At 42.1% G+C, this 51,116-nt stretch carries 31 protein-coding genes (1 of these 31 cut by a window edge); 12 read left to right on the top strand and 19 right to left on the bottom strand.

The genetic code is table 11. The features are described from left to right. Nucleotides 1-186 precede the first annotated feature (186 nt). The 7 genes from AB0756_RS35865 to AB0756_RS35835 all read right to left on the bottom strand — a co-directional run bounded on the left by AB0756_RS35865 (nucleotide 187) and on the right by AB0756_RS35835 (nucleotide 16,927). Nucleotides 187-4,980, bottom strand: a complete 4,794-nt coding sequence (locus AB0756_RS35865) for a PfaB family protein (protein WP_038073627.1) — start codon at nucleotides 4,978-4,980, stop codon at nucleotides 187-189. Nucleotides 4,981-5,379: 399 nt separating this feature from the next. Next, nucleotides 5,380-7,128: an SDR family NAD(P)-dependent oxidoreductase gene (locus tag AB0756_RS35860; RefSeq protein ID WP_038073629.1), complete on the bottom strand. Its 1,749-nt coding sequence runs from the start codon at nucleotides 7,126-7,128 to the stop codon at nucleotides 5,380-5,382. A gap of 197 nt (nucleotides 7,129-7,325) precedes the next feature. Continuing rightward, nucleotides 7,326-7,841 carry a peptidase associated/transthyretin-like domain-containing protein gene (locus tag AB0756_RS35855; protein WP_038073635.1) on the bottom strand — a complete coding sequence of 172 codons (516 nt, stop codon included), beginning with the start codon at nucleotides 7,839-7,841 and terminating at the stop codon, nucleotides 7,326-7,328. An 84-nt stretch (nucleotides 7,842-7,925) separates the two neighbouring features. Further along, complete coding sequence (locus tag AB0756_RS35850; RefSeq protein ID WP_167844663.1) at nucleotides 7,926-13,313, bottom strand: type I polyketide synthase; 5,388 nt, start codon at nucleotides 13,311-13,313, stop codon at nucleotides 7,926-7,928. Nucleotides 13,314-13,566: 253 nt separating this feature from the next. Further along, entirely contained in the window at nucleotides 13,567-13,839 is a 273-nt protein-coding gene (locus tag AB0756_RS35845; protein ID WP_038073656.1) for a hypothetical protein, read from the bottom strand. Nucleotides 13,840-14,677: 838 nt separating this feature from the next. Next, nucleotides 14,678-16,063, bottom strand: coding sequence for a ParB/RepB/Spo0J family partition protein (locus AB0756_RS35840; protein ID WP_038073659.1), 1,386 nt, complete (start codon nucleotides 16,061-16,063; stop codon nucleotides 14,678-14,680). 597 nt (nucleotides 16,064-16,660) lie between these two features. Continuing rightward, a complete protein-coding gene (locus AB0756_RS35835) occupies nucleotides 16,661-16,927 on the bottom strand; it encodes a hypothetical protein (protein ID WP_167844664.1) in 267 nt (88 codons plus the stop codon). Between the two features lie 160 nt (nucleotides 16,928-17,087). Here AB0756_RS35835 and AB0756_RS35830 point away from each other — a divergent pair, with 160 nt between their 5' ends. The 5 genes from AB0756_RS35830 (at nucleotide 17,088) to AB0756_RS35810 (ending at nucleotide 22,739) form a co-directional block, all read left to right on the top strand. Beyond that, entirely contained in the window at nucleotides 17,088-18,299 is a 1,212-nt protein-coding gene (locus tag AB0756_RS35830) for an ABC exporter membrane fusion protein (RefSeq protein ID WP_038073662.1), read from the top strand. Nucleotides 18,300-18,358: 59 nt separating this feature from the next. Next, nucleotides 18,359-19,537 (top strand): ABC transporter permease DevC, encoded by a 1,179-nt coding sequence (devC, locus tag AB0756_RS35825; protein ID WP_038073665.1) that lies wholly within the window; start codon nucleotides 18,359-18,361, stop codon nucleotides 19,535-19,537. Between the two features lie 192 nt (nucleotides 19,538-19,729). Further along, nucleotides 19,730-20,743, top strand: coding sequence for an NAD-dependent epimerase/dehydratase family protein (locus AB0756_RS35820; protein WP_038078404.1), 1,014 nt, complete (start codon nucleotides 19,730-19,732; stop codon nucleotides 20,741-20,743). 57 nt (nucleotides 20,744-20,800) lie between these two features. Then, on the top strand, nucleotides 20,801-21,271 hold the full coding sequence (locus AB0756_RS35815) for a DUF2141 domain-containing protein (protein WP_038078401.1): 471 nt from the start codon (nucleotides 20,801-20,803) through the stop codon (nucleotides 21,269-21,271). 208 nt (nucleotides 21,272-21,479) lie between these two features. After that, nucleotides 21,480-22,739: a glycosyltransferase gene (locus AB0756_RS35810; protein WP_038078399.1), complete on the top strand. Its 1,260-nt coding sequence runs from the start codon at nucleotides 21,480-21,482 to the stop codon at nucleotides 22,737-22,739. 237 nt (nucleotides 22,740-22,976) lie between these two features. Here the strand turns inward: AB0756_RS35810 and AB0756_RS35805 are convergent, their stop codons facing one another. Together AB0756_RS35805 and AB0756_RS35800 are read right to left on the bottom strand one after the other, a co-directional pair. Further along, on the bottom strand, nucleotides 22,977-24,518 hold the full coding sequence (locus AB0756_RS35805) for a GMC oxidoreductase (RefSeq protein ID WP_038078397.1): 1,542 nt from the start codon (nucleotides 24,516-24,518) through the stop codon (nucleotides 22,977-22,979). A gap of 317 nt (nucleotides 24,519-24,835) precedes the next feature. After that, nucleotides 24,836-25,663 carry an SDR family NAD(P)-dependent oxidoreductase gene (locus AB0756_RS35800; RefSeq protein ID WP_038091414.1) on the bottom strand — a complete coding sequence of 276 codons (828 nt, stop codon included), beginning with the start codon at nucleotides 25,661-25,663 and terminating at the stop codon, nucleotides 24,836-24,838. An 804-nt stretch (nucleotides 25,664-26,467) separates the two neighbouring features. Between AB0756_RS35800 and AB0756_RS35795 the strand changes: the two genes are divergently transcribed. Further along, nucleotides 26,468-27,733, top strand: a complete 1,266-nt coding sequence (locus AB0756_RS35795) for a glycosyltransferase (RefSeq protein ID WP_038091568.1) — start codon at nucleotides 26,468-26,470, stop codon at nucleotides 27,731-27,733. Nucleotides 27,734-27,777: 44 nt separating this feature from the next. Here AB0756_RS35795 and AB0756_RS35790 read toward each other — a convergent pair whose 3' ends face one another. Beyond that, nucleotides 27,778-29,010: a tetratricopeptide repeat protein gene (locus tag AB0756_RS35790; protein ID WP_038091411.1), complete on the bottom strand. Its 1,233-nt coding sequence runs from the start codon at nucleotides 29,008-29,010 to the stop codon at nucleotides 27,778-27,780. Nucleotides 29,011-29,234: 224 nt separating this feature from the next. Here AB0756_RS35790 and AB0756_RS35785 point away from each other — a divergent pair, with 224 nt between their 5' ends. Further along, the gene (locus tag AB0756_RS35785) at nucleotides 29,235-29,825 is read left to right on the top strand and encodes a chromophore lyase CpcT/CpeT (protein WP_038091408.1); all 591 of its coding nucleotides are present in this window, start codon (nucleotides 29,235-29,237) and stop codon (nucleotides 29,823-29,825) included. Nucleotides 29,826-30,171: 346 nt separating this feature from the next. On the opposite strand, the gene cpdA is transcribed toward AB0756_RS35785, so the two are convergent. From cpdA to AB0756_RS35770, 3 genes are all read right to left on the bottom strand, one after another. Further along, nucleotides 30,172-30,969 carry a 3',5'-cyclic-AMP phosphodiesterase gene (gene cpdA, locus AB0756_RS35780; protein WP_038091405.1) on the bottom strand — a complete coding sequence of 266 codons (798 nt, stop codon included), beginning with the start codon at nucleotides 30,967-30,969 and terminating at the stop codon, nucleotides 30,172-30,174. Nucleotides 30,970-31,366: 397 nt separating this feature from the next. After that, complete coding sequence (locus tag AB0756_RS35775) at nucleotides 31,367-31,768, bottom strand: ExbD/TolR family protein (RefSeq protein ID WP_038091403.1); 402 nt, start codon at nucleotides 31,766-31,768, stop codon at nucleotides 31,367-31,369. After that, complete coding sequence (locus tag AB0756_RS35770) at nucleotides 31,752-32,405, bottom strand: MotA/TolQ/ExbB proton channel family protein (protein WP_038091400.1); 654 nt, start codon at nucleotides 32,403-32,405, stop codon at nucleotides 31,752-31,754. The genes AB0756_RS35775 and AB0756_RS35770 overlap by 17 nt, the downstream gene beginning before the upstream one ends. A 428-nt stretch (nucleotides 32,406-32,833) precedes the next feature. Here AB0756_RS35770 and AB0756_RS35765 point away from each other — a divergent pair, with 428 nt between their 5' ends. After that, nucleotides 32,834-34,180 carry an energy transducer TonB gene (locus AB0756_RS35765; RefSeq protein ID WP_237265868.1) on the top strand — a complete coding sequence of 449 codons (1,347 nt, stop codon included), beginning with the start codon at nucleotides 32,834-32,836 and terminating at the stop codon, nucleotides 34,178-34,180. A gap of 341 nt (nucleotides 34,181-34,521) precedes the next feature. Here AB0756_RS35765 and AB0756_RS35760 read toward each other — a convergent pair whose 3' ends face one another. After that, the gene (locus AB0756_RS35760; protein ID WP_038091396.1) at nucleotides 34,522-35,430 is read right to left on the bottom strand and encodes a CoB--CoM heterodisulfide reductase iron-sulfur subunit B family protein; all 909 of its coding nucleotides are present in this window, start codon (nucleotides 35,428-35,430) and stop codon (nucleotides 34,522-34,524) included. A gap of 253 nt (nucleotides 35,431-35,683) precedes the next feature. On the opposite strand from AB0756_RS35760, the gene acpP reads away from it, so the two are divergent. From acpP to AB0756_RS35740, 4 genes are all read left to right on the top strand, one after another. Further along, nucleotides 35,684-35,935: an acyl carrier protein gene (acpP, locus tag AB0756_RS35755; RefSeq protein WP_038091387.1), complete on the top strand. Its 252-nt coding sequence runs from the start codon at nucleotides 35,684-35,686 to the stop codon at nucleotides 35,933-35,935. 171 nt (nucleotides 35,936-36,106) lie between these two features. After that, nucleotides 36,107-37,357: a beta-ketoacyl-ACP synthase II gene (fabF, locus tag AB0756_RS35750; RefSeq protein WP_038091384.1), complete on the top strand. Its 1,251-nt coding sequence runs from the start codon at nucleotides 36,107-36,109 to the stop codon at nucleotides 37,355-37,357. 362 nt (nucleotides 37,358-37,719) lie between these two features. Further along, the gene (gene tkt, locus AB0756_RS35745) at nucleotides 37,720-39,735 is read left to right on the top strand and encodes a transketolase (protein WP_038091381.1); all 2,016 of its coding nucleotides are present in this window, start codon (nucleotides 37,720-37,722) and stop codon (nucleotides 39,733-39,735) included. A gap of 301 nt (nucleotides 39,736-40,036) precedes the next feature. After that, on the top strand, nucleotides 40,037-45,544 hold the full coding sequence (locus AB0756_RS35740; protein WP_050045700.1) for a PAS domain S-box protein: 5,508 nt from the start codon (nucleotides 40,037-40,039) through the stop codon (nucleotides 45,542-45,544). A 546-nt stretch (nucleotides 45,545-46,090) separates the two neighbouring features. Here the strand turns inward: AB0756_RS35740 and AB0756_RS35735 are convergent. The 5 genes from AB0756_RS35735 to AB0756_RS35715 form a co-directional block, all read right to left on the bottom strand. Beyond that, nucleotides 46,091-46,735, bottom strand: coding sequence for a response regulator transcription factor (locus tag AB0756_RS35735; protein ID WP_038091378.1), 645 nt, complete (start codon nucleotides 46,733-46,735; stop codon nucleotides 46,091-46,093). A gap of 103 nt (nucleotides 46,736-46,838) precedes the next feature. Continuing rightward, nucleotides 46,839-47,894: a sensor histidine kinase gene (locus AB0756_RS35730; protein ID WP_408104043.1), complete on the bottom strand. Its 1,056-nt coding sequence runs from the start codon at nucleotides 47,892-47,894 to the stop codon at nucleotides 46,839-46,841. A gap of 17 nt (nucleotides 47,895-47,911) precedes the next feature. Further along, nucleotides 47,912-48,274: a response regulator gene (locus tag AB0756_RS35725; RefSeq protein ID WP_408104042.1), complete on the bottom strand. Its 363-nt coding sequence runs from the start codon at nucleotides 48,272-48,274 to the stop codon at nucleotides 47,912-47,914. A 47-nt stretch (nucleotides 48,275-48,321) separates the two neighbouring features. Next, on the bottom strand, nucleotides 48,322-49,818 hold the full coding sequence (locus AB0756_RS35720; protein WP_050045701.1) for an ATP-binding response regulator: 1,497 nt from the start codon (nucleotides 49,816-49,818) through the stop codon (nucleotides 48,322-48,324). 645 nt (nucleotides 49,819-50,463) lie between these two features. Beyond that, nucleotides 50,464-51,116, bottom strand: the 3' portion of a protein-coding gene (locus AB0756_RS35715; RefSeq protein ID WP_202048607.1) for a hypothetical protein. The gene runs 7 nt beyond the window's last position; only the last 653 of its 660 coding nucleotides appear in the window; its start codon lies beyond the right edge, outside the window — the gene reads right to left on this strand; the stop codon is at nucleotides 50,464-50,466.

Here is a 51,116-nt window from a genome sequence, read left to right as displayed (position 1 = left end):
TAATGGCTAATGGCTAATGGCTAATGGCTAATGGCTAATGGCTAATGGTTGATGGCTAATGGTTGATGGTTGATAGCTAATGGATAATGGCTGATGGTTGATGGTTGATAGCTAATGGCTGATGGTTGATAGTTGATGGCTAATTGCACAATTAGCAATTAGCTATTAGCAATTAGCTATTAGCAATTAGCCATTCAATAAATTTTCTACACAAGCTAATTGCAGTTGAATGATTTCACTCATTTGTTTGCTAAATTGATGTCTGGCTTCTAAGAAGGTGGAATGAGTTTGATGAGCAATCAAATTGTTAGCACTTAACTTTTCATATTGGCTCTTATTTGGGTATAGGTGAGTAGTGATATAACTAAATGGTTGGTTGTTAGTTGAAGTTGACAAAGTTCTGGGGGAAACAATTTCTTGAGTTATTTTTTGCTCACCAGATTGTACTTGTTCTTTAAGTTCAAAACTGTTATTAGGGGCATTTTTCATGTTTGATTTCTCTGCTTGGGGTATTGATGGTGTAACAATGTTGTGAATGTTGCTTGTGGGAGTTTGGTTGGGAATGGTGGCTTTGGCTGAATTTCTGCTTTCTGATTCTGTAGATTGCGGTTTGTTCTGATGTTGCTTGGTATCAATGCGAGGGGGTACTTTGCGGGCTGCGTTTTGGAAAAGTTTTCGGTTTTCGTCTGTTAAAATGCTGGCAGTAATTTGGTTTCCTTGCGGAACTTTTTCCTGTGAAACTTCTTCAATTGAGGTAGCTCGTCCTAAAGCGAGTGTTTTGACTGTTGGTTTGCGTTTGCTGGATGTTTCTGATATTTCACCATACAAAGGTGATAAGTCTACGGAAACTTGATGGCTGAGCAGTTTTCCTAGTGCTCTTATAATGGAAGCATGGTCGTCAATGCCTCTTCTATTGAGGGGTATGGTAATGTGTTCTTTGTTTTCTAAGGTTTTATCGATCCATCGCGAACAAACGTTACCAGACCCTGCTTCAATAAATATTCTGGCTCCATCTTCGTAGACTCGGTTAACGAGTCGGGGAAAATCTAGCGGTTGACACAAACCTTTTGCTAAACTGCGTGCGATCGCATGACTCTCAAGTTGTACCGGTTCGTATTCTGCTGAGGAGTAAAAGGCGATTCCCGGTATATTGCGTGAGGGTAAGGTGTTGACTCTAACAACTTCTTGGTATTCAGAGCGCATCGGTTCGCAATGAATTGCGTGGTTAAAGGGGGCGCGAAAAGCGTTGCAACCCAAAGCTTTAATGACTCTCTGACACCCTTCGGAATCACCTGCAATCAGAACTTCTTCCGGCGTGTTAATTTGAGTTAAGTAAACGCGATTTTCAGACTTGAGGCATTCTTGAACTTGAGATGGACTTGCCATCAAAAGGTAAGTACTCCAAAAATCATCGTCGGACAATGGTGTTTTTGGCAAGCCCCAATGTTCGCGCACGGCATTTTTCGATCCGGCGATTCTGTCTGCAAATAAGGGAGAGGAGTGGAAGGCATTAATTCCTTCACTAAAGTTACTCCACACTCCCATCGCACTCATCATGCTTGTCTCGCCCAAGCTGTAGCCAAAAACGTATTTTGGTTTGACTTGAAAATCATCTCGTACAATCGTTGTAATCAATCTGGCAAATGCCATATCTGTTTCAAAGATTGCCAAAGCGTTACTCAGTAACTGCTTTTCGAGACTTTCCAATTGCTTGGTTGATAATTTATTTAAACTTCTAGGAAAGACGAGTTGAGAAACTTCTGCAAACAAGCTAAAAAGACTTTTGATAACTTCATCATCGTACACTCTTGGGAACAAGCGGAAGAGCGTGCGACCAATGCCAACATAAGAATTGACAGCAGCCGGATAGACGTAAGCAATTCCTCCTTTTTTACCCAGTGGTTTTGCTGTGAAGTAACTACCCGCTGGTGTTTGCCAATCTTCCCCGCTCTCAAATGCTTTATTCACTCCTTTGAAAGCAGATTCTATTTCTCTGGCTAACTCATTTTTATTCCTTCCCAGAATGGCGAGGGTATAGTTAGCTTCAGAACGTTTTTGAAATTCTACATAACTTTGGCGTGCTACAGCTGCTAAAGAACTAGAATTATCTATGGTTGTCTGGAGAACCTTCACCTGCTCGAGTAAGTCAGCGCGATCGCGAGCCCCTATTGGGAACAGATAATAAGGCATTTGCTGCAAATACCTGCTGGTATGCTGTTGCTGTTCCGGTTCGTCTGATAGGATGACATGAGCACAAGTACCATCCATTCCCAAGTTGTTAATTGCAGCGACTCTCTTTTTCGCTTCCTTGCCCAGAAACCAAGGTCTTGATTCAACACTCACGTAAAAAGGGCTACCTTGCCAAACTTCTTGGTTTTTGACACCAGACCATTTAGGAGTTGCAGGAATGTACTTATGATAAAGACAAAGCGCAGTTTTAATCAAGCTAGCCATTCCCGAAGCAACATAAGTATGACCGATGTTGGCTTTGACGCTACCAATCGCACAGCTTAAATTATTTTCACCCGCAGGATACGCTTGGATTAACCCTTTAATTTCTGCTTCATCTTCTTGGGAAATTCCACTCCCATTAACTTCCAAATATTCAACCTCTGTAGGTTTAACACCAGCCATTTGGAAAGCGTCTTGGCAAGCTTGACTAACTGTCCCTGCATCGGGTGTAATAGCATCAACAACTGCATATATGCGGTTGTTGTCTTTTTTAGCTGTATCGTGACGCTTCAGTACAACAGCCCCCGCACCTTCGCCAACTATCCAGCCATTTGCTTTTTGGTCGTAACTTAAAGTATTTGTACCTGTATTCACTGGTGCGAGTTGACTTCGCAACAGGACATTTTCCAACCCTCCAGCCAGATCGACAGCCCCGACTAACACAGCATCAACTTCTCCGGCTGAGAGCAGCATTTGCGCTATCTCTAAAACTTTAAAAGTAGAGTTTTCTCCTGCAGTAATCGTGAAAGTAGGACCTGTAAAATCCCAGAGGGAGGAAATACGACTTGCCATGATGTTCGAGATATAGCTGAGATATTCGCCAATCTCTACAGGATGGTGAACGGCATCTTTGGTAATATCTTCAAGTTGGGCAAGTTTGTCTTCAGGTAAAGAAATTCCACTCGCAGCCAAGCCCTCTTTGATTTGCCAAGACAAATTCCATCTTTGCTGTAACTGGTGTACAGAAAATTCTGTCTCCGCCGCAATCAAAACAGCGACATTTCCACCCTCTTTCAATCCTGCGTCTTTTAGAGCGCGATCGGCGACTTTTAGAAGTAACAGTTGCTGCGGGTTGAGCTTTGCTAGCTCGTTAGGTGGAATTTTATATGATAGGGTATCTATTTCTAAATCTTGGATGTAAGCCCCCACTGGTGCTTTACCTTCCGGTAAGCCGTACTGTTGGAGTAAGTCGGGTCGATCTTCTATACCATGCCATCTCTTTGAAGGAAGAGGAATGAAATTTTGAGTTCCATCATAAATGCTGCGGTCAAAAGCATCTAATCCATCGCAAGAACCGAAAAACGCATCCATACCCACGATCGCGACTTTGGCTGGTGGTGTTGGAGGAACTGGGGAGGAAGGTGACAAGATAGACAAGGGAGACGAGGAGGAATTACCGCCCTGTTCCAAAATCATATGTGCGTTAGTTCCACCAAAACCAAAGGCACTAATAGCTGACCGTTTCACTGATGTTTTGTTGGGCCAATCAGTTACCTTGGTAACAATGCGTTGGGGTGCAATAACGTTGTTTTCTGTTCCTATGGGGTCGCTGATATTGATAGTGGGCGGAATCACACCCTTAGACATACTTAAAAGAGCTTTAATCAAGCTGACCGAACCAGCCGCAACTAATAAATGTCCTACATTTCCTTTGACAGAACCGACTAGAGGAGTTGCTTGATATTTGCCAAAGAAAGTTTCTACTGAATTAAATTCGGTAGTATCTCCCAACAGCGTACCAGTAGCATGGCACTCCATGTAGTCAATATCTTTAGGGCTGATTTGTGCTTCTTGATAAGCCCGTTCAAAAGCGAGAATTTGTCCTTTGGAATTGGGGCTGAGCAAATGCTTGCCTCTACCATCATTAGAAAGCCCCGTACCACTGATGGTAGCGTAAATGCGATCGCCATCTCTCACTGCATCGCTGTATCGTTTCAGGACTACCATCCCAACGCCATCTGCAGTAATCAGACCTCGTGATGACTTATCTAGAGGACGGCTGAGGTCATTATCCTCAGGATATCCTTGGATACCGGAGAACAACATCCGAATAAACAGAGGGTCAGAACAACTAATACCTCCCGCTAACATCAAATCAGCTTTACGCGTCCATAAATAATGAGATGCTAGTTTAGCAGCATATAAAGGTGAAGAACAAGCAGCGTCAATACATAAATGAAGATTTGATAAAGCCAGAGCTTGAGAGACAATTGCAGCTGGCAAACCAGATATCATGGCATTATGAGCAGGAACTTTTGTAGAAGCAGAAGACGTAAAATCAAATCCCTCACACTGTAAAAGTTCTTTAATAGCTGGTGATAGTACCTGTTGATAAATGGGAGCGAAGACTTTATTAGAGAATTGGGTAGGCAATGAGAGTGAGCCCAATATCACTCCACATTTTGCCAAAACTGCTTCATTTCCCAGATAACCGCTATGCTGCAAAGCTTGTTTTGCAGTATCAAGAGACCACTTAAAGGTATTATCTAAACTTTGCAGAAATTCTGCGGGTAGCTTGTATCCAGTTGAGTCAAACTCAAAGTTACGAATGAATGCTCCTTGCAGAGAATAAAACTTATCGGTTTGACCTTTAGCTGGATCGTAAAAAACTTGCGGATCGACTCCAAGTTCTCCCTCGGTTACAAATGATGTTGAATCTTTTTGTTGAATAAGATTTTGCCAAAATTCTTCAGGATTTTTGGCTCCAGGAAAAAGACATGAAAATCCAACGATCGCTATTTTTTCCACGGTTTATTTCCTTGTAATAGTAAATTGGTATTGGAGATTGGAGATGAGTACTGTAGGGTGGGTATTCCTAGCCCTGTCAAGATGACTCACAAAATTTTGATTCAGGTGACAATTTCTCATCTTCTCTCTCTGTGTTCTCTGCGTACTCTGCGGTTCAAAAGTCATTTATTTAACCGCAGAGGCGCAGAGTACGCAGAGGTAAGAGGTGAGAAAGTGATTAATTTCCTAAAGTTTTCACCCACCTTGACAGGGCTAGGTGGGTATGCGCCACCCATGTGTATTTCACAAATCAAACCGAATTGCTTTGCTATAAAACCAACACCTTTGCAACTCTTTTCTACGCGTCTTCTGCGTCCCTGCGGTTCAGAGACATAAATAATCTTCACGCGGAAAAGATACCTAACTTCCAGCCCTTAAAGATTGAGTCGGAATGATAGTTCCTTTGCCACCTAAAAGACGCGAGCAGATATTACCTTGCTCGTCGTGTACGATAAAATTAGCAACTACACTAGTTGCTGTCTTAGATGTCACTTCACAAGATACATAAAAAGGTGTGTTGCATGGAATTCGAGTGTATTGCTCATACTTTTGCTGACTAGCAGGTAAGCAAATTTCTTGATGAAAATGTTGCATCCAAATCCATAACGGATGAGTGCTTAAATCAATAGAATAAGGATTTACCCAACCTACTGGAAATTGTCCTTGTTGTTGTAGTGGAATTTCGCGCCAAATACACTCAGTTGTAATTTTTTCAGGACTAATATTTAAAACTCTTCTCAGTTCTTGGAAAGATTCTCCGTGAAAAAGTGGGAAGAAGGAAGCTGTTTTTGCTTGATAGAAATCTTTACCCGTCATGGTAATGATGTTATCTTCTGTGAGATTTAAAGATTCATATGTAGGACGGATAGGCAATTCTCGCACAAGCTGAACGCGATCTATACTGAAATGAAAGATGGGCTTTCCGTTGGGAGATTGACTCCAAATTTTAGCTTGCAAGATGATTTCTTGAGATTCTGTTTTAGAAATTTCTTGCAAATCTAAAATGTACTCATTAGCTAAAGTTTCATGAAAGTTGATTCCTTTGTAAACTTTAAAATCAGTATTACTAAAGAATCTATAACCTGGATAAAGCTGTTCGCAAGAGTCTACCATCCAAGACACCGCACACGTAGCTGGTAAAACTGCTTTGCTAGCAATCACGTGATCCAGCAAAAATGCATTGTTTTCAAGAGAGAGTTTGCGGCGAATTCGATGGGTTTGCAGATCGGCTTTTAATGGAATGGGAGGTGGAATTAAGGGACTACCAATAACGACTTGTGCGGTATCGTGATTTGCAGGATGGAGTTCATTGACGAGCATTTGTGTTCCTTCTTCAACAGATAAGATATCAATACCTCGACGAGCAAACTCTTTTTTCAACTCTGGTGTTACCATACCGCTATCCCAACCACCCCAATTGATAGCAACTACATGGCATTCAGGATACCGCTGCTTGACAATATGGGCTGATTTATTAAGAATTTCATTGGCGATCGCGTAATCAGTTTGACCTACATTCCCGTAAAATCCGGTGACAGAAGAAAATAAAACCAAGTATTCAAGTTGATTGGCTTTGACACAGGATAAAAGATTTTCTAATCCTTTGACTTTGGCTGTATAAACCTTTTCAAAATCCTGTTCTGTTTTCTTTTCAATCAATTTATCTGCTAAATTTCCAGCACCATGAATAATCCCGTTAATTGAACCAATTTTTTCACTAACACTTATCAGTTGTTCTTTGAGTGCATGGTTGTCTGTAACATCAGCACTGATATATTCTGCATATCCTCCAGCTTGTTTAATGGTTTCCAAAGTTTGTTTGATTTCTCGGCTAGAGGCAATTTGATTGTAGAGTTTTTGGACGCTCATGGGTGTAGGTTTCTCTCCTCGTGAGAGAAGGTATTCCATGATCCGCTTTTTTAAAACGGGTTCTTCAAAACAATCGCGAGCATAATCGGGTTCAGTTTCTAATAGTTCCGAGCGACCTAAAAGAATAAATTTGCAGGAATAGTGTTGTGCTAATTTGATGACACATTTAGCTGTAATGCCTTTTGCACCTCCACTCACCAGAAAAACTGAGGATGGTTGAATTGTGCTTGTTGCTGTCATAAATTCTCCAGATTTTTTGTATTTTATACAAGTTGTAAAGAAGAATGCAGAAAGTAGAATTGGTCTAAGACGGTGATTGATGTTTTAAGCTCTGAGTTGTGATATATGCGCTCAAAAGCAACTACAAACCAATAATCATTATTTACGCTGACTGACTGACTAGAGACAAAAGGTTGGGGATGAAAGTAACTTCATGACTAAGCAAAGTAACTTTCAAAAACTGAATTTGTAGCAATATGTAAAGGTGCTTGAAGGTTAATAGTATTTTCTGGAACTTCTTGAGGCTGGTTTTCTTGAGAAGATGGTAATGTCATTGCTGCTACTAAAAGAGCAAAGACAACCATGATAGCTGCGACAAGTGGAAGTGCAATGTTGTTTTCCGGGCTAAGTGAGTTTTCTGAACTTGCTGGGGTTTGTGGTTTGACATCGCTTTCTTGATAGTGTGGATAAACAAGCCGAATATCGCCAAGGTCCGTGTTTTGAGGAGAGAGTCTGAGAAAGGCGCTGTAGTTTTTGTAATTTTTGGCTTCGACTTTGATTTCCCCTTCAAGTACGCTGTAATTGCCAAAATCAAGAGGAAATTTATAAATTCCTTCTAAATCAGTGTAAACAGTCAGTTCTTTACCAGGTAGACCAATGGAGATTTTTGCTCCACTGATAGGAGCGTGTTTCTCTCTATCCACTATGCGACCAATGTAATTAGCTTTTGCCATGGAGTTGAGTTAATAGGGAGAGGGGGAGATGAGGGAGAGGGGGGAGAGGGGGGAGACATTTCTTCCTTGTCTCCCGTGTCCCCCTTACTCGGGTGTACTAATCAAAGTGACTCGACCTTCGCAACCGTAACCCACTTCGGTAATGTAAAGATTTGGGTCGTGCAATTCAGCCATAATGAAATTGGCTGAGTTTTCGTCATCAATTTGAGGGCTCAGATCGATCGCCCGACAAAATACCTTTTGCCATTCCCAGTTAAGAGTTTTGGTTAATCCAAATAAGCCAGCACCGATCGGTCCAAAATTAACATTTTGTCCCAAACCAAAAGCTCCATTTAACCGAGCAACTGTTATAAAACTACTCCGTCCGCATTCTGCTGCTTCATTCAGGAACTTTTTGAGGTGTTTTGCCATCAAGAAAGTATACTTAACGATTGCTTTTTCTTCTTCGACGTAAGGCATCTTTCCGTTGTAAGCAACCTGAATCAGAGGATGGAGATGAATAAAAGTGCCAATCGGTCCGTGGTGAGTGGAGATATTTGCCAACTGTTGTTGCAGGTGTTCCTCGCTCAAATCTGCTAGTTGGATGCAGTGGGCTTCGGGTGGTAAAGGCATTGGTTGTGGGACAACTGAGGGAGGAAAACTCAGAACAACTACTTTCCAACCATGCTCTAAAAGAGAGTCAGCTAATTTGGAAGTGGTGAGGGTACCATCATGTGTTAGCAAACAAACATGCCCTTGTGGGATTGTAAAATCCAAAAAATCTGGTTGAGGTAGTGTTCTGAGTTTGACTTGACGCCGGAGGGGATTGCTGTTTAGGCTAGGGGGTTGATTGTAAGACGGATTCAGAGACTTTTTTTTTTCGTTACCCCCCAAGGTTTGCAAGTAACTCACAATTTGACCGATGGTGCGTAGTTCTCCAAGTTCTTCTACATTGGGTTTGGGCAAATTGGGATACATTTCTTGCATCGCCCCTAAAATTTCTACTCGTTTGATGGAGTCAATACCCAAGTCCGCCTCCATATCCATATCCAAATCGAGCATCTCAACTGGGTAACCTGTTTTCTCACTCGTAATGGATAGCAAGGTTTGACCCAATTCTGAACTCTCCGCAACAGATAAGTTTTCTTCTGTGGGGCTTGCGGTTATCTCATGTGTTGCAACATTCGTTACAATTTCCGTTGCAATTTCTGTTGGTACTAAAGCAGTCGATGTCTCTACGCTCAGTAAAGTTGTTTCGGAAGTTGATGGAGAAGCATTAGATCGCAAATACTCTACAATCTGACCAATGGTACGTTTTTCTGCGAGTTCTTCTAAGTTAGGCTTGGGTAAATCGGGGTAGAGTTCTTGCAGTCCTCCCAAGATTTCTACTCGTTTGATGGAGTCAATCCCCAAATCTGCTTCCATATCCATGTCTAAATCAAGCATTTCGACTGGATAGCCCGTTTTTTCACTTGTGATTGCTAACAACTGCTTATCCAAGTCAGCTAGATTGGTGTTCGCTACTTGAATAACATTAGAAACGGATGGAGTAATGGATACGGATGGTTGGGGTGTGGGAATAACAGATAACTTATCCTCTTCAGTACCTACTTCAGGATCTGCTACCACTGCGACTTTGTCTGCTTTCTCTACAGTCAAAGTTTCTACAACTGAATGCAATTTGGCATCCATTTTAACAGCAGGTTGTGATTCAACCTCAAATACTTGCGCGGTAGTTGTAGGTAAGCTGAGATTTTCTTGTTTGGGTGTTGCTGGCTCTACAAAAATCTGGCTGGGGGTTTCTTTATTAACAACAGATGTTGTTACTTCAGAAGGAACGACAGGTTGAGTAATCGCTAATTTACCACCAATCAACTGTGAATACTCTTGTTGCAGGAGTTGGAAGAAGTTTTGAGTCACTTCTACTTGTGCTTTAAGATATTGCTCGTGAATGCGTAGAGTATCGCCTTGTTGATCGTGAAATTGCATCATGCTGCGCTCTAAACCTTCTATTAAAGAGGGCTTGAGCTTTGCAGTTTCTGTTGATGAAGGGTTGCTAGCTAACAAAGTATTTTGTTGCTGCATGAGTTGGAAAAATGTTTTGACATATTCCGCTTGATGGTTGAGATATTGTCCGTGAACTTGCAAGTTCTCTTTCTGATTTTGCTGGAATTGTGTCAGGACGTACTCTAAGCTTGTTAAGACTTGTTGGTAGTTCACGAGTTGATTGGAGTTTGTTTGCATTTTCGCCTCTGGGACTGGTTGAGGTGAAGGAAGAGATGGGGAGATAGAGGGAGTGGGGGATGGGGTGAGGGGGGGAGTGGGAGATTTTTTCTCGGCTAATTTGGTCATAAAATCTGTGACCAATTGTTTTTGCGCCTCTTGGTGATTTGTATTGCCGTTACTTTCTTTGGGTGGTGTTGCAGGCGGTACGATCTGTTTGGGCTCAATTGAAATCACTTCTTTGCTTGTCGCTAATGTCACTTGATGTCCATCTTGCAAAGCTTCTTGAAATGCCATCTTTGTTTTTTCTGACACATAGTTAATGCCATTTAAACGTACCGTCAATCCTTTGGTTTTCTTGGTTGCAGGTACAGTGGGGGGTAATTGATGGGGGTCAAGATTTTGTAATGGCATACCAGCGACGCGCAATTGCACGACAGCTTCTCTCATGGAGCGATCGCTATTCTTTTGAGCGCTGGGATTTAAAGCTACAGTAATATGAGGGCGATCGCCTAGAATTTCTTGCACTAGCCCTGTCAGAACTTTTCTCGGACCAAATTCAACAAAGCAATAGCCTCCTGCAGCATAAATATGTTCTATTTCCTGCTTAAATAGGACGGGATTGCTGAGGTGATTTTCGAGGATTGTTTGAATAGCCTGTGCTTCCTGAGGGTATTGCTTTGCGGTGACGTTAGTGTAAACAGGTATTTTTGCGTTTTGGAACTTAACAGACTTGATTGCATTTGCAAAAGCTTTTTGAGCAAAAGCGATCGATGGTGTGTGGAAAGCTGCAGACACGGGTAGAGGTACAGCAGTTAATCCTTGCTCTTGTAACACCAGGCGGACTTTTGCGATTTCTGCAGCCGGACCTGCTAATACAACTTGACGGGGAGAATTGAGATTGGCAATAGATACCTTGGGATGCTGTTTTAAAATACCTTCTATTTTGCCGACTTCTTCTTTCACAGCCAGCATCGCCCCTGCATCGTAATCGGGGTCTTGAGGAGCAGCCATAGCTTGTCCTCTGGCTTTTACAAGGAAGCAATAATCTTCTTCGCTTAACACTCCTGCAGCCCATAAAGCTGTCAGTTCTCCAAAGCTATGCCCTGCAGCAAAATCTGCTTTAAAACCAGCTTGCTGTAATATTTTGAACAGACTTGCACTCAGCATTCCAATAGCGGGTTGAGCATATTCTGTCCTTTGTAAAGCTGCAACTTGAGCATTCTTTTCAGATTCTTCAAAGACAGGATGGGGAAAAACTATGCTCGACAGAGTTTGCAAGTTATCTTTGAGCAACAAGCTATCCATGTAGCCAAACAGACGCTGCCCTACAGGGAAATTCATTACCAATTCCCGACCCATGTTCAAGTACTGAGAACCTTGACCGGAGAACAAAGCAACAACTTTACCTCCAAGGTTCATACCTGTTTGACGGTAAAAAATACCTTGAGGATGTTCCCATGATGCAGCAGAGGCTTTACTCTTGAGTAAGTCAATGCTGATTTGCAATAATTTACACGCCTCAGCAGAAGATTCTGCAACAAACCCAATTCTAGCTGCACTGAGAGGAATTTCTTGGGATTTAGATACCTCGACAAGTTCTGCATAATTTTTTGCTCCCGCCTCCGATTGGAGTTGAGCAAGCATTTCTTCACAGTTCGCTAATAACTGTGTGGGAGTTTGTGCAAACAACAAAATTTCGTTGGGAGTGCTGTGAACTCGGTATGTCTGTTCTTGTGGCGCTTCGTATTCTTCCAAGACAACATGATAGTTAGTACCGCCAAAACCAAAAGAACTGATACCTGCACGTCTCGGTGCTTCTCCTTCTACACGAATCCAAGGTCTAGTTTCTGTATTTAAATAGAAAGGTGAGTTTGTAATATTGAGTTTGGGGTTGGGTTGAGTGATATTGATCGTAGGAGGTAAGATTTTATGGTGCAGTGCCAAAGCTGTCTTAATGAGACTTGCAGCACCAGCAGCAGCTTTAGTATGTCCGATCTGAGACTTAACGGTACCGAGGGCGATGTACTGCTTCTTGGAGTTATTTTCTCCGAAGAACTCGTTGATAGATGCAAATTCCGTAGGATCTCCAGCTAATGTTCCCGTGCCATGTGCTTCAATCAAGGAAACAGTCTCAGGTGGAAAACCAGCATCATCATAAGCACGCTGCAATGCTTTGACTTGTCCTTCTTGGCGAGGTGCGTAAATACTCTTAAAGCGCCCATCACTAGAAGTACCAATTCCTTTGATGACTGCATAAATTTTGTCATTGTCTCGTATCGCATCATTCAGACGCTTGAGAAGAACCATCCCAATCCCTTCACCCAGCATCATCCCATCTGATTTAGCATCAAAGGGTTTGACGTTATCGCTAGGAGAAACAGCAGGTGTTTTGCTAAAACACATATATGCCATGATGGTGTTGTCAGTGTCCACTCCACCAGTCAGCATCATGTCACAACGGTGTTCTATCAGTTCGCTAATTGCCATCTTTAAAGCAGCAAAGGAACTCGCACAAGCTGCATCGACTACGCAATTGATACCACCCAAGTTCAAACGGTTGGCAATTCTACCTGCAACTACGTTACCTAACATTCCTGGGAAAGCATTTTCATCCCAGTTTACGTAAGCGCTTTTGATTTTCTTGATAATTTTTTGGGTATCCTCATCGGATAAACCGCTACTTTTTAGAACCTTTTCCCAAACCGGATACTCTAACCGTGCAGCAAGTGGTAATCCCAATTGGCTTCCTGCGACACCCAAGATGACTCCAATCGTTTCACGATTAAATTCGCGAGACGCATTGTAGCCAGCATCTTCCATTGCTTCTTTTGCAACAACCAAACTTAAAAGCTGTGCAACATCTGTGACTTCTAAAATGCTCGGGGGAATTCCAAACTCCATTGGGTCAAAATCAACGTAAGGAATAAACCCGCCTCGCTTGCAGTAGGTTTTTTCTTCTGGTGTTCTGGGATTCGGATCGTAGTACTCGTCTATGTTCCAGTGGGTTGATGGAACATCAGTAATACAGTCTTTTTTGTTAAGAATGTTTTGCCAGTACTCTTGTAGATTTCTGGATTTAGCAAACAGAGAAGCCATACCCACGATGGCTATAGGGCTATTTTGTAATTTTCTGTTAATTTTATCGATTGACATAGATTCTTCTGGCATCATTTTTTTTTCCTCAATACACTTGTTGACAACCTTTTCAAAATGACTGATTTCGGCTGCTAACTCCGCCAAGGCACTATCAATTGAATGAGCAGACATAGGAGAAATTGTAATGATTGGTAGTGTGGGTCATTTAGTTACGTGCTCTTTATCGGGAGGAATAGTTAACAGTTAACAGTTAATAGCGATCGCAATTCAGTAATACCCATAACGGAAGTTAGGGAATCCATAGGAGAATTTTTTCTTTTTGCCTGAAAAGATAACTATAAACTGTTCGCTGATAACTGGGAATTATGAATTATAAATTATGAATTATGAATTGAAGGTTTCAGCCTCCAATATTCATCATTCATCATTCATAATTTGATAGTAGGTCAATAACATTGTTAAAGCTCGTAAAATAGTCTTGTAGTGCGATCGCAGCTCGTCCGGTGAATTCAATCCATTCGTCTTGATAGGAATCCTGAGAATCTTGAGAAACTGTTTCCGGGCTCAAGAGCGAAAAATTTGGAGTACTTATTAGAACAGAAATGCTGTTTTCTCCAATGCTAGTTTGATTATTTAACTTAACTGCGACCACATAGTTAGTGTTAATGATTACGTTTTGTATTTTGATAAATGCCATAGACGATTTTGACGTTTAAGACAACATATTCTATGGAATTTGTACAAATTATATTTGACAAATTCGTTACACAAAGCGCACTCCTCTCTCTCCACAAAAGTAAATAACTCAAACCATTGATTGAAGTCTTACTGAGTCTCAGCAATTTCGGTGGCTTTTAGTTTTTCGCTCTTAATAAACTAAAAAAATACCCGATCGGCTGGAAACGTGATAATTACTAAAAACACTAGCACAATCAGCTGAGATTGAATAGTTTTTTTTAAATGTTTTTATAAAGAATGATTTTGTTGCAGATATGAACTTTTTGTAAATTTGTAAAAGTATAGTGTATTACGATTATGTAAATTGAATAATATCCTTGGTGACAGTTTTTCCAGCAATTTTGTTTTACAGATGTTTCTTTCTTCCCCGTACTAAATCCTGACTTCTTCTTTACGAGGCTCCCAATACTTATCGGGTTTTGCCGTTTTTTCCTCCCCTGGACAAAGGTGCATCCCCTGCTTGTCTCCCGCGATAATTTCTTTAACCGAGTAGTATTGACGAGGCTCCGCCTTGTAACATATTGCCTGGAGGTGAAGATCTAGTTAAAAGATTGGAGGCGAAGCCTTTAGATTGGTATTTCCAAGCTCTGTCTGGGAACAAGTTAGTATGGTAGGCAATGCCTACCCAACCTAACTTTCAAAAAACAATAATGCGGTTTTGTAAATTGAATAACTTTCTAGAAAACTTCTATAAGTTCATAAAAATCAATGTGAATTGAGAGAACGTGATATTGTGCAAGAGCGAGAAACACGTCCGAGATTCTTGTAAAAACGCTCTTATAAAAGCGTCTTTACAACTAGTTATGCACATAACTTCGTGGCTCTGTTCTTCGTGATTCTGCTCTTTGAGCTTGTTTTCCAGTCCATGCTTGCCATCGTATGATTCCACGACTTACCAATTCAGGATTTTCATCTCCAATAAAACAGAGACGTCCCATTCTTTCACAGGTAATGAGAATTTCACCTTGTCCCATAAAGGGAGCTATCACGGAGTTATTTGGATTGGTGTACAAATGCAACAAATAGTTGACTATACCCTCTACTCCGTCAATATTGATTGGTGCCTGTGGTTTTGGTATCGATTCGTAGGAGAAAAGTCCTAAGTAGATATTACCGAGAATCAATTCATACTGGAAAGGCATTCTCTGACGACGGCAAAATTCATAAACGTAACCTTCCGATCGCAGTACTGCGACGATTCTCGCCCGCTCCACGAGATAATCGTGGTTCCAGGTTGGGGAAAGAGTTGCGATCGCAAGGGCGGCGCGATCGGGAAGCAGGTTTGTGAATTGTTCGCCTGATGTATGACTGCAAGAGGCAATATGCCGATCTAGTTTCCATTCCTCACCAACTTTAACGGAAACTTGGTTGGTAATTATTGTAGCTTTCTGAACTTGCTGCTCGGTTTGAACAGCATCACCATCAAGAGCTAACTTTGCCTCCCTCTTTGCTTTTGCCATAGCGTTTTTCATGGCTTGTACTTGTATCTCTTGTTGCCTCAAACGCCAGTGTGCAGCACTTCTAGCTTGTCTGAGTGCTTCTTCTTCATCTCCTTTGGATTTGGCAGTTTCTAAAGCAAGTTCGGCTTGTTTTGCAAAGGCTCGTTCTTGACCTGCGGATCGGGCTATTTTTAGTAGCTCCGTCTTCATATTAGCAAGTGGCGTTCCCTTGATTTGTTCTTTAACACAGGAGTGAATATCTCGCGCAATTTGCTTGTCATGCTGCAAACTGCGTTCGCTGTATCCAATTTCTCTTGCTAAATCTGTCGTTGTTTTAGGTATTTGCGAAACTGTTTCGCGTCCCTTGTAAGTGTATTGGTTATCTCCCGGTTTAGCCCTGAGTCCCAATCGGTCTAAAATGCGCTCGCGCTCCAATAACAGTTCCGCACGTTCCAGAATTTCTAGTTCATTGCGGATAAAATTCTCGTCAATCTCCGCCAAGCGGCTTTGGTCAACATCGTCATAATCAACAATATTGCACTCGATTTTCTCAAGTCCCAATTGCTTGCACGCCGTCAGACGGTGCAATCCAGCAATCAAGTTAAACTTACTATCCACCGTAATTGGGTTTAATAGACCGTTAGCTTGAATGGAATCCTTTAATTCCTTCACTTTTTCGTCATTTACAGGACGGCGGTTAGAACCATATTTGATCTTGTCTATGGATACTGACTTTATAGGCATAAGCGCTGTTCTTGAGTATTGTTAGTAATGAAAGTACCAACAATAAGACATCCCTAATATATTTCATCAGTGTTCTCAGAAACATGAATTTTGTGATAAGCCTGATGAAAATGTCTTATAAATTGCCACCCTACTAAGAACTAGTTTCAATATGAAGTTTGGCTTGTAAAGTGCAAAATGAACTTTACAAATTCTTTGAAAACCCTAGAATGAAGCTATTAAATCACGATACAAGTTTTAAGATTTAAAATTTTGAACTTGTTCTGTATAATTTGCATCTATTCGCTTTTAAGGGTTTATGCTTCATACTATTCACTGCTCTTAGCGTCAGTTGATTTAGAGTCAATGAAGGCACCTCTTGCCAGAAAGTTCCCAATTTAGAGAGTAAAATCATCAAGAAAAATGATTGTTTCCTGTTATAAAGGGTTTCTAAAAACTTTCTGTAGTTTGGAAAACATTTTCTCTAAATAAAAAAATTTTAAATATAAAGTTCATAGAAAATTAGGAGCTGTACTTATTGAAAACATTAGTAAAGATACAAGAAACGCAGTTGTTTTAAAATCTACACGCTCCAGACTCTGTACTGAGAATTGTCACTCACAAGGTACATATACAAGACACTTTAATTATGTACGAGTGTAAATCAAATCCTTCTTTATCAAGCCTTCTGGTTCGCCAACCGCTTGGGTTTGGACAAGCGTCTTCGGGACTAAACTCACCACCAACCCACCAAGCAAATAAATGATTTCGATTGACAAAAGAAAAGTTTTTTGCGAATATGGTGAACAAGTTTTGGCAATTTATCTCCAGCAGCCCTTCGTTTTGCTCGAGATCGACAATTTGTGATAAAGATCCATATTTCATACAGCAGTTATCAAGTTACAGTTATAAGTCAAGGTTCATCAGTTTATCCAGTTAAGCAATAACTGATGAAGTTGGATGAAGAACAGGTATGTATGAGTATTTCGTATTGATAACTGTCCGCCAATGACTGAATGTAGACCAGCATAAGAGAGATAAAAATATGGCAGCAGACAAAGAAAGCGAGTTGTACACCAAACCCCCATATCGCTGGCGATTCATATTAGCAGCTCTCATCGCTTCAGCTACCGGATTGATATTCTATTACAGTTTTGCAAAGCGAGAAACGACTCCGACCACACAAGCACCCAAAACTGTAAAGGTTGCTCCTCCTAAAATTGAGGTAACTGCTCTAGGACGTTTACAACCTCAAGGAAAAGTCACTAAATTGTTTCCTCCAAGTTCTCTCAGTGGTGTTCGAGTAGAAAAACTGTTAGTTGAGGAAAGCGATCGCATTCAAGCAGGACAAGTCGTCGCTTTATTAGAAGGTTACGGTCGTGCTAAAGCAGCATTACAACAATCTTTAGATAAAGTGCAAGTTGCTCAAGCTGAACTAGCACAGACAAAAGCCGGAGCTAAAAAAGGTGATATTGAAGCGCAAAAAGCAACCGTCACGCGCCTCGAATCACAATTAAAAGGAGAAACGGCTTCACAACAAGCAACAATTGCTCGTTTGCAGGCGCAATTAAACAATGCTCAAACAGAGAATAACCGCTATCAACAGCTTTATAAAGAAGGAGCAATTTCTGCTTCCACAGCAGATGACAAGCGCTTGCAGGAAGAAACCGTACAGCAACAACTTAGAGAAGCCAAAGCAAACCTTGATAGTACTGTCAACACCTTAAAAGACCAAATTAAAGAGGCAAAAGCCAAGTTGAACAGTGTTCAAGAAGTCCGTGGAGTAGACGTTCAGCTAGCAGAAGCCGAAGTTAAGAGTGCGCGTACAGCCGTTCAACAATCAAAAGCAGACTTAGATTTAACAAAGCTTGTATCTCCCATCAACGGTCAAGTTTTGAAAGTCCATGCCAAAACAGGAGAAGTCAATAGCAGTGACGGAATTGTTGAGATTGGAAAAACATCTCAAATGTATGTAGAAGCAGAAGTCTATCAGACTGATATTCATAAAGTACGCGTAGGTCAAAAAGCCACAATAACCAGCACAGCTTTTTCAGGTGCAATACAAGGAACTGTCAGCACTATTGGTTTGCAAGTTGACAGACAAAATATTTTAAGTGTTAATCCAGCCGCCGAAACAGACCGCAGAGTCATTCCGGTAAAAATCCGTATCGATCGTCCAAAAGACAGCGAAAAAGTCGCAGGTTTAACTGGTTTACAAGTGGATGTCGCCATCGAAGTTCAGCGATCGGGAAAGTAACTAGTGACAGTAACGATTTACTTATTTCGCAACCAATAACTGTATTCAAAGCTTGAACCATGATTGTCAAAATTCCTTTGGCGTGGCTACAACTTGCCAGAAATAAAATTCGTTCCTTAGTAGCTGTAGCTGGTATTGCCTTTATTGTTATTCTAATGTTCATGCAACTTGGTTTTCAAGATGCTCTTTATTCTAGTGCAACTCAAGTCCACCATCATCTTAAAGGAGACTTATTTCTCATCAGTTCTCAGTATAAAGCTTTGACAGCCAATCAAAGCTTTTTTCGGACTCGTTTGTATCAGTCCTTGGGATTTGATGGTGTAGAATCAGTTAGCCCCATGTATATAGGATTTGCTAAGTTTAAAAATCCAGATACAGGTCAAAAGTATTCAATATACGTGATTGGTTTTGAGCCAGGAAAGCCTGTTTTAAACCTACCAGAAATTAAAAATAATTTAGATAAAATAAAAATTCCTGGCGTTGTTCTTTTCGATCGCAATTCTCGACCAGAATTTGGAAATATTGCGGAAAGATTCGACAAGGAGAAAACCGAACAAATTGTTGAAATATATCCCTTTAATTCCATTGCTGGTTCTACAGTAAGAGTCGGTGGATTGTTTAGCTTGGGTCCATCTTTTGGAGTCGATGGTAATTTAATCGTTAGTGACTCAACCTTCTTAAAGATATTTCCCAACAGCCGTCCTGCGGAAATGATAGATATAGGGGCTATAACTCTCAAGCCTGGAGCCAACCCGCAGAAAGTGATGAAAGATTTACAGAAAAATTTACCTAATGATGTGTTAGTGTTCACCCGTCAAGGATTTATTGATTTTGAAAAAGAATACTGGGCTAATAGAACACCTATAGGTTTTATACTTAACCTCATGTTATCAATGGCTTCAGTTGTTGGCATAGTCATTGTTTATCAAATTCTTTACAGTAATATCTCCAGCCAACTCACAGCTTATGCAACTTTAAAAGCTATAGGTTATACCAATAATTATTTACTAGTTGTCGTTTTCCAGCAAGCTTTAATTCTAGCAGTTCTCAGTTATATACCAGGATGCATTCTTTCTTGGTGGTTGTATGACTTTGCCATGGAAGCGACTAAATTACCAATCATGATGAGCTTTCATAATGGAGTTCTCGTTTTAATATCAAATATATTAATGTGTATGATTTCTGGAGCACTAGCTATTAACAAACTACGCTCTACAGATCCAGCAGATATATTTTAGCTAATGGCTAATGGCTAATGGCTAATGGCTAATGGTTAATGGCTAATGGTAATTAGCAATCGGCAATTAGCGATCGGCAATCGGAAATTAGCAACCAGCAACCAGCAATTAGCAATTAGCAATTAGCTATTAGCTATTAGCTATTAGCTATTAGCAATCATCAATTATCAATTACCAACTCACAATCTATCTATGACTCTCAAAAACAAAACTCTCCTCATTACTGGAATTAGTGGATTTATTGGCTTACGCGCTGCAGAATTAGCCATAGCTCAAGGAACAAAAGTTTGTGGTATCCAAGATGCTTCTGATAAAACCAAAAAGGCACAAAATTTAGGTGTTAAGGTTACTTATGGTAATATAACCGATCCAGCAGTAGCCCAAACCGCTTGCCAAGGAGTAGATGTAGTTTTACATACAGCGGAACTTTCTAAAGAAGGTGGTGCAGTAGATCAATTCCGTAAAATCAATGTTGATGGAACAATCAACATGGCAAAAGCCGCTAAGAGTGCAGGTGTAAAAACTTTTATTCATCTCTCTAGTGTTTTGGTTTATGGCTTTAACTATCCCGATCGCGTGACGGAAGATGGACCGCTTTGTGGGGAAAATAATCCCTACTGTGAAACCAAAATAGAAGCTGAAAAAGCACTTTTAGAACTTAACGATCCAGGTAATTTTGGAGTCATTGTTATTAGACCGGGTGATGTATACGGACCGGGAAGCATACCTTGGATAGTTCGACCACTCCTGATGATGCGTCAAAGATTGTTTGCATATGCAAACGATGGTCGAGGAGTTATCAACCATGTCTATATTGATAACCTAATTGATGCTATTTTTCTGACCATAGAAAAAGAAACTTACGGAGAAATTTTTAACGTCACAGACGGTGAAGAGACTTCATGGAAAGAATATTTTACTCAATTGGCTGCGGTTGCAGGATTACCTGCACCTTTTTCTTTGCCGAAAGATGAACTCAAATTATTTCTCAAACTGCGCTACCAGGGACAAAAACTTTTCCGCAAACAAGCCGATATTCTTCCAGAAGCGGTAGATTTTATGACGCGTCCTCATGCATATTCTATCGATAAAGCAAAAAATTTACTAAGTTATAAACCAATAATTAACTTAGAAGAAGGAATGCGTCGCACTCAGGAGTGGTTGAAAAAAACTGATATTCAACAATTCATGAAGTATGAATTATGAAGTATGAATTATGAATTGAATGTCTGATTGTTCAGTTTTTAAGTTAAATCCACCAAGATGAAAGTGAAAATAGCAAAATACGGTTCTTTGTTGTTAGCAGCTTTAGTCAGTTTTACCTTAGTAAAAATGGTAAAAGCAGAGTCTACAGCTACACTCACCGTCGTAGTTGATGGAATACGTCACAATAAAGGTCAAGTTTGCCTGCGAATTTTTTCAGGTGAACGAGGGTTTCCTTTTAATAATACTAGTGAAGTGCAAAGTGGTTGTACTCAGATTAAGGGTAAATCTGTTACAAAGCAATTCTCTGGTTTAAAACCTGGAAAATACGCTGTTGCTGTAGTTGACGATCAAAACGGAGACTACAAACTCAACAAAGATTTTTTAGGCATTCCCAAAGAAGGTTTTGGTATTTCAAAAAATCCCACTGTTTCAATTTTAACGGGTACTCCAAAGTTTAATGATGCCAGTTTTCCATTAGATAAAAACACAACCATCAGCATCAAAATGAAGTATTCTCTCGATCCTTAAGAGGGACTGAGGACTGGGAACTGGGGACTGGAGACTGGGGATTGGGAACAGAAAAACTACTCCTTCCCCACTAGAAGATTACCTAAAGAGGTAGGGTGGGTACCGCCTACTAACAGCAAACGACAAAAATCTTAAAAATTAATCGCCGATCGCTAGTCTCCAATCCCCAACAGACACTAACTTTTTTGCTAAAACAGATTGGCTAAACATGAAAGAACTGGCAATATTACTGTCAAGAAATTTACTGGGCTGGGCAGCTGTTCAAACATTTTTTACACTGCTCTTTATATCGTACCTTCGTTCATCTCGCAAAAATTTATTAGCAGATGAGCAGTTACCAAAAGTCGCTGTAGTTCTCTGCTTGCGAGGAGCCGATCCTTTTTTGCCAAACTGTTTGCAGGCATTATTGAACCAGAACTATCCACAGTATGACATAAAAATTGTTGTTGATAGTCAGGACGATCCAGCTTGGAATATAGTCACCGATTCTATTTACAAGCAAGCTGTAGGTAGAGTTCAAATTAGCTCTTTAAGAGTCCCAAAAAACAATTGCAGTCTTAAATGCAGTTCTTTAATACAAGCTGTCTCAGATTTAGATGATTCTTACAAAGTTGTAGCTTTTGTAGATGCTGATGCAGTCGTTCATCCAAATTGGTTGCGTGAATTAGTGGGTCCTTTATCCCATCCTAAAATTGGTGCGACAACAGGGAATCGTTGGTATTTACCTACTGGTAGATACTGGGGGTCACTAGTCCGTTACATTTGGAACATCTCTGCAGTTCTGCAAATGTCTCTATACAGGATTGCTTGGGGTGGAAGTTTAGCTATCAAGACAGAACTAATCCATCAAACCGGGCTGTTAGAGAAATGGGGACAAGCCTACGGTGAAGATACTATGATTCGTAATGTCCTCGCCAAACATGGAAAGCAAGTTAAATTTGTACCCTCTGTGCTAATTCTCAATCGCGAAGAGTGCGATTTACCAAGATTGATTGGATGGCTGAAACGTCAGTTACTCGCTTCTCGTCTTTACCATCCTTGGTGGTGGGCTGTAGTTGCAGATTCCATTTCGACCATTTTAGTGCCTAATTTACTCTTGATAATATTTTTAGCAGCTTTTTGGACAAAACAATGGAGTACTGCTGCTTTTTGCCTTGCTAGTTTTAGTATCTATACAGTTACATTATTGCTGCTTGCGATCGCATTGGAAAAAGAAGCACAGCAAATTTTGCGCCAGTACAATCCCGTTACAACAGAGTTATCACCTGCTACAATTTTAAAAATGTTAATAGCTATTCCTCTGACACAATGGGTGTCTGCACTAGCAATGGTCGTTTCTTTTGGAATGCGAAGAGTCAATTGGCGTGGCGTCACCTATCGTATTAAAGGACCTTGGGATATTTCTTTAGTTGAATACCGTCCCTATAAGTTGTGCGATAAATTTGGCGATAGCAAGGTTTCGATATAAGAGCGATCGCGAGTTTCAAAATCTAGAACCATACCATGCTTTTGTAGTACGAGCAGTGATGTTTGTACTACATACGTCATTGAATTTTGTTTTTAGGACTTACGCATAGCCTCTTCAGAGTAGCTCTTCTAAAATCTCTCTCCCCGGCGGCGTAACCCTGCAACAACTCTAACTCTATTATCCTCATTTATACACCTCCGCATTAACCATTACATAACAATTATGACTAGCGCGATGTCAATTGAGCCTTTCTAGTAAATGCTCTCCAACACGCAACGCATTTGCCACAATTGTTAGCGTTGGATTGACTGCAGCGCTAGATGGGAAAAAACTACTATCAACAACATAGAGATTATTAATATCATGCGTGCGGCAGTTGAGATCGAGCACTGAAGTTTTAGAGTCTTCTCCAAAACGACAAGTACCGCACTGATGCACAACCTCTTTCAAAGACATCTTCATGGAAAAATACGATGAAAAGGCTCTCGAGCGATCGTTTTTCTCAATTGATTTTAAGACTTGAGTCCAGCGTTTTATCAATCTATTGAAAGCACGTTTGTTGTTATTTGTATACTCCAAAAATATTTTTTCTCCCTCAACACGCACGCGATTGTTGGGGTTCGGCAAATCCTCAGTGATAAGCAACCAAGCAACAGAGTGATTGGCTACAGCCTCAAGTAATATACCGGGTATAAAAGGGGGTGCATCAGCCGCAATTCTGTCTTTATTAAGATTGCCCAGCAATTGTATGCTACCCATTGGGTAAGGAAAATTTTTCTCTCCCCAATAAAAATCATTGATATAAAGTGTTTTTTGATATATTGTAGTATTTTGTTTTGCACTCAATGCCAAGACTACCGCAAATTTATGTGCCATGTAATTACACCCGACAAGATGAGAGCTGTTAGCTAAGCCGTTTGGGTGTTTGTCATTCGCCGATCGCAGCAATAAGGCTGCTGAGTTAACTGCACCACAGGCAACAACAACAAGATCGCCAGAGAATAGATGATGCTTACCTGCAATTTCTGCTTCCACTGCAGTAATTTCAAGACCCGATGCACTGGTATGCAAACGCAATACTTTTGCATTGGTAATTAGAGTTAGATTGGGATAGACAATTGCCGGACGTATACCGTTAATATCAGCATCGGCTTTAGCATTGACGAAACAAGGGAAACCATCACAAGTATCACAACGAATACAAGCACTATTCAAGCGGTTAGCTTCATTAAGTTTGATACCAAGCGGCAGGTAAGATGGGTGTAGCCCCTTATCCTTCAAAGCATCGTGAATTTTTTGAATGTCTGGTTCGTGGCTGACAGGAGGGAAAGGATAGTTTTCACTGCTTAGGGGTTCGGTAGGGTCTAAACCTCGTTGACCGCGAACTTCATAAAGTCTTTCGGCTTGAGTGTAATAAGGAGCAAAGTCTTGATACTTTAAAGGCCATTCCGGAGAAATACCATCTTTATGAACAGTTTTTTCAAAGTCTTGCTCGCGAAATCTGAATAATGCAGCACCATAAAATTTAGTGTTACCGCCAACATAGTAATACGTTACAGGACGGAATGACTTGCCATGTTTGTCATACCACAACTCGGAATTATAATAACGTTGTTTTTGAAAAATTTGCTTGGAATCCCAATTTTCCTTTTCTCGGGGTAAAAAGTTACCTCTCTCTAGGACTAAAATTTTCTTTCCACAAGATGCCAGTGCATTAGCCAAAGTTCCACCACCAGCACCCGTACCAATAATAATTACATCATAACGATTGTCGCTCATTGCTCCTCCATTGTCTCCCAATTCGCAATTAGCCCTCCCTTGTATCTCCTTACGGAGACGCTACTCGTTGCGAAGCTATGCCCGCAGGGCTATATGCCAGTTGCTCGCAGCGGGAAACCCCTCCCTTGTATCTCCTTACGGAGACGCTACGCGTTGCGAAGCTATGCCCTTAGGGCTATACGCCAGTTGCTTACGGCGGGAAACCCGCCTGCTTTCTCTGGTCTCACCATTAGCAATTAGCCATTAGCCATTAGCCATTAGCCATTAGCCATTAGCCATTAGCCATTAGCTAACAGCCAATCACTAACAGCTAATTGCTACCGATGATTCTCGTTACGCATTTGATTTTCTGCACAGGTTTGATTTAACTTTGTTAAACCAATCCATTGATAAATCCGATCGCCAAACTTTGGAAAAAGTTGTATGTTTGAAAACAAAAGCCTTGTCAAAATGCCATCAATTATGACTTCTCCTTGGTTTTGCTGGATCGCTCGAATAACTGCGATCGCAACATCATTTGGCTCTGAGACACGTGCTAAACTAGGTGCTGACAAGCCAAATTTAAGAAACATTCCTGCTTTTGTGTATCCCGGACATACCACTGAAACCCCAACATGAGTATTCGTTAATTCCTGGCGCATGGAGTCCGTCCACATAATTAATCCAGCTTTACTAGCAGAGTAAATACTGTTATAGGGGGCTCCTTTTTTACCAGAACCAGATGCAATATTTACGATATGACCGCTGTTTCGGTTTACCATATCTGGTAAGATTAACCGAGTTAACTCCATTGGTGTTAGTAAGTTAGTTGTCAATATCGAGCGGATATCATTCAAAGCATAATTTTGGAAAGGTCGGTATTTTTCTATTGCGGCATTGTTAATTAAAACATCGACCGGACCTGCTAGTTCATAAATTTGCTTGACTAAATCTGGTAGTCTTTCCAGATTGCTAATGTCAAAGGGTATACTTATCCCTTTACCACCTAAACTTTCAACTTCAGCGCATATTTGCTCCAAACTTTCCTGAGAACGAGAAATAGCTACTACGGTTGCCTTTTCTCTTGCCAAAGCACGGGCTATAAATACTCCAATACCACCGGATGCTCCAGTCAAGACGACTGTTTTACCTGCTATGGATTCCATAACTACCTACTTGTATTGTTTTTAATGTTTAACAAATGCTTGTATTAATTGTTCGTTTTTTTCTGTTCAACAGTAGCACTCTTGTAAAGACGTTTTGAATGAAAGCATCTCTACAAATCTTGCAGCACCAAAGGAAGTTAGAAATTAATTGCCAATTTAACTCAATCTTAATAATATCTTAGGTAATTTTAAGATTTTTTTAGTTTTTATATTTTGTTATTGACGTAACAATAACAGCCCTAAATTATTATTGAGAAACTCAATATCATAAGGAAACATCCTAATTTGGGAAAAATACGCTTGCGATTGAAATCACGCCAACACAAACGAAGTCAGCAAGGCAAGGACTCATTTAAAGCCTGCGTAGACAGGCTTCGTTTGTATAGCCGAGGCAGCGCGTTGCGGTGAATCCAGAGAAAGTAGGCGGGTTTCCCGCGCCCTGGGGATTGGTGAACCCGGAGGGGGGTTCCCCCCGTTGTTCGCGTAGCGTCTCCGTAAGGAGATAGCGCCTGCCGTCCAGAATTCCATTCTGAGGGCAATTGGTGCTCTTTAGGATGCTCCCGTGCAGGCAGACTTCAGATTAAGCTCATGTAAATGTACTTTGTTGGTCTGGCGCAATTTTCAATTATCTGGTCTTTTTCTTATCCTTATAAATGAGAAAAAATTACAATACAAATTATTCATTCAGTTACAAGGAAGGCAATTGTGCCTTGTTATGGAATATAGAATGTTAATCAGTTTGGTGTTTGATAAAAAATACTTGATTGTTTTAGCCAAGAAAATATACAATACAGTACATAAATGATGAGCAACAAATCTCTTCGTATTGCAATTTTTACAAGCTTGTATGCACCTTTTTTAACAGGAGTATCCATAGGCGTACATCAAAGAGTTCGTTGGTTGTTACAGCAAGGGCATCAAGTTTTTCTCATTCACCCTCAAATTAATAACCAGTACCCTGAGTATGTTGGCAATCGTCCCATGTCTGGGCTAGATGAGCTAGAACCTTTTCCCAATTTTTCTGCCTATGCATTTCCAACACAGCCACTCATATTTTACAAGTCTCTTCCGCAACCACTGCACTATCGGCACTGGAGCGATACAAAATTGCTTGAAGAGTTTAAACCAGATATTATAGTTGTGGAAGAAGCACCGCAATTAAGAGGGTTTTACTCACTTTATTTACAAGGTTACGGTCGCCCTATTGGAACTGAATATGCAAAGCGAACGGGAACTCCGATAATATCACTCTTCCATACCGATATCATTGCGTACATACGATATTATTTGGGCGATCGCGGATTCAACTTGATTCGTCCCATCCTTCCTTTTTTAGTGAAGCAGTTCAGCGAAATGTATGATGTCAATTTATTTCCTTCTCGAGAACAGCTTGCTAAATACCAGCAACTGAAATCCCAACGAAGTGAATATCTGCCCTTTCAAGGAATTGATTGTCAAAAATTCAATCCGGCAAACTTATGTTATGACCCTATTCCTGGCGATCGCAGACCTACTCTGCTTTTTGTAGGACGCATTACTGCAGAAAAAAATATTTTCCAGCTTTTACAAGCTTATCCAATAATTGCTAATAAAATTCCTGATGTCCATTTGATTGTTGTTGGGAGAGGACCCCAAGATGAAGAATTTCGCAAGCAAGCAGAAAAGTTTAAAGCTGGTATAACTGTTTGGGGCGAATCTTATGGAACAGAACTTCTAGGCTTGTACGCTCGTGCAGATGTATTTGTCAACCCTTCAATCACGGAAAATTTTTGTACTGCAAATAATGAAGCATTAGCTTCTGGAACTCCTGTTGTGGCTGCTGTTGCACCCTCTACTTCAGAGCAAGTTATCAACGGTCACAATGGCTATTTAGCTGAACCTAACAACCCAACAGATTTTGCCCGTCAGGTCATTACAATTCTTGAAACTTCGGCTCTCAAGGAAGAAATGTCTCAAAATGCTCGCCTTTCAATACTTGAATTTGATTGGTCATCATGCATGGAGAAGTTTGAGAAAAAACTGTATGAGGTTGTAAAAAAATCAAAGAATTTGCTTTTAGTTAGTGGTTAGTGGTTAGTGGTTACAACCAAAAACCAACAACCAAAAACTAACATTCACTTAACACCTTGTCCGGATGCTTTTTGAATCTGTTGGGTAAAGTACTCTTCATCATACTTCAGCTGTTGAGCAATTTCTAACCCTTTCTTAAAGGCTTGGATTGCTTGCGGGTAATCTTTCCGTAGGATGTATATTTGCCCAATCTCGTCATAAGCAGTCATCAAACCATAAGAATTGGACGCTAACTGTTCAGCTTGTATCAAAATTTGGCTTGCTTGCAAAGCTTCTTCTACTTGTCCTTGCGAACGGTAAAGCGCAATTAATTTCCGCAAAATCTCTCCAGCACGAACATACTGCTGCAAGTCCCAAGCAGTCATATACGCTACTTGATAGTTCCTAAATGCTTCTTGCAATAAACCGGGATTGTCTTTTGCTAAGGCTTCGTAATCTGTAGCAATTTCTTGCTTCAAATCTGGTAACTGGGTAAAGTTATTTTCGCTTTGATAGATTTTTGCCAGCTGATTGCGTACTTTTAGTGAATTTTCCGGTTGTTTTGCTTGCTCGTAGATATATGCCAGCTGTTGCAAATATAATAACTCGTTTGTGCGATCGCCTCGAGCAGAAGCCATAGCGAGTAATTTTTCGTATGTTGCAGCGGCGGACGGATAATCAAACCAGCCCATGTGAATTAATCCGATTGTCTTTAGGGTATCAACTTCTGCCCCTGTATCTCCCTGCTGTCTTACTGATGTTAAAATTTGGTCGTAAACTACCAATGCTAACTTCGGAGAGCGTACTTGTTGGTAAGCTTGACCTAAAGCTTGTAAAAATTCTAAGTCTGTAGTTTTTTGAGTTTGTGCCTGCTTTTGAACGGTCTGCAAGCGCTGTGTAATGTACTGGACTTCCTGACGGTCGTTTGCATTCCACGCGATCGCACCCACTCGTGACAGTGCTTGTACCTCAGCTAGCTGTCCCAAAAAACGGCGCAACCGCAATTCTCGATTCCAGATTTCAAAAGCTGATATCTTGTCCCCTGCTGCCAGTTTAGCTGATGCTTGCTGGTTCAATTCCTCAAGAGCAGCCTCTAACGTTTGCCGTTCTTCAGGAGTTAGGGGTCGAGTATCCTTTGGCGAACGAGGACTTAGAGGATCTGGTGTAGTAATTTCTAGGGGATTGGGAGGAAATTTATCTGGTGGTTGCGGTTTTTTAGTAGCCGCAAATGTCAGCGAACTCGAGAAAAGTAACAATGTAGCAGTCGCTGTTATTGTAACACTTAAGCGCCGGGACATGACGGTTTTACCTTTAAGTAGGGGGTAGAGGGGGATAGGGGGATAGGAGGTAGGAAATGAGGTATTGATAGTACTTCTCCCTTGTCCCTCTTATACCCTGTGACTATCTGACGACAAAGAGCAAAAAATTCTCCTGAAAAACGAGTAACTCTAAGTTTTACAATACCTTTATGGGGTCTTGGCTTTCCTAATCCAAAATCCAAAATCCAAAATCTAAAATTACGATGACCAATTCTACAGATATTGCCACTTTAGCCCGTTTGATGGCAGCTGACTTCAGCAACCAAGAGCAAGCTTTTGAAAACCCGCCTTTTTTCGCCCATATTCGCGTGTGTATGCGCCCTCTCCCTTTATCTTTATTATCAGGTGTCGGTTTTTTTGTCGAGCAAGCATACGATTATCTACTTGATGTTCCCTATCGCCTGCGAGTATTGAATTTAATTCAAGCGGGCGACCATATTGAAATCGAGAACTACTGTGTTAAAGAAGAAAAAAACTTCTATGGCGCATCTCGGAATCTCGAACGCCTTAAAACCCTATCAGCAGATGATTTAGAAAAACTGCCCGGTTGTAACATGATTGTAGAATGGACAGGTCACAGCTTTCAAGGCAAGGTAGAACCGGGAAAAAATTGTATTGTTTATCGTAAAGGACAAAAAACTTACCTTGATAGTGATTTTGAAATAGACGAACATAAATTTATCAGTCGCGATCGCGGACGTGACCCAGAAACAGACGAGCACGTTTGGGGATCTGTCGCAGGACCATTTTATTTTGTTCGCTGGGCTAGCTTTGCAGACGAAGTCGCAATATAAGAGAGTCTCATAAGATCGTAAATTTAACTTCTTTCATGGCAATTCTCTTTAGTTTTTGAAATACCCTACGGGTATTTCAAAAATCAAATATAAGTCTTATATGCCAGCATTTACAAACTTTAAAAAAACTCAACCTAGTAGTCTGTCAACTTAAAATTGACGAGTGAAAAAAAACCACGATAGCGAAGCGTGCGTGCCAGCGCATAGACGCGAAGAGCACGAAGTCAGAGAAAAAGAAGAAGAATTTAAAAATTTCTCTACCCGGCAAAGTTGATGTGACTGTTTTTAAGGAATCTCTTTGAGAGTAAAATATTAACTATTAGTTTATAACCTAAAATTTTAAGTTTTAATATCCTGTTGCTGCCAAGTCCAGTTTGCAGGAAAAAGGAACTCTTTCAACCGAAGATTCCCAAGTTCCATCGGGATAAAGTTTCAACAAACGAAATCCAGGTGATTTTGGATCGAGAGAAAAGTTTGAACTCAAAGGCGCAAATTGTATGCAGGTTGAGGGAGTACCAAGATAATCAACAGCGTGGCGCTGACGGTGGAATTCTTGATGTATGTGACCGAATAAAACTAACTTGACTTGTGGATGGCGATCGATTAACGCAAAAAAATCTTGCGGATTTTGGAGGGTACTGCTATCGAGCCACTTTGAATCTACCTGAAAAGGTGGATGGTGTAAGGCTAATAGTGTGGGCTTATTACCTCCTATTGATAGCTGAAAATCCAACCAATGCAAACTTTTGGTTGAAAGATGACCGTGTACGCATCCCGGTACGGTTGAGTCAAGTAATATAAAATGCCATCCACCACGCTCAAAAGACTTCCGTCGGGAAACCAGCCTCAAATTGAGAACTTGTTCCATTGCGATCGCACTGTCATGATTTCCCGGTAACCAGTAAGTGGATATTTCCAACGGATGTAGCAGATTTTGTACCATTTCATAAGACTCAGGGCTACCGTCACCAGATAAATCTCCGGTTAACAGTAATAAATCAAGTTCGCAACGCAATTGTTTCAACCGCCCGATTACAGCTTGAAAAGACAGAGTCGTAGGAATTCCAAGTAATTGTTCGTTCTCATCTGCAAACAGGTGCAGGTCGGACATTTGTGCGATTGACAAAGGAAAAACTGGATTCATCTTTAGTGATAGCGATTTAAGCGTTTTAATATACGAATCTCTACGAAGATAACAAATTGTAACTAAAGTTGCTCTGTGTATTTGCAACATACATTTGTACTGTTTTGTAAAAAACAATACAGTAACTATTTTATGAGCTTTTTGCTACTGGTGTTGCTTTTCTATATATCCGTAAATTCCACAAATATAATATAATTTTTTACTAATTTATATTGCGAAGTCTTCCAACCTCTATAGTACTATAGTACTGAAAATTTTATAAATCATTTATAACGCCCATACGAGCGGTTACAGCTAGAAATAAAATGTCTTTAATACGGTTTTATTTGTAAAGCTCTCATAATAAATAATTCGTAACTCTTCCACTATGAATTACGAATTATCCGTTACTAATTTTCTAAGGTTTTTGAGTTGCGATCGCTAATTTTGCTCCCTCTATTTGCCGAACCTTATCCATCACACCCACAACTTGACCGTGAGTAACTCCTTCATCTGCATTAATCACAACCAACACCTGCTGTTGTGGCTGGACTTGTTGGCGGACCTCATTCTCCAACTGTTCCAAAAGAATTGGCTTCTTATCCAAAAATATCTGTCCCTGCTTATTGATTGTGACTGTCATTTGTGCGGGACGTTCTGTTTGTCCGGTAGCTGCTTTAGGTAAGTTTACTGGTAACCCTTCCGATCTAGTTAAAAACAGTGTTGACATAATAAAGAAAGTCAGAATGGCAAATATAACATCTATCATAGGAACGATATTAATTTGCGCTGGTAGATCGGGTTCATCTTGTAGACGCATAAGTCCTCTCTCCACGTTCATAGCGACGGCGGTATAGCAATTCTAATTCTCCACCGTACTCCTGAATTCGTGCAATTTCTCTTTGATAAAGACCTCGGAAAGTATTGGCAAATAGCAGTGTGAAAATAGCAACAATCAAGCCCGAAGCAGTAGAAACCAACGCTTCACTAATACCAGCCGTTACACCCGCAGTTCTTGAACCTCCCACATCACCAATATTGAGAGATGCAAAAGAAACAATAAGCCCCAACACAGTTCCCAAAAGCCCCAAAAGAGGAGCCAGAGAGATGATAGTCTCAAAGAGATTCTGAAAGCGCTTAAGTAGAGGAATCTCAGCTTGTGCTTCACTTTCTAGAGCCAAACGAAATTCCTCAGGAGTTGGTTCCTCCAACTCCAAAGCCGTGAGGAAAATGCGTGACATTGGTAAATCTGCATTTTTTCGCAGTTTATCAATTGCACCAACGACATTATTAAGACGGTAAAGGTTTAGAACTTCCCTTACCACAAGACTTTGACGGGTATTGACCTTTACCCAAAATCTTATCCTCTCAATAATTAAAGCCACTGCTAAAACAGAAAACGCCAGCAGGGGCCACATAACCAGACCACCTGCAGCAAACAAATTTTGAATTCCCATGTGCTATCTCTCAAGCCGCTAGATTTTGTCAGACTACCAGATTAGGGGATAAAACTGATAGAAGTTCTCAATATAAATTAAAAGAAATGACAATATATGTCAAACAAGTCTCAGTTATATAGTATGGAAATCATGATTTGCGATCGCAAATTTTGCTTAAAAGCTTTATGAATGCTCGATTATAAATGGATTTTTCTCGCTCTAACACGACCGATTATCTTTATTTCTTGATTGACTTTTGTGTCTAAATGTTTTAATCTTCCAGAGTTACTGATAATGGGTGGCAATAAACTATGAGCTTTTCTGGTACAGCTCTAGAGCACAGAGAGAAAGAATCAAGGGCTCTTAGGACTTTTCTAACTTTTAGTCTAGTTGGATCGTTAGGGCTGCATATCGGTGTCCTAGCTTCTGGTATAGCGAACCTCGTGATGAGAGCAAAGCAAATAGAAGACAAACCGATTGAATTGATCGTTCTCGATTCGCCCAAGCTTACTCCAGAGAAGATAAAACCACCAGAACCCCCAAAACAGGAAAAAGTAAAACCACCAGAACCCCCCAAACCGACTAGACTCCGGTTGAAGCCTCAAGCGCCTGTTGTGTCCAAGACAGTTAAAACACCACAAGGTGGTGGTGGTGGCAAAACTGCTGCACCCGCACCAAAAGCTCCTCCTGTTCCACAACCAGTCCCGCCTCAGCAAACAGTGGTAACTCCAGAAGAAAAGCCAATTCTTCCGCCTTTAAAAGATGAAATAAAACCGCAGCGCATACTGACACAAGTTAAGCCAAACTTAGAACCCCAACCAGAAGTTCCTTTACCTCCCAAACAGGAAGTTCCAGTTACAGAGCAGAAGACCGAAAATTTACAGCCCCCACTCAGACGTCCCAGAATTATTCCAGAAGTTGCTAAGAATACAGTACCTGCTCCAAGCGCACCCACTAACAGTCAAGATTCTTCCAATCTAACAAGACGTTTGAGAAGTACCGCAGGCACACCTGGAAGTACTGGAGAAGGTATCGGTGGTGGTAGTGGAGGTGGAATCGGTACGGGTACTGGAAGCGGTACGGGTACGGGTACTGGAAGTGGTACGGGTACGGGTACTGGAACACAAGTTGCAACAGGTCCAAGACCAGCCGTAACAAAATTTGATTTTGTTGATTGTATAAAATGCGATCTCAAATACCCAGAAAGAGCAGAACGGCGAGGTATCGAAGGTAAACCCGGTATCACTTTTGATGTCGATGAAAACGGCAATGTGATTAACATCAAACTCAGCCGTCCTAGCGGACACAAGGAACTAGATGAAGCGTTGGTGAGTCAAGCCAGAAAATTTAAATTAAACTCTGCTGCTGCAGGAAAGCAAAACGTACAGTTGATAGCAAATTTCACTAAGCCAGGAACGCGAGAAAATCGAGAAGCCCTCAAGCGTCAAAGAGAAAGGGAAGAACGCAGACGGCAACAACAAGCAGAAGCTGAGAAGAAACGCGAAGCCGAAGCGACAGCCGTAAATGGGACCGAGGCAACTCCCGGACGCAGAAGGCGGAGAATGATATCGGATTCTCCCGCCACCCCAACTTCTCCAGTTTTGCCTTCCCAACAGCCAGAAAGTCCGGTAACACCAACTTCTCCAGTCATACCCTCCCAACAACCTGAAAGCACAGTTCAGCCTCCAGAACAATCTCCTGCTAATCCAAGCCCAAGCAATTTGGAGCAAACCGCACCTAGTAATGAGAACGATTTACTCGATAGTTTGCGTCGTTCTCAAAAGCAACCTTAAGCAGTTTTCGAGACGTAAGTTTACCTATTTCCAATCTTTTAAAAGTCCTGGGCGAATGTAATTCGCGACTATACAAACGAAGTCTGCCTTCGCAGACTAAGAAAGAATCAAGGTTCTAAAACCCACGCAGGTGGTGAATCCAGCCCTGCAGGCGGTGAGACCAGTGCTGCAGGCGGGTTTCCCGCGCCCTGGCAACTGGCGAACCCGGAGGGGTTTTGCTTGTATAGCCGCGACTTACAGTCGCCAAGGCAAGTATAAATTATAACTCTCCAGCCCTCCTCTAATTGGCGCAGGCTAGCAGAAATAAACTATATTACCTTCTGCCTCCTGCCCTCTGCCTTCTACGAAATTCCCAACTTCTCTAACACGGGTTTTGTAGAAACGATGTGCTTTTGCAAACCCAGTTCTTTTGGACTTACCCCAACAGCTAAAGCAATTAACTGAGGCAAATGCAGAACGGGCAAACCTAACTTTTGCCCAGTAACCTTTTCCACCTCTGGTTGACGGGAATCTAGGTTAAGGTGACACAAAGGACAAGGTGTGACCATACAATCAGCACCAGCGTCTATGGCTTCTTGGATGTGATTTCCTGCCATTTTAAAAGATTGTTCGGTAGCATAACTAGCCAGCGGCCAACCACAACATTGGGTACGTCCCTTGTAGTATACTGGCGTAGCTTGTAGTACACGAAACAAGTTTTCCATGCCCTCTGGTTGGAAGGGGTCATCATAGGGCATTGACTTTTGAGCACGGAGCAGGTAACAGCCGTAAAAAGCAGCACACTTCAGTCCAGTTAACTTGTGAGTGACTCGTTTTTTTATTTCCTCTAAACCGTAATCTTTAATAAGAGCGTAAAGGAGATGTTTCACTTCTGTTGAACCACGATAGGGGGAACAGCCTTCTTTACAAAGAAAGCCATTCACTTGTTCAACGTATGCCGGATCTGTGCTTTGGCGCTCTTTTAAACGTTCGTCTACATGACCGATGACACCCTGGCAAGTACTGCAATGGGTTAATAGTGGTAGCTGTAATTCTTCTGCAAGAGCAATATTCCGGGCATTAACCGTATCTTCTAGCAGTTGAGAATCTTCCTTAAAGGTTCCTGACCCGCAGCAAGAAGCTTTTTTAAGTTCTATAAGTTCAATATCCAATGCCTTACTAAGGGCAACTGTAGACTGGTGAAGCTCGCGGCACGCTCCTTGAGCAACACATCCGGGATAGTAAGCGTATCTCAAAGTATAGGTTAGCATAGTATCTTGGTAACAAGGAGGGCTTTACCCTCGTCAATAATCCATAACTGTTTTATCATCGCTTTTAGTGTTGGTCGCAAATTTGTAGGTACATAGATAAAAAAATGCACATACTCAAACAAAATTTCGTAAGAATTACAAAACAGAGTTTTTTACGAGGTCTATGCGTCCACACTTTCCGATAATATAAATATGCTCAAAATCACATCCCCCAGAAGATCGGATTATAGCAACTCGTTGAGGAATTTTATCTATGAGTCAAACGGAAATTTTTGAAAAGGTCAAGAAAATCGTTGCGGATCAGCTGAGTGTTGAGGGCGATACCATTACACCACAATCCAATTTTGCCAACGATTTGGGCGCTGATTCCCTTGATACTGTTGAACTAGTCATGGCTTTGGAAGAAGAGTTCGATATCGAAATTCCAGACGAAGCTGCCGAAAAGATTACAACCGTTCAAGAGGCAGTGGACTACATCAACAACAAAGTTGCTGCATCCGCATAACAGTGGCTGGGGTTTGGGGATTGGTGATTGGTTGGCAGTTAGGGGGAAGTGGTTAGGAAAAAAATGACTAACAACTAACAATCCCAATCCCCATTGCCCCTTATCCCCATTGCCCCTTATCCCCAATCCTTTATCGCCGTTACCCGCATCAAGAGCCATCTAACTACTGACATGACTGATTTTATACGTAAACGCGTTGTTGTAACTGGTGTTGGCGCGATTACACCTATTGGTAATACACCAGCTGAGTATTGGGAAGGATTAATAACCGGACGCAACGGTATTGGTGCAATTACCCTGTTTGATGCGTCCCGTCATGATTGTCGCATTGCTGGGGAGATTAAGAATTTTGACCCCCATGAGTACATGGATCGCAAGGAAGCTAAGCGCATGGAGCGCTTTTCTCAATTGGGCGTAGCAGCTTCAAAACAGGCTCTTGCGGACGCAAAATTTGTTATCAATGACCTGAATGCAGAACAGGTAGGCATCATCATTGGTTCTGGCATTGGTGGTATCAAAGTAATGGAAGAACAGCAAACAATCTATCTGAACCGGGGTCCAGATCGCTGTAGCCCATTCATGGTTCCGATGATGATCGCTAATATGGCAGCAGGCTTGACAGCAATACACACGGGTGCTAAAGGACCAAACTCCTGTTCGGTCACCGCCTGTGCAGCCGGCTCAAATGCTATTGGCGATGCTTTTCGTTTGGTTCAAGGGGGATACGTCCAAGCCATGATATGTGGGGGATGTGAAGCCGCAGTTACACCCTTATCTATGGCAGGATTTGCCGCAGCTAGAACGCTTTCTACCCGCAATGATGACCCCTCTCGCGCTAGCCGTCCTTTTGATAAAGACCGCGATGGGTTTGTGATGGGTGAAGGTGCGGGCATTCTTATCTTAGAAGAACTACAGCACGCTTTAAGTCGCGGTGCTCGTATTTATGCGGAAATTGTTGGCTATGGCATGACCTGTGACGCATACCACATGACCTCTCCGGTACCCGGTGGAGAAGGAGCAGCAAGAGCGATTCAACTGGCACTGAAGGATGGAGGGTTGACCCCAGAGCGCGTCAGCTATATCAACGCTCATGGCACGAGCACTCCCATCAACGATCCAACAGAAACCGCTGCAATCAAACGGGCTTTGGGTGACCATGCATATAAAATAGCAGTGAGTTCTACCAAGTCAATGACCGGCCATCTTTTGGGTGGTTCGGGTGGTATTGAAGCAGTAGCAACAGTTCTGGCGATCGCTAACAACAGGATTCCACCAACAATTAACCTGGACAATCCAGACGAAGGATGCGATTTGGATTACGTTCCCAACACCAGCCGGGAAGCGAATGTCGAGGTAGCACTGTCCAACTCCTTTGGTTTTGGCGGTCACAACGTGACATTAGCCTTTAAAAAATACGCCTAAAGTGAGAAATTGGAAATTAGGGAGCCAAGTCATACAGCAACTTGCTCGATAGTGGCTTACTTTGAGTATAGGCTAACATAGCTAAACATTCACGGGCAATTGCCCCAGTAAGAATGGAAATATTTCTTCCCCAACCCCTAACTCCTAATTTCGTCGGTTCAGCAACCGATAATAATAGGAATCCCCCGTAAAATTAATTCAAAATCCATATCAAAAATCCCAAAATCTGACGCTTGTCCGTCAGCAAGCACCAATGGGATGATACAGTTACCAGTCAACAGAGACCAGTTCCATTGGTAACCGATCGCTGGTCACTGTTCGCTGATTGAAAGAGTGCTAACCCGTCGTAAAAACCAGAGATTATGCCTGTTGCAACCCAAACCCTCGAAGAACTTTGTATTAATTCAATCCGCTTTCTGGCAATTGATGCTGTCGAAAAGGCAAAGTCCGGTCACCCAGGGCTGCCAATGGGCGCTGCGCCAATGGCGTTTGTTCTGTGGGACCGCTTTTTGCGGTTTAATCCCAAAAATCCCAAGTGGTTCAATCGCGATCGCTTTGTCCTGTCAGCAGGTCACGGCTGTATGTTGCAGTATGCCCTACTCCATTTGACCGGTTACGACAGCGTAACAATCGACGACCTCAAACAGTTCCGCCAGTGGGGTTCTAAAACTCCCGGTCACCCAGAAAACTTTGAAACACCAGGGGTAGAAGTCACCACCGGACCTTTGGGTCAGGGAATTGCCAATGCAGTAGGATTGGCGATCGCAGAAGCACATATTGCTGGAAAGTTCAACAAACCCGACGCCACACTTGTAGACCACTATACCTATGTAATTCTAGGTGATGGTTGTAACATGGAAGGGGTCTCAGGCGAAGCTTGTTCGCTAGCCGGACACTTAGGATTGGGCAAGTTAATTGCTCTGTACGACGACAATCACATCTCCATCGACGGCTCCACAGATGTTTCTTTTACAGAAGACGTAAATAAGCGCTTTGAAGCTTACGGTTGGCACGTACAGCACGTTCAAGACGGTAACAACGACCTTGAAGCAATAGCAGCAGCAATAGAAGCAGCTAAAGCTGTTACCGATAAACCTTCTTTCATTAAAATCACCACCACTATCGGTTACGGTTCGCCCAACAAGCAAAACACCGCAGGCGTTCACGGTGCAGCCCTTGGTGGTGATGAAGTAAAACTGACCCGTGAAAACTTGGGTTGGGAACACGAACCCTTTGTCGTTCCAGAAGATGCCCTCAAGCATTTTCGCAAAGCAGTTGAGCGCGGCGCTCAACTAGAAACTGATTGGAACAAAATTTGGGCAGATTATAAAGCTAAATACGCCGAAGACGCTGCCGAATTTGAGCGGTTGTTAAGTGGTAAACTCCCAGAAGGTTGGGAAAAAACACTGCCTGTTTATAAAGCTGAAGATAAAGCAGTCGCAACCCGCAAAACTTCTGAAGTGACCCTAAATGCCCTTGCACCCGCTTTACCAGAGTTGATTGGTGGTTCTGCCGACCTTACCCACTCCAACTTAACCTACTTAAAAGTATCCGGTGACTTCCAAAAAGGTCAATACCACAACCGCAACCTCCGTTTTGGAGTGCGCGAGCATGGCATGGGAGCGATTTGTAACGGTATTGCCCTGCACGGTTCGGGGCTGATTCCCTACTGCGCGACTTTCCTTGTCTTTGCCGACTATATGCGAGCCGCAATTCGCTTGTCAGCACTGTCAGAGGCTGGTGTCATTTATGTTATGACTCACGACTCCCTAGCTTTAGGAGAAGATGGTCCTACCCACCAACCAGTAGAAACTCTAGCTTCCTTGCGAGCAATTCCCAACCTCATCGTCTACCGTCCTGCTGATGGAAACGAAACCTCCGGTGCTTACAAAGTAGCAGTTGAACAAGCAAATAAACACCGTCCTACCCTCATGGCTTTCTCCCGGCAAAACTTGCCTCAGTTGCCAGGAAGCAGCATCGAAAAAGCCGCAAAGGGTGGTTACATCGTTGATGGCGATGAGAACGAAACACCAGATCTTATCCTCATTGCTACTGGTAGCGAAGTACACCTTTGTGTCGAAGCTGCTCAGAAATTGAGAGAAGCAGGTAAGAAAGTTCGTGTTGTCTCCCTACCTTCTTGGGAAATTTTTGAAGAGCAACCAGCAGATTATCGCGAATCGGTACTACCCAAAGCTGTTACTAAGCGGTTAGCTGTAGAAGCAGCTTCTAGCTTTGGTTGGCACCGTTATCTTGGTAGTGAAGGTACAATGATTAGTGTTGAACGTTTTGGTGTTTCTGCTCCTGGTAATGTTGCTATGGAGAAGTTTGGCTATACAGTTGATAACGTGTTGGCTAAAGCAAAAGAATTGTTGGGTTAATTGGCAACAGATTATTTTCTTAAATTTCTTTAAGGGTGGGCATTGCTCACCCTTTTTTTACTTAACTGTACTGCCGTAGTACGAGCAACGCCCACCCTACACAAAGAGTTAAATTAGACTGCTTATTTAGACCTTTAGATAGATAAGGATCTGAGCAAATTGATAGAAGATTAATTACGATATATTACATTTTGCCCGTCTACCAGTGCTTGCAGGCGCAGGATATGCAGAAATTATTAATTCTTTAGAATTTTTCATAAATTTAGCTAACCCTAAGTAGAATAAATTCGGAACAGAGATTGTGACCGATATAGTAAAAGCAACTATTTCAGAGGAAATCTTTGCAGGCGGTGGAGAAATGGGTCAAGTAATGCGATCGCTCGATTGGTCGCAAACGCTTTTAGGTCCGGTATCTCAATGGGCGCAAAGTTTGAAAACAGCGGTCAGCATTATATTAAACTCCCGCTACCCCATGTTTGTTTGGTGGGGAGCAGAGTATGCCAACCTCTATAACGATGCTTACCGTCCAATGCTCGGTGCAAGCAAGCACCCGCAATTTCTGGGACAGTCTGCTAAGGATTGCTGGGCTGAAGTCTGGGATGTTCTCGGTCCCTTAGCTGATAGCGTTTTAACCACAGGCGAACCGACTTGGTCAGACGATTTGCGGCTGATAATGGATCGTTATGGATATTTAGAAGAAACATATTTTACCTTCTCCTACAGCCCAATTCGGGATGAAAGTGGTGGAGTGGGTGGAGTCTTTTGTGCTGTCATTGAAACAACAGCGCGGGTTATTGGCGAGCGTCGTCTGCGAACGTTACGGGAACTAGCATCGAATGCAGCACACGCAAAGACTGTTCTTGAAGCTTGTGACATTGCAGCAGAAACACTGTACAAAAATTCAGCCGATATTCCCTTTGCTTTGCTGTATTGCTTGGAAGAGGAAGGCAAACGAGCAAGGTTGGTAAAAACTGCGGGTGTGGAGGCGGGAACTCCTGCAACCCCGGAGTGCGTGCTCTTAACCGACGCAATAGATCCATGGAATCTGACAAAAGTCAATCAGACAAATACGGCAGAAATTATTCCCGATTTAACAGAGCGCTTCGGGAAACTTCCCATAACATTTCGGGTAGAATCCCCTTCAAAAGCAATAGTGATGCCCATTGCTCGGTCTGGAAAGCAACAACTCGCAGGATTGCTAGTGTTGGGTATTAGTCCCCGACTCCCCTTTGACGATGAGTACCAAGGATTCTTCGATCTAGTTGTCAGCAATATTGCAACTGCAATTGCTAATGCCGATGCTTATGAAGCAGAACGCAAACGTGCTGAGGCATTGGTGGAGTTAGACAGAGCAAAGACAGTCTTCTTTAGCAATATCAGTCATGAGTTTCGTACACCACTTACACTCATGCTCAGTCCCCTAGAAGAAATTTTAGCCGATCCAACAGGACCGCATGCCAGCGATCGCTCTCAACTGGAAATTGCTCATCGCAATTCCCTGCGCTTGTTGAAACTTGTTAACACCTTACTGGATTTCTCTCGTATTGAAGCAGGGCGCATGGAAGCAGTTTACGAGCCAACCGACTTAGCGATGGTAACTGCGGATTTAGCAGGCGTATTTCGGTCAGCTATTGAAAGTGCGGGGATGCAGTTGTTCGTAAACTGTCCTCCCCTGCCTGAAAGAATATACGTTGACCGGGAAATGTGGGAAAAAATTGTCTTGAACTTGCTCTCTAACGCCTTTAAATTCACTTTTGAGGGAGAAATTACTGTTGACTTGCGCTATTGCAGCAATCGCATTGAGTTAGAAGTACGGGATACTGGTACAGGTATTCCACCGGCTGAATTGCCCCACATATTTGAGCGCTTTCATCGAGTGCAAGGAGCTAGGGGAAGGACTTATGAAGGTTCGGGCATTGGTTTGTCATTAGTTCGGGAACTCGTAGACCTACACGGCGGTACGATTCAAGCGAGCAGCGTCATTGATGAAGGAACAAGTTTTATTGTGTCCATTCCTACAGGATGCGCTCACTTGCCGCAAGAACACATTAAATCAACATCCATCTCGGCAACAACAGCAATGGTAACAATTCCCCATGCTGAAGCGGTAATTCCCTGGTTGCCAGAAGAAAGTGGGGGAGTGGGAGAGTGGGAGAGCGGACAAGGAGGAGAATTCATGCCCTCACCCTCACCCGTGCGTGTCTTGTTAGTTGACGACAACGCTGATATGCGCCACTATATGAAACGTTTGTTGAACCAAAAGTACGAGGTGCAAGCTGTAGCCGATGGAGTGGCTGCGCTGGCTGCGGTTCATCAACAAACTCCGGATCTTGTAATTACAGACGTTATGATGCCGAAACTAGATGGTTTTGGTTTGTTAAGCAAGCTACGGGCTAACCCAAAAACAAGAACTTTGCCCGTTATTCTGCTATCTGCCCGCGCTGGAGAAGAATCCCGCGTTGAAGGTTTAGAAGCGGGCGCAGATGATTATCTTATCAAGCCCTTCTCCGCTCGTGAATTATTGGCTCGTGTGGAGGCAACTCTCAAGATGGCTCAGATGCGGCAAGAAGTCGCCCGTTACGAGCAGATCTTACGGGTAGAAACCGAGATAGCACATAGCAAAATCAACAACATTCTAGAAAGCATCACTGATGCGTTTGTGGCATTCGACCACCATTGGCGCTACACTTACGTCAATCAGCAAGCCACAGAGCTTTTGCACAAGAGCCGTGAAGAGTTACTCGGCAAGCAAGTGTGGGAGGAAGTTTTTCCAGAAACAGTTGGAACTCTGATTTACCAAGAGTTTCATCGTGCTGTTACGGAGCAAGTTGCTGTTGTCTTTGAGGAATTCGGTCAGTCAATAGGTAAGTGGCTGGAAATTCACGCCTATCCCTCCCCAGATGGTCTTGCTGTTTATTTTCGGGACATTACCGAACGAAAGCATTCACAAGCAGCACTACAGCAGAGTGAAGAACGTTACCGCTCGCTGGTAGAAGCCACTGCATCAATTGTCTGGGTTGCCGATGGCTCTGGCTCAATTGTGTCAGCACCCGCTTGGGGAACATTGACCGGGCAAACGCAACAGCAGTACATGGGCTGGGGTTGGCTTGATGTAGTCCATCCAGATGACCGTCAATTGACAGTTCAAACCTGGACTGAAGCACTACAGAACAAGGTATCCTGCGAGGTTGAGTATCGATTGTTACATTATGACGGGGAATATCGTTATGTGTATGTACGGGGCGTACCTATCTTAGACGTTGCTGGTAATGTACGGGAGTGGATTGGCACAGTCACCGACATCAGCGATCGCAAACAAGCAGAGATAGCACTGCGGGATAGCGAACAGAAGTACCGTAACATCGTACAAACAGCCAATGAGGGTATTTGGTTGATTGATGCTGAAACTCAAACACTCTACGTTAACGAGCGGATGGCTCAGATGCTCGGCTACACGACAGAAGAAATACTTGAGCGTACAGTACTTGAGTATTGCTTCCCACAAGATATTTTATCTGCCTGCAAGCACATTGGTAGCAATTTCCAGGGAAAAAATGAGCAATTTGATTTTCGCTTCCGACGCAAGGACGGTAAAGAACTGCTAGTGCTAGCGTGTACCAGTCCCGTGCGAGACGGACAAGGTAATATTATTGGCGCACTAGGGATGTTCACAAATGTGACAGCTCGCAAGCAAGCAGAAAAGGCGCTACAGCAGAGTGAAGAGCACCTGAAATTGGCAAACGAGCGATTTGAGTTGGCAGCGACAGCGGTGAACTGTCTGATTTATGATTGGGATATAAAGCGAGATTTGGTTGAAAGAACTGATGGGTTAACCAGAATTTTAGGTTATTCACTTGCAGAAGCCGAACCAACCTCTCAGTGGTGGTGCGAACGCGTGCATCCGGGGGATTTGCAACGGGTAAAAGAGGAAGCAGCAACTGTCTTTACAAAGAGCGATCGCTTTACCTGTGAGTATCGAATCCTTAACAAAAGCAACCAGTATACCTATGTAGTAGACCATGGAATAGTTGCTGCACGAGACGCTCACGGAAACCCAAGCCGGATAGTAGGGAGTACCGTAGATATCACAGAGCGCAAGCAAGCAGAGTCAGAACGCGCCCAATTACTCGAGCGAGAGCAGCAATACACGCGTCGCCTGCAAAAACTTACTGAAGCATTCATCGCCATTAATTCCACCTCATCACTGAATGAAAGGTTGCGATTGATTACAGATAAAGCTCGTGACATTATTGAAGCGCATCAGTCAGTCACTAGCATGACAGTAGATCAAAATTGGGCACAAGCAATTCACACAATTTCTATGTCAGACAAATACGCCCGGTGGCAAAATTACAAAGTAAAACCAGATGGTTCGGGTATCTATGCGTTTGTTTGTCGCACGCAGCGTCCGGTACGAATGACCCAAGCTGAACTAGAAGCACATCCGGCTTGGCGTGGATTTGGTAAAGAAGCAGCCAACCATCCACCGATGCGGGGTTTGTTGGCTGCTCCCTTTACTAACCGTAATGGCAAAAACATCGGGCTCATCCAACTTTCTGACAAACATTCTGGCGAGTTTACCCAAGAAGATGAAGCCATGCTCGTACAACTAGCGCAGATGGCATCAGCTGCAATTGACAATGCTCAACTTTATGAGGAATCTCAACAAGCCAATCGCGTCAAAGATGAGTTTTTAGCAATCTTATCTCATGAATTGCGTTCCCCACTCAACCCTATATTAGGTTGGGTAAAACTTCTGCAAAGTCGGAAGCTCGATAACCAGAAAACAGTTGAAGCTTTGGTAACTATTGAGCGTAATGCTAAGTTGCAAACCCAACTGATTGACGATTTATTGGACGTTTCCCGAATTTTACGTGGTAAGTTAAGCTTAAATATTGCTCCGGTGAGCTTGAAATCCATTATTGAGGCAGCCTTAGAGACAGTGCGTTTAGCTGCGATCGCGAAATCAATCCAGATTCAGACAGTCTTAGAACCACATTGTAGAAGCAACGTTCGCCCCCATCAACTACAAGTTGCAGGCGATCCCAACCGTTTACAGCAAGTGATTTGGAATTTACTTTCCAACGCCATCAAATTTACTCCCAATGGTGGATGCGTACAAATACGATTAGAACAAGTCGGAGATGCCGTACAAATTCAAGTCACTGACAATGGTAAAGGCATTAGTACAGAGTTTTTACCCTATGTTTTTGACTACTTCCGCCAAGCTGATGCTTCCACAACTCGAACACATGGCGGTTTGGGATTAGGGTTAGCCATTGTACGTCACCTCGTAGAGTTGCACGGCGGTACGGTAACGGCTGCTAGTCCTGGTGTTGGACAGGGGGCGAGTTTTACAGTTATGCTGCCAATGCTAAATTTTGAGCCAGAGATAAAGGAGGATGAGCCAACCGATAGCGAACCTGATTTGACAGGAATTCGTGTTTTAATTGTAGAGGATATTACTGACTCCCGTGAATTTCTAGTTTTTGTACTTGAACAATATGGAGCGATCGCAATAGCAAGTACATCAGCACGAGAAGCATTCGAGGTGCTGCAACAATTCCAACCAGATGTAATCGTAAGCGATATTGGTATGCCAGGTGAAGATGGATACACCTTAATTCGTAAAATCAGAGCACTGACTTCAGAACAGGGAGGTAGAATTCCAGCCATCGCTTTAACAGCGTATGCTAAGGATGAAGATCGGGATAAAGCACTGTCAGCTGGTTTTCAAAAACATCTTTCCAAGCCTGTAGAGCCAGCAGAATTAGCAGCTACCATCGCCAGTCTTCTAACAAATTCTTAATAAAATTTATTTAGGGCTTGCTGAAAAGAAGAAATTAATAGATCGCTGGTTACTGCTCGCTGCTCATTAAAATAAGTAAAGGGGGACAAGGAAATTAGCCCCGTGCAAGCCATTCCCTTATCTCCCACCTCTCCAAGATTCCCTCTCTTACATGGGCAGATAAAGAGCAGTAAACTACAGCATTTATCGAACATCCAATCCGGATAATGAGTGGATAAGTTCGTGTTGCATATGGTTTACAGAGCCATAATATACCCCACTTTACTTACCCGTGTCGCTCTCCCACAGTTGAGTTTTTACCTATACGAAGTATTAGTCTCTTACCCGAACTTTTGGCTAGGTATCCTTAATACACAAGGATTACGAGCTATTACGTAGGTTACTCGTAACGCTAACTTTTTTCAAGGATACAGCTGGTCTTAAAAGGACCAGACCCATCATAATTCATAGAATCGGTCAAAATTTAAAGCAAAATATAACTTGCAGAGAGAATTATGTTGCTTGTCAGACTAATTATCTTTTAAGAATTCGTTGAAAAAGTAGTTGTTAGGAAAGACTGACAATTCCGCGTTTAAGAGCAACAAGAACTGCTTGGGTTCGGTCATTGACAGCTAATTTGCTTAAAATATTGTTGATGTGGAACTTAACAGTACTTTCAGAAATACGCAGGGTAGCACTAATATCTTGGTTGCTCTTACCAACTGCCATCAAGCAAAGAACTTGCGTTTCGCGATCGCTCAGTTCTGGGTTACTCATCCGTTCTGCTAGTTTAGCTCCCACTGTAGGTTGAAGATACTTTTGGTTGCTAGCAACGGTGCGAATAGCTGTTAAAAGTTCATCAGGTTCAGCGTCTTTGAGCAAATAGCCCTTTGCGCCCGCCCGCAATCCGCGATAAATATCTTCATCACCATCAAAGGTTGTCAGTACAATAATTTTGGCATCATGAAACTCACTACAAATCAAGTCGATAGCACCAACACCTCCCAACTTAGGCATCCGCAAATCCATGAGAGTGACATCGGGTTGATATTCGCGAAACATTTCTATGGCAGAAATCCCATCACCCGCCTGTGCAATCACCAGCAGATCTGGCTCTCGTTCAATCATCACCGCTAAGCCCTGACGTACCACAGGATGGTCATCAGCAATCAGAACGCGAATAAGATTTGACTGAACTGAGGTTTTAGCCATTTGTGCTAGTTGTTAGTTGTTAGTTGTTAGTTGTTAGTTGTTAGTTGTTAGTTGTTAGTTGTTAGTTGTTAGTTGTTAGTTGTTAGTTGTTGGTTGAAAATCACTAACCACTAACCAATACCACCACTTCTGTACCCTCTCCCGGATGACTTCGTATCGTCAGTTCTGCTCCCATCTGTTGAGCTCGTTCTCTCATTCCCAAAAGACCATAACCATTACTGACAGATGCGCTGTCTGCATCAAATCCCCGTCCGTTATCTTGAATTCTTAAAAGACACCGTGTTTGTTCGTATATCACTTCAACTCGAATTTCACCAGCATCTGCATACTTAACAGCGTTTGTCAAGGCTTCTTGTGCTATTCGCAGGAGATTATTTTCTATATCTGTTCGTAAGGAGTACACCTCACCTGTTACTTCACAAAGAATATGGGTGTTGGAATAAGATTGCATTTGCATCGTTAGGCGATTGAGAGCACTACATAGATCTCCATCTTCCAACAACTGCGGACGTAGCGCCTCTACTGAACGACGTGCTTCTGTCAAACCTCTACGTGCTAAATCGCGTACTGTCTTGATATGTTCTTTTGCTTCAGAGGAAGCACCTTCCATGACTCGTGAAGCAGCCCCCAAATGAACGACAATGCCCGTAAAAGCTTGCGCTAGGGTATCGTGAATTTCTCTTGCCATGCGATTGCGTTCTTCAAGAACAGATGCTTCTTCCGCTTGCTTGCGCTCGGTAATGTCTTGTCCTATACCTATAATCGTATCATGATTCAATCGAATGTTTGCCCAGGAAGTCTCGATATAATGTCCCAAGCTAGTTCTAATTTTAAAGTCTTGCCATTTTCCAGTGGCTGCGATCATATGTTCTAAAACTTGAGCACGAATCTGAGAGTCGGGAAAAAATTCTTCTAGTATGTTAGTTTGATGAATTTCTTCTTGAGAGCAACCTAAGAGCCGTTTGAACTCTCGATTTACTAAACAAAATCTACCTTCATTATCATAAAGAGTCAACATAACGGGAATGTGGTCGAAAATAGTTTGTAAAAGTTCTTTTTGCTCCCGTAGAGCTTCTTCTATACGCTTGCGTTCTTCAAGTTCTGCTATTAGCTTTAAATTTTGCTCTAAAAGTTCTTTAGAAAGCCTTCTAAGGCGCAACTGATTCTCAACTCGAGCTAAAATTCTTGAGATTCAAAAGGTTTAATGATGTAATCTACTCCACCTAAAGAAAAGGCTTTTACCTTGTCTAATATTTCATGTAAAGCACTGATAAATATAATGGGAATATCTTGAGTTCGAGGAGACGATTTCAACCGCTCGCAGATTTCATAACCATTCATTCCCGGCATCATAATATCTAATAAAATGAGATCGGGTAAATTTGATTGAATAAATGTAAGTGCTAATTTACTACTTGAAGCAGGATGTACCTTATATCCTGCTTTTAATAAAATATTGCTTAAAAGATTTAGGTTGTCGGGTGTATCATCAACAATTAAAATTGTTCCTTTATCTAATAAGTTTTTAACTGCATTCATTTTTTTAAATCTATTTTCATGAAATTGAATTATCGATTTTTAAATTATTAAATAAAATCCAACAACGTATCGTACTGAAAATTCCGAGCCAAGGTATCTAAGGCTTGGGATAAGGAAGGATTAAATTCAGAGATAAGATGAATAAATTGCCGAATCGACTCTACATCTAGAGCGATAATTGCTTGGCGCAAATTAGCAACTAAATTTTTAGGTAAGCTATTAATAGCGTCTTTGGTCAAAACCTGAGCTTCATTTGTAGCTGTTGGATTCGATTGGGGTAATGCGAGATCTCGAGCGCAGACATAACAAATACCAAGGTGTTTGTGCAGAGCCTCAAAAATGTCTTCTAATTGAAAAGGCTTTCGGATAAAATCATCACAGCCCGTACTCAAAAAAAGCGAGCGCTTGTCTTCTAAAACATCCGCGCTCAAGGCAATAATTTTAGTTTTGAATGAAGAATTTTGCTGTAGTTCCCTAGAGCGAATCCTTCGGATGGTGTCAATAACAGACATTCGCAAATTCATAAAAATAAGGTGTGGTTTCCAATCGTTCCAGATTGCGAGCGATTCTTGTTCATTTCTGGCTTCTTGTAATTCAAAATTTAGGGGAGAGAGCAATTTCACTAACAATTGGCGGTTATCTTGATGATTGTCTACCAATAAAATACGATATTGTGGTTGATTGGGAGCAAGTGCTATGACACGACGAGGTGCTTGTTGGTTGTTGAGAGGCGAAGTTTTAACAACGCAGGTAGGAAGGTAAAATTGGAAGGTGCTACCACAGCCGACACAAGAACTTACACTGATGTCGCCCCCCATTAAGTGTACTAAAGAGCGTGCGATAGTCAATCCCAAGCCCGTTCCTTCTGGAAATTCTTGTCCCACAGGTGTTTGGACAAAAGGTTCAAAAATACTGTCTAACTCACTTTCAGCAATACCGCAACCAGTGTCTGAAATTCTAAAATGTAAAGAGTAAGAAGGAGCCATTTCCCGTTCCTCTCCTCTAACATAAAGCGATACTCTACCTCTAGTAGTAAATTTTAAGGCATTAGAAAGTAAATTTATCAAAACCTGACGCAATTTGACTTCATCACCATGCACGTATTTTGGCACTTCTTTTTCACCATGAAATGATAATTCCAACCCTTTACTATACGCTGTGAGTTGGAACATACTTTTCATATCATCCAGCAATTGATGTAAATCAAATTTCTTTTCATTTAGAGTTATTCGTCCTGCTTCAATTTTTGATAAATCCAAGACTTGGTCAATCAACCTCAGCAGGTGTTCGCCGTTACGAACAATTGCCAGCACATTTTCTCGGTTTTCAGGGGATAAGTCATTAGAACGGCTCATTAATTGTGAAAAACCTAGAATGGCGTTGAGTGGCGATCGCAATTCGTGACTCATATTTGCCAAAAACACGCTTTTAGCGCGGTTTGCTGCTTGTGCTGCTTCTTCAGCACGTCTGCGTTCTATAATTTCTTGTTGTAGTGCCAAAGAGCATTGTGCGGCTTGCACATTCAAATTATTTTCTAAATACATAACTCCTACCAATTTCTTAAAATAAATTGATTAATTGACAAAAAGTGTATTATATGATTCAAAATTACCCCGTTACGAGGGGCAGAAGCTGAGTCAAAAGACATAACTCCTACTTTTAAGTAGTTGTATGCAACACAAGCTTATGCACTTTTGGTTAGGTGAAAGCTCGCTATTTTGCTAGTTCAAACCTAAACTTAAGTATAGGTACTGGAATTGAGGAAAGAAAGAATTCTTACGAGCGTGGCAAAATTGTGCGCTCGGCATTCAATACTGCTCGGATAATAATTTTTGTAGGTTGGACAACCCCAACAAATGCCTGTAAATGTTGGGTTTCGTTCTTCAAACGCCACGTCACTCAACAGGGGGAACCTCCGTTGAAGCACCTGTCGTCTTTGCCCAAGTGAAGCATCTGACGTGGAAACCCCCAAGCCCTTACGGGTATGTGCAAGGCACACGCTACGCGTTGCGAAGCTATGCCCGCAGGGCTATACGCCAGTCCCCTCGTGCTGTAAACCTGCTTTCAGGGCTGGACTCACCGCAACTTCTCTGGGAACGGCGCTGCTCTGGGCACGTGAGTGGCTCCCCGACCTACGTATTCTCGCATTTTTAGGCTTAACCGACAAGTATTGGCTCGGCATTACCTTTTCATGGTATCCATTCTAAAACCACACCAACGCGGCTGTCTTTCTCCTCTTTAGAGTTTTGAAACTGAATATCTGTCGATAGCCGAAAGTCACGAGTCACAGCGTAACTGACTGACAAAGTTGTCAAGCCAACTTCTTCACTCGTGCGCGGAGCAACCCAGCTTTGGGTCAAAGAAATATCTGCAGCACCGCCACGAGATAACACCAACAGCGCCCTAACCCCCAAATTCATGCCATTTGTTAAGTAACTATCTGTTTCTAAGTGTCGGTAACCTGCAACGGCTGCAATATTAATATAGCTTCCTAAAGGACGCAAATAGTAACGTACATCTCCTCCGTAAGTCTCGCGCTGACCGTTAAATGTTGTTTGGTACTCCCCACTCACTGTTACACGACTGCGACCAATCAAAATATCTTCAACACCAAGATTTACCCCAAGTGCTTCGTCTGTTGAAGGAAATGCAGACAAGCCAAACCTGATTCTTGTGGGAAAACTGGGGTCATTTTTGATTTCCTCCAACACGTTGGGGACTTGGCGCTGCCAACGCTGTAATACTGGGCTGTTCTTAATAATCTCTGGATTTATATCTAAGTCTTGAGCAGCTTTTGAAGGAGTTTCGCACCAACTCGGAGTGGTTGCAAGCAGGAAGTTGA

The sequence above is a fragment of the Tolypothrix campylonemoides VB511288_2 genome, assembly GCF_045999855.1.
Taxonomy (GTDB): domain Bacteria; phylum Cyanobacteriota; class Cyanobacteriia; order Cyanobacteriales; family Nostocaceae; genus Scytonema; species Scytonema bouteillei_A.
The sequence above is the reverse complement of the archived record's forward strand: the minus strand, read 5'-3'. Positions and strand labels throughout refer to the sequence as shown.

Excerpts from the sequence above, each read along its gene's own strand:
- AB0756_RS35810 (WP_038078399.1), top strand. The coding sequence starts at position 21,480 with ATGAAAGAACTGGCAATATTACTGTCAAGAAATTTACTGGGCTGGGCA.
- AB0756_RS35765 (WP_237265868.1), top strand. The coding sequence starts at position 32,834 with ATGAGAGCAAAGCAAATAGAAGACAAACCGATTGAATTGATCGTTCTC.
- AB0756_RS35790 (WP_038091411.1), bottom strand. The coding sequence starts at position 29,010 with ATGTCCCGGCGCTTAAGTGTTACAATAACAGCGACTGCTACATTGTTA.
- AB0756_RS35860 (WP_038073629.1), bottom strand. The coding sequence starts at position 7,128 with ATGACAGCAACAAGCACAATTCAACCATCCTCAGTTTTTCTGGTGAGT.
- cpdA (WP_038091405.1), bottom strand. The coding sequence starts at position 30,969 with ATGAATCCAGTTTTTCCTTTGTCAATCGCACAAATGTCCGACCTGCAC.
- AB0756_RS35815 (WP_038078401.1), top strand. The coding sequence starts at position 20,801 with ATGAAAGTGAAAATAGCAAAATACGGTTCTTTGTTGTTAGCAGCTTTA.
- AB0756_RS35830 (WP_038073662.1), top strand. The coding sequence starts at position 17,088 with ATGGCAGCAGACAAAGAAAGCGAGTTGTACACCAAACCCCCATATCGC.
- acpP (WP_038091387.1), top strand. The coding sequence starts at position 35,684 with ATGAGTCAAACGGAAATTTTTGAAAAGGTCAAGAAAATCGTTGCGGAT.
- AB0756_RS35805 (WP_038078397.1), bottom strand. The coding sequence starts at position 24,518 with ATGAGCGACAATCGTTATGATGTAATTATTATTGGTACGGGTGCTGGT.
- AB0756_RS35770 (WP_038091400.1), bottom strand. The coding sequence starts at position 32,405 with ATGGGAATTCAAAATTTGTTTGCTGCAGGTGGTCTGGTTATGTGGCCC.
- AB0756_RS35840 (WP_038073659.1), bottom strand. The coding sequence starts at position 16,063 with ATGCCTATAAAGTCAGTATCCATAGACAAGATCAAATATGGTTCTAAC.
- AB0756_RS35795 (WP_038091568.1), top strand. The coding sequence starts at position 26,468 with ATGAGCAACAAATCTCTTCGTATTGCAATTTTTACAAGCTTGTATGCA.
- AB0756_RS35820 (WP_038078404.1), top strand. The coding sequence starts at position 19,730 with ATGACTCTCAAAAACAAAACTCTCCTCATTACTGGAATTAGTGGATTT.
- AB0756_RS35845 (WP_038073656.1), bottom strand. The coding sequence starts at position 13,839 with ATGGCATTTATCAAAATACAAAACGTAATCATTAACACTAACTATGTG.
- AB0756_RS35850 (WP_167844663.1), bottom strand. The coding sequence starts at position 13,313 with ATGTCTGCTCATTCAATTGATAGTGCCTTGGCGGAGTTAGCAGCCGAA.
- AB0756_RS35735 (WP_038091378.1), bottom strand. The coding sequence starts at position 46,735 with ATGGCTAAAACCTCAGTTCAGTCAAATCTTATTCGCGTTCTGATTGCT.
- AB0756_RS35785 (WP_038091408.1), top strand. The coding sequence starts at position 29,235 with ATGACCAATTCTACAGATATTGCCACTTTAGCCCGTTTGATGGCAGCT.
- AB0756_RS35720 (WP_050045701.1), bottom strand. The coding sequence starts at position 49,818 with ATGTATTTAGAAAATAATTTGAATGTGCAAGCCGCACAATGCTCTTTG.
- AB0756_RS35835 (WP_167844664.1), bottom strand. The coding sequence starts at position 16,927 with ATGAAATATGGATCTTTATCACAAATTGTCGATCTCGAGCAAAACGAA.
- tkt (WP_038091381.1), top strand. The coding sequence starts at position 37,720 with ATGCCTGTTGCAACCCAAACCCTCGAAGAACTTTGTATTAATTCAATC.
- devC (WP_038073665.1), top strand. The coding sequence starts at position 18,359 with ATGATTGTCAAAATTCCTTTGGCGTGGCTACAACTTGCCAGAAATAAA.
- AB0756_RS35725 (WP_408104042.1), bottom strand. The coding sequence starts at position 48,274 with ATGAATGCAGTTAAAAACTTATTAGATAAAGGAACAATTTTAATTGTT.
- AB0756_RS35855 (WP_038073635.1), bottom strand. The coding sequence starts at position 7,841 with ATGGCAAAAGCTAATTACATTGGTCGCATAGTGGATAGAGAGAAACAC.
- AB0756_RS35775 (WP_038091403.1), bottom strand. The coding sequence starts at position 31,768 with ATGCGTCTACAAGATGAACCCGATCTACCAGCGCAAATTAATATCGTT.
- AB0756_RS35800 (WP_038091414.1), bottom strand. The coding sequence starts at position 25,663 with ATGGAATCCATAGCAGGTAAAACAGTCGTCTTGACTGGAGCATCCGGT.
- AB0756_RS35760 (WP_038091396.1), bottom strand. The coding sequence starts at position 35,430 with ATGCTAACCTATACTTTGAGATACGCTTACTATCCCGGATGTGTTGCT.
- fabF (WP_038091384.1), top strand. The coding sequence starts at position 36,107 with ATGACTGATTTTATACGTAAACGCGTTGTTGTAACTGGTGTTGGCGCG.